This window comes from Rhodococcus sp. A14 (genome assembly GCF_011603105.1).
Taxonomy (GTDB): Bacteria; Actinomycetota; Actinomycetes; order Mycobacteriales; family Mycobacteriaceae; genus Rhodococcus_F; species Rhodococcus_F opacus.
This window is the reverse complement of record NZ_JAAOQS010000011.1, coordinates 1-57,671: the sequence shown is the minus strand read 5'-3', so window position 1 is coordinate 57,671 and position 57,671 is coordinate 1. Positions and strand designations below refer to the sequence as shown.

Below are 57,671 nucleotides of genomic sequence, written 5' to 3'. Positions count from 1 at the left end.
CTTCGACAACAGGAGCAGCGACACCGGGCCGAGGATGACGGGACGTAGTTCGATCCCGCGCGCCTTCGCCCGCTCGAACTCGTCCATCACGGTCTCGGACCGCAGCGAGAACTCGGTGTTCTCGTCCAGTTCGGGCTGACGGTAGTGGTAGTTGGTGCCGAAGAACCGCACCAGCTCGAGCGGCGGGAAGTCCGGCCGGCCGCGGGCCAGCGTGAAGTAGAAGTCCAGCGGATCGAGCTGACTCTCGAGCGGCTCGAACCGCTCGGGCACGGCACCGAACAGCAGCGCGTTGTCGAGTACGTGGTCGTAGTAGGAGAACGTGTTGCCCGGGACCTGGGTCAGACCGGTCGCGGCGAGTTCGCTCCACGTCTCCTCCTGAAGGTCCCGGGCGACGGCGACGAGTTCTTCCTTCGTGCTCGTGCCGTGCCAGTAGGACTCGAGGGCACGCTTGAGTTCGCGGCGAGGTCCGATGCGGGGATACCCCAGGATGCTGGATCCGTATGCTGCGGTGCTGGACATGCGGTCGACCTTTCTGGACTCAGTCCAGTGGCTGAGTATGCCTCTGGGCTCGATGCACCTGTGCGCCTCTCACAACCGCCAGTGGTCGTGAAAGGCGCACAGGTGTAGTCGCCTACCTACCTACTAGCTGGCCTTCTTGCTGGCACGACCGTTGTCGCCGTACTCGTAGAAGCCCGCTCCGGACTTCTTGCCGACCAACCCGGCCTCGACCATGCGAAGCAGCAGCGGCGGCGCCGAGTACAGGGGCTCCTTGAACTCTTCGTACATGGAGTCGGCGATGGACTTGACCGTGTCCAGGCCCACCAGGTCGGTCAGCGCGAGCGGACCCATCGGGTGTGCGAGGCCGAGAACCGTTGCCTTGTCGATGTCTTCCTTGGTGGCGAACCCGGACTCCACCATGCGGATTGCGGAGAGCAGGTAGGGCACCAGGAGGGCGTTGACGACGAATCCGGAACGGTCCGCGGAACGGACGACCTGCTTGCCCAGCACATCGCTGGCGAAGGCCTCGGCCCGCTCGGACACCGATTTGCTCGTCTTGAGCGTGGTCACCAGCTCGACGAGGGGAAGCACCGGAACGGGGTTGAAGAAGTGCATCCCGATGACCCGTTCCGGGGACTTCGTGGCGATGCCCAGCTTCATGATCGGGATCGACGACGTGTTGGACGCCAGTACGGCGTTCGGATCCGTCACGACCTGGTCGAGTTCGGTGAAGATCTCGCTCTTCACCTTCTCGTCCTCGACGACGGCCTCCACGACGAGCTGTCGGTCCGCGAAATCACCGAGATCGGAGGTGAACCGCAGCCGCCAGGCGGCCTGCTCACGTTCCCGCTCGGTGATCTTGCCGCTGCTCACTCCGCGGTCGAGCGAACGGAGGATGCGCGAACGCCCCGCCGCCGCAAGCTCGCGGGTCTGCTCGAACACCAGAACGTCGACGTGCGCGCGAGCACACACCTCAGCGATTCCGGCACCCATGATCCCGGCGCCGATCACGCCGACGCGCTGAATCTTTTCGCTGGTCACGTCAGCTCCTTTTTCGTCTAGTGGAGTCGTCGCCCGGGGAGGGGCCCGGTTACAGGCCCCTCCCCGGGGTCGGGTTGATCAGGTGAAACCGTGATCGGTCGAAGCCTTGGAGGACAAGGCTCAGTGGAACTGACCCTCTTCGGTGGATCCCTTCAGAGCAGCCGTCGAGGTGTTGGGGTCGACCGTGGTGGCGATGCTGTCGAAGTAGCCGGCACCGACCTCACGCTGGTGCTTGATGGCGGTGAAGCCACGCTCCTCGGCGGCCTTGAACTCGCGCTCCTGCAGGTCGACGAAGGCGGTCATGCCCTCGCGGGCGTAGCCGTGGGCCAAGTCGAACATGCCGTAGTTGAGCGAGTGGAAGCCGGCCAGGGTGATGAACTGGAACTTGAAGCCCATCGCGCCGAGCTCCTTCTGGAACTTCGCGATGGTCGAGTCGTCCAGGTGCGCCTTCCAGTTGAAGGACGGCGAGCAGTTGTAGGCGAGCAGCTGGTCCGGGAACTCGCTGCGAACGGACTCGGCGAACTTCTTGGCGACCTCGAGGTCCGGCACGCCGGTCTCCATCCAGATGAGGTCGGCGTACGGGGCGTAGGCCTTGGCGCGAGCGATGCAGGGCTCGATGCCGTTCTTGACACCGAAGAAGCCCTCGGCGGTGCGGGTGCCGTCCAGGAACTGCTGGTCGCGCTCGTCGACGTCGGACGTGATGAGGGTCGCGGCCTCGGCATCGGTGCGGGCGATGACCACGGTGGGAACGTCCGCGACGTCGGCCGCGAGGCGAGCCGAGGTCAGGGTGCGGATGTGCTGCTGCGTGGGGATGAGGACCTTGCCACCGAGGTGGCCGCACTTCTTCTCCGACGCGAGCTGGTCTTCCCAGTGCGAACCGGCGACGCCGGCCGCGATCATGGCCTTCTGCAGCTCGTAGACGTTGAGCGCGCCACCGAAACCTGCTTCGCCGTCGGCGACGATCGGGGCGAGCCAGTTGTCGACGGAGGTGTCGCCCTCGACCTTGGCGATCTCGTCGGCGCGCAGCAGGGCGTTGTTGATGCGGCGCACGACCTGCGGGACCGAGTTGGCCGGGTAGAGGCTCTGGTCGGGGTAGGTGTGTCCGGACAGGTTCGCGTCACCGGCGACCTGCCAGCCGGACAGGTAGATGGCCTTGAGGCCTGCACGGACCTGCTGAACGGCCTGGTTACCGGTCAGCGCGCCCAGCGAGTTGATGTAGTCCTCGTTGTTCACGAGGTCCCAGAGGATCTCGGAACCACGGCGTGCGAGGGTCTGCTCTTCGACAACGGTGCCCTGGAGCTTGGCGACCTGCTCCGCCGTGTAGTTGCGGGTTACTCCCTTCCAGCGCGGGTTGGTGTCCCAATCCTGCTGGATTTCAGCTGCGGTCTTCGGGGTGCCGGTGGTCGACATCAAGACTCCACTCTCTTCGATCTGCTGGTCCGGTACGGATGTACTGCTTCACATCCTTGCCAGGCCCTTCGTATGTACTTACCCAGAGTGACACAAGCAAAAAGTGCCGTCTACCTGTTGCTACTGCCAATCTTGGCTAGCTTTTCACAGCTCCTTGCAAAGACTGTTAAGAAAGTTCGGCGCCATACCTGCCCGATCGGAGAGGAAAAATACTCGCCAGTAGCAAAAAGCCGCAGGTTGTGAACCAAATGCACGCAACTCGTCGTACACAGATAGTTCCGCCCCTGCGCCCCTCGCCTTCCCGCCGCCGCATACCCCTCGACGCGGCCGTTGTGACTGCAATCACCAATCAGGTCGGTTACCGTGACCTCGAATGGTCTCCTCCGGCGAAGGGCACCAGATGCCGCTGTACGAATTCCGATGCGCCGCCGACTGCGGCTCGTTCGAGCGGTCGTTCCCCATGGCCGACGCACCCGGCACCACCCGCTGCCCCCGATGCGACCGCGACGCCGTCCGGCGCGTGTCCTCGCCGCGGCTCGGACACGGGTCGTCGTCCGCGATGAACCTCCTCGACAGCACGAAGAGGTCGGCTCACGAACCGGACGTCGTCACCGGTCCGCCGCCCGGGACCACGGCCGGGCGTTCACCCGTCACGAACAACCCGCTGCACCGCCGACTTCCTCCTCCCTGACCGGTCACCGAAGGAGCGCACATGCCCGAACTGCTGTTTCCGCTCGATTCCTCGAAGAAGTTCACCGATCAGGCGATCGTCGGCCACAACCGCTGGCACCCGGACATCCCGGCCGCAGTCACGGTGAAACCGGGCGACTCCTTCCGCGTGCACTGCCGCGAATGGTTCGACGGCGCCATCCACAACGACGACTCCGCCGACGACATCCTGAACGCGCCCCTCACCACGGTTCACACACTGTCCGGACCGTTCGCCGTGGAGGGCGCGAAGCCCGGCGACCTGCTGATCGTCGACATCCTGGACGTCGGACCGATCCCCCAGGAGGATTCCGGCCCGCTGGCAGGCCAGGGATGGGGGTACACCGGGATCTTCTCCCGCCACAACGGCGGCGGATTCCTCACCGAGCAGTTCCCCGACGCCTACAAGGCCGTCTGGGATTTTTCCGGTCAGACCGCCACGTCGCGGCACGTCCCGCACGTCTCGTTCACCGGCATCGTCCACCCCGGACTGATGGGCACCGCGCCGTCGGCCGCCCTCCTGTCGAAGTGGAACGCGAGGGAGGGCGCGCTCATCGCCACCGACCCGGGCCGGGTTCCCCCACTCGCCCTGCCGCCCGAACCGCAGGACGCCGTCCTCGGGTCCCTGTCGGGCGCCGACTTCGACCGCGTCGCCGGCGAGGCCGCCCGCACCGCGCCCCCACGCGAGAACGGCGGCAACCAGGACATCAAGAACCTCACCAAGGGCAGCCGCGTCTTCTACCCGGTGTTCGTCGACGGCGCGAACCTGTCCGTCGGCGATCTGCACTTCTCCCAGGGCGACGGCGAGATCACGTTCTGCGGCGCCATCGAGATGGGCGGCTTCATCGACCTGCGCGTCGACATCATCAAGGGCGGCATGGACACGTACGGCGTGTCCGAGAACGCGATCTTCATGCCCGGCAACACGGACCCGCAGTACTCGGAGTGGCTCGCGTTCTCCGGAACGTCCGTCACCCTCGACGGGGAACAGAAGTACCTCGACTCGCACCTGTCGTATCAGCGGGCCTGTCTCCACGCGATCGACTACCTCACCAAGTTCGGGTACAGCCCCGAGCAGGCCTACCTCCTGCTCGGCGCCGCACCGATCGAGGGCCGGCTGTCGGGGGTGGTGGACATCCCGAACTCCTGCTCGACGGTGTACCTGCCGACGGCGATGTTCGACTTCCCCGTCGCACCGTCCGCGTCGGGTCCGTTCCAGATCGACCCGGGCGTCGGCGCGCCGCGCTCGGAGAACAAGGCCTGAGCACGGGCGAATGTACCTTTCAGCGCCTCCAGTGCGCCCAGAGGTACGTTCGCCCCGCGTCATCGCGTCCCGACCCGCGCGAGTAAATCTTGCGAAGGTTCCGTTCGCACATCTGACCTGCACCGGTACCATTGCCGTATGTCCAAGACCTTCGTCGGCACCCGGTTGCGTCAGCTCCGCACCGAGCGTGGACTGAGCCAGGCGGCGCTGGCGAAGACGCTGGAGATCTCCGCCAGCTACCTCAATCAGATCGAGCACGACGTCCGGCCGCTGACGGTGCCGGTGCTGCTGCGGATCAGCGAGGTGTTCGGCGTCGACACCACGTTCTTCTCGTCCCAGGACGACACGCGCCTGATCGCGGAGATGCGCGAGGTGGCGCTGGACCAGGAGATGGGCATCGACGCGGACGCCCAGGAGATCGCGGAGATGGTGGCGTCGCATCCGGGTCTGGCGAAGGCGATGGTCAACATGCACCGCCGCTTCCGCAACACCACCGCGCAGCTGGCTCTCGCCACGGAGGACCGCTACAGCGACGGCAGCGGCAGCGGCTCGATCACGATGCCGCACGAAGAGGTCCGCGACTACTTCTATCAGCGGCAGAACTATCTGCACGAACTGGACACGGCGGCGGAGGAACTGACCGCGCGCATGCGATTCCACCGCGGCGACGTCGGCGGTGAGATCGCCCGCAGGTTGCAGACCGTGCACGACGTGCAGATCGTCAGGCGCATCGACCTCGGCGAGAACGTCCTGCACCGCTACGACCCCGAATCCCGGCTGCTGGAGATCTCGCCGCATTTGTCGGGCGGCCAGCAGGTGTTCAAGTTCGCGACCGAGCTCGCGTTCCTCGAATACGGCGACCTGCTCGACAAGCTGGTGGCGGAGGGCGGCTTCACGAGCGACGAGTCCGTTGCGCTCGCCCGGCTCGGGCTGGCCAACTACTTCGCTGCGGCCACGGTGCTTCCCTACGGCCAGTTCCACGACGTGGCCGAGGACTTCCGGTACGACATCGAGCGGCTCTCCGCGTTCTACTCGGTGAGCTACGAGACGATCTGTCACCGTCTCTCGACGCTGCAGCGCCCGAAGCTGCGCGGTGTCCCGTTCATGTTCGTCCGCGTCGACCGGGCCGGGAACATGTCGAAGCGGCAGTCCGCCACCGGGTTCCACTTCTCCACCAGCGGTGGCACGTGCCCGCTGTGGAACGTGTACGAGACGTTCGCGTACCCCGGCAAGATCATGAACCAGATCGCGCAGATGCCGGACGGCCGCCGGTACCTGTGGATCGCCCGCACCGTCGAACGTCGCGCTCAGCGCTACGGCCAGCCCGCCAAGATCTTCGCGATCGGGCTCGGCTGCGAGATCCGGCACGCCCACCGCCTCGTCTACGGCGATGGTCTCGACCTCGACGATTCCAACCCGGGCACCCCCATCGGCGCCGGCTGCCGGGTGTGCGAGCGCGTCAACTGCCCGCAGCGCGCGTTCCCGCCGCTCGGCAAGCAACTCGACATCAGCGAGCACCAGAGTTCGGTCTCCCCGTACCTGATCCGCTGACTCGTCCTTTGTCACATCGGTTCAATCCGACTGAACCGGTGTGACATTGGCCGCAGCGGCAGCAGCATCCGGCCACGCCGGGGGCTCTGTGAGCGCTTGTTCACGTAACCGTAATTCGCGTCACGAACACGTCACCGACAGACATTCAGACGCAACAACGGCCGCTTAATGTTCGCCCCACGAATACACCTCTGTATACGTGGGGCGGATACATGTCCCGGGTTGCGGAGGTCCCCAAGTCCTCCGACGGAAAGGCCCGTACATGCGCACCTTCTCCAAGCGCGCCCTCGCTGCACCGACCGCGCTCGCCGCCATCGGGCTCGTGCTGACCGGTTGTGGCAGCAAGGCGTCCGACACGGCCGGCGAGTCCACCGCGGCGTCCTGTGTGGACACCTCCGGGGACACGATCAAGGTCGGGTCACTGAACTCGCTGTCCGGCACGATGGCGATCAGCGAGGTGACCGTCCGGGATTCGATCGCGCTCGCGGTCGACGAGATCAACAACTCGGGCGGCGTGCTCGGCAAGAAGATCCAGATCGTCGCGGAGGACGGGGCCTCGGAGCCCACCGTGTTCGCCGAGAAGGCGGAGAAGCTGATCAGCAGTGACTGCGTCGCAGCCGTGTTCGGCGGTTGGACGTCGTCGAGCCGCAAGGCGATGCTGCCGGTGTTCGAGGACAACAACTCGCTGCTCTACTACCCCGTGCAGTACGAGGGGCTCGAGGATTCGAAGAACATCTTCTACACCGGGGCCACCACCAACCAGCAGATCGTGCCCGCCCTCGACTACCTGAAGGAGAAGGGCGTCAAGTCGCTGTACCTGGTGGGCAGCGACTACGTGTTCCCGCAGACCGCCAACCGCATCATCAAGGCGTACGCGGAGGCCAACGGTATCGAGATCAAGGGCGAGGACTACACCCCGCTCGGCTCCACCGACTTCTCGACCATCGTCAACAAGGTCCGCTCCGCCGATGCGGACGCCGTCTTCAACACCCTGAACGGCGATTCCAACGTCGCGTTCTTCCGCGAGTACGCGAACGTCGGCCTGAAGCCCGCCGACATGCCCGTCGTGTCGGTGTCGATCGCCGAGGAGGAGGTCGGCGGTATCGGCGTCCAGAACATCGAGGGACAGCTGACCGCCTGGAACTACTACCAGACCATCGACACGCCGGAGAACAAGAAGTTCGTCGACGCGTACAAGGCCCGGTACGGCGCGAACAAGCCGACGTCCGACCCGATGGAGGCCGCCTACACGTCCGTGTACCTGTGGAAGAACACCGTCGAGAAGGCGAACTCCTTCGCCACCAAGGACATCCAGGACAACGCGGACGGCGTCACGTTCGCCGCACCGGAGGGACTGGTCACCATCGACGGGTCCAACCACCACATCACCAAGACCGCGCGCATCGGTGAGATCCGGAACGACGGCCTGATCTACACGGTCTGGGATTCGGGCACCCCGATTCAGCCGGACCCGTACCTGAAGTCCTACCCGTGGGCCGAGTCGCTGGGTAGCTAGGACACGGTCCGACGAGCACGAGGTAAGAGAGGACACACATCGATGGATGTAGTGATCGGACAGCTGTTCACCGGGTTGAGTATCGGATCGATCCTGTTGCTGGCGGCGTTGGGGCTGTCGTTGACGTTCGGCCAGATGGGCGTCATCAACATGGCCCACGGCGAATTCATCATGGCCGGCTCGTACACGGCTTACGTGGTGCAGCAGGTGGTGTCGAGCGCCACCGGTTCTCTGTTCATCTCTCTGCTCGTCGGCTTCGTGGTCGGTGGCGCGATGGGCGTCCTCCTCGAGGTCACCCTCGTCAAGCGGATGTACCACCGGCCGCTGGACACGCTGCTGGTGACGTTCGGGGTGGGACTGATCCTGCAGCAGCTGGCGCGGGACGTCTTCGGTGCACCCGCCGTCAACGTCGCCGCACCGGAGTGGCTCTCCGGCGGTGTGGAGATCCTCGGCGCGGTGGTGCCGAAGACGCGCCTGTTCATCCTGGTGCTGGCGGTCGTGGCAGTGGTCGCGCTGTCGCTGGCGATGCAGAAGTCCCCGATGGGACGCCGCATCCGCGCCGTGGTGCAAAACCGCGACCTCGCGGAGACGAGCGGGATCTCCAGTCGCCGAACCGATGTGACGACGTTCTTCATCGGTTCCGGTCTGGCGGGTGTCGCGGGTGTGGCGCTCACCCTGATCGGCTCGACGAGCCCGACCATCGGGCAGAGCTACCTCATCGACGCCTTCCTGGTGGTCGTGGTCGGCGGCCTTGGCCAGATGAAGGGAGCGGTGATCGCCGCGTTCGCGCTCGGCATCCTCAATTCGTTCGTCGAGTACTCGACCACGGCGTCGATCGCCAAGGTCATCGTGTTCGTGGTCATCGTGGTGTTCCTCCAGGTTCGGCCGCAGGGCCTGTTCGCCGTCAAGACGAGGAGTCTCGTATGAGCATCCTGACGAGTGGCCGCTACCGCGCGTGGGCGGGATTCGCGCTGGCCGCACTGCTTCTGTACGTCGTCGCCCCCGCGGTTCTCAGCGACTTCCGGCTGAGCCTGCTCGGCAAGTTCCTGTGCTTCGCGATCGTCGCGGTCGGTATCGGCCTGGCGTGGGGCCGCGGCGGCATGCTCACCCTCGGCCAGGGTGTGTTCTTCGGATTGGGCGCCTATATGATGGCGATGCACCTGAAGATCGCCGACGCAGAACTCCGCGGCGACACCGTGCCCGACTTCATGCAGATCGCGGGCATCCGCGAACTGCCGGGCTACTGGGTGCCGTTCACGTCGCCGATCGTGACGATCCTGGGAATCCTGCTGATCCCGGCGCTGGTCGCGTTCGTCCTCGGGCTCGGCGTGTTCAAGCGCCGCGTCAAGGGCGCCTACTTCGCGATCCTCAGCCAGGCGCTCGCCGCCGCGTTCGCCATCCTGCTGGTGGGCCAGCAGAGCACCGGAGGAAGCAACGGCCTCAACCGGTTCCGCACGTTCTTCGGTTTCAACCTGAACGATCCGGCCAACAAGCAGATGCTGTTCTTCATCGCCGCAGGTGTGCTGCTGGCCGTGGTCGCGATCACCCGGCAGCTGATGAACAGCCGTTACGGCGAACTGCTCGTCGCCGTCCGGGATCAGGAGGAGCGCGTCCGCTTCCTCGGGTACGACCCGGCGAACATCAAACTCGTCGCCTACGTGACGGCCGCGTTCTTCGCGGGCCTCGCCGGCGCGCTGTTCGTGCCGATCGTCGGCATCATCTCCCCCGCCGACGTCGGGATCGTCCCGTCGATCGCGTTCCTGATCGGGGTGGCCATCGGCGGACGTTCCACACTCCTCGGCCCGGTCCTCGGCGCCATCGGGGTGGCGTGGGCGCAGAGCGCGTTCTCGGAGTCGTTCCCCTCCGGCTGGACGTACGCGCAGGGTCTGCTGTTCATCGTGGTCGTCGGCTTCTTCCCGGCTGGCGTCGCGGGACTGTTCGCGCTGCTGAAGCGGAAGAAGAAGGCATCCTCCGACGAACCTGCCCCGCCCGGACCGGAAGACGAGACCGAGCCGACGGAACGAATGGAGATGGCGCGATGACGATTCCTGCCACGGCCAAGGAACCCGTGCTCGGCGGCAACGCCGGAATGTCCAGCGAGTACCTCGAGGTCCGGGACCTTCGGGTCAGCTTCGACGGCTTCAAGGCGGTCGACGGCGTCGACCTCACCCTCATGCAGGGCGACCTGCGGTTCCTCATCGGCCCCAACGGCGCCGGCAAGACCACTCTCGTCGACGCCATCACCGGGCTCGTCCCCGCGACGGGATCGGTCACGAAATCCGGTGTCGAGTTGATCGGCAAGAAGGTGCACCGCATCGCCCGGCTCGGCGTGGGCCGCACGTTCCAGACCGCCAGCGTGTTCGAGGAGTTGACGGTTCTCCAGAACCTCGACATCGCGGCGGGCGCCGGCCGTTCGGCACTCACACTGTTGCGCCGACGCAAGACGGTGCTCCCCGCCATCGAGGAGGCGCTCGACGTCACGGGTCTCGGCAAGCTCCGCGACACCCCGGCGGGAATCCTCGCGCACGGGCAGAAGCAGTGGCTCGAGATCGGGATGCTGCTGGTGCAGAACTGCTCCGTCCTGCTCCTCGACGAGCCGGTGGCCGGCATGAGCCACGAGGAACGCGACGAGACGGGAAACCTGCTGCGCCGCATCGGCGGTGAGCGGACCGTCGTGGTGGTCGAGCACGACATGGACTTCATGCGCGCGTTCGCGACGTCGGTGACCGTGCTGCACGCCGGGAAGGTGCTGAGCGAGGGAACCGTGGAGCAGGTGCAGGCCGACCCGCGTGTGCAGGAGGTGTACCTCGGGACCGCCGCGGCCGGCGCCGCCCCCGAGTTGCAGCCCGAGGTTTCTAAGGAGGACAGCGATGCTCGAGCTTGACGACATCCGGGCCGGGTACGGCCGAACCGAAGTGATCCACGGAGTCGCGCTGACGGTCCCGTCGGACGGTGTGGCCGCGGTGATGGGACACAACGGCGCGGGCAAGACCACGCTTCTCCGGGCCGCGGTCGGACTGATCAAGGTCGACACCGGGCGGGTGTTGTTCGACGGCGAGGATGTCACGGCGCTGCGGCCGAGCGCCCGCGTGGCGCGCGGCCTCGCCTACGTGCCGCAGGGCCAGCAGTCGTTCGGTCAGCTGACCACCGCGGAGAATCTGCAGGTGGTGGCCGACGGCCGCAAGCGCGGAAGGGAACTCGTCGGCGAGGTGCTGGATCTGTTCCCGGCTTTGCGCGGCCTGCTCGACCGGCGTGCCGGTCTCCTCTCCGGCGGGCAGCGTCAGCAACTCGCCATCGCGCGGGCCCTGATCACGGAACCGAAGATGCTGATCCTCGACGAACCGACGGAGGGCATTCAGCCGTCCGTCGTGGCCGAGATCGAGCGCACCATCGTGGAACTCACCCGCCGCGGCGGGCTCGGAGTCCTGTTGGTGGAACAGCACATCGGGTTCGCGCTCGAATCCGCCGAGAGCTACTACGTCCTCGAGTCGGGGCGGGTCACGTCCTCCGGCGCGGGTGGCGCCGCACCCGATTCCGACGTCCGTACCGCGGTCTCCGACGTCCGCGCGGCGATGGCCATCTGATGGCGCGCCGAGAACCGGCCGGCTCCCTCAGCGATCACGTGTATCTGTCGCTGCGCACCGACCTGATGAGCGGCCGGATCCCACCGGGACAGCGTCTCGGCGAGGAGCGTCTCGCCGACACCTACGGGGTGTCCCGGACGCCGGTGCGGGAGGCCCTGGCCCGACTCCTCGCCGACGGACTCGTCCAGCGCGACGTGGGCGGGTTGTTTCCGTACCGCCCCCGCATCGACGAGCTCGCCGGCCTGTACGAACTGCGCATCACGCTCGAACTCCAGGGAATCGCCCGGGTCCGCGCCGACGAGTCGCTGTCGCACGACCCGGACGTTCTGGGACCCGAGCTCGACCGGTGGTACGCGTTGCGGAAGGAGAACCCCGAGCCGGACGCCGGGTTCGTGGCGCTCGACGAGCAGTTCCACACCGTTCTGCTGCGGTCGGCCGGCAACCGGGCGCTGTCCGATGCGCTCGTCAGCGTGAATGCGAAGGTGCGGCCGGTCCGGATGTTCGACTACCTCACCCCCGACCGCATGAGCGCGACCATCGACGAGCACATCTCGGTGGCCGAGTTCGCTCTCGACGGCAAGCTGGATACGGCGTACGACACGCTGCTTGCGCATATCAGCGAGTCGCGCGAAGTGGTCATCGAGCGTGCTGAACAGGCACTTTCCCTCGCACGGATGGCCTGGGCGATCCGGGATTGAGACAGTTGTCCAATTCGGTTGGACATTTTTCCCACCAACGAACCGAGCGGGTGCTAGCGTCTTGCTACCGCTCGGTAACACAGGTTGGGAACTCGCTTCATGTCACGCACTCTCGAAGAGAATCTGGTCGGACGCCGCGTCCTGATCACCGGGGCAGCCCGGGGTATCGGCGCCGGACTCGCCAGACGACTTCACGAGCGGGGCGCCCGTGTCGGGCTGCTCGGCCTCGAACCCGAACTCCTCGAACAGACAGCCACCACGTGCGGCCGGGCGCCGTGGCGTCGATGCGACATCCGCGACCGGCGAGCCGTCGAGGACTCGTTCGACTACCTCGCCGACCGGCTCGGCGGCCTCGACGTCGTCGTCGCCAACGCGGGCGTGACGCCCCCGGCGCACATCGTCGAGGGCGATCCGGAGGTGATGCGGTATGCCATCGAGGTGAACGTGATGGGGACGTATCACACGCTGCGCGCCGCGGGACCGTACATCGGCCACCGCAACGGGTACGCACTCGTCGTGGCGTCGTCGACGACGTTCAGCCCCCTGCGCGGCGTGCACGGCGCCACGAGAGGCGGTGCCGAGGAGCTCGGCGGGGCCCTGCGGGAAGAGATGAAACCGCTGGGGACCCGGGTCGGTATCGCCCGGCTCGGCGAGATCGACACGGACCGGACCCTGATCGACTTCGACGGCCTCGCGGTTCCCCCACCCCGCGGCAGTGCACTGACCCGGACCTCCTCGATCACGGTGGCGGTCGATGCACTCGAACGGGGAATCGCGGGGCGGAAGAATCGGATATACGCGCCGTCCCGGGTACCCGGGTCGGATTCTGTGCGTATGCTCGCACTTCGGGCCACGGAGATGACCCGTTCGATCGAACTACGCGCGCACGCAGCCGTTCCCGCGAGGGGACGAGTAGAAGGAGAGGGGGCGGCGTGACCGCACGCATTCCACCCGGACGTCTGAAGGAACTCGGCCCCGTCAACTGGGTGCTGTGGCGAATCATCTCCCGTGTCGCCGGTGTGCCGGACGCACATCTGTTCAGCACGGTGGGCCGCACGAGGGGGCTCTTCCGTGCGTGGCTGCAGTACTCCGGCAAGCTGATGCCGGGCGGGCAGATCTCCCGGTACGAGACCGAACTGATCATCCTTCGGGTGGCACACCTGCGGAAGTGCAGCTACGAGATGGACCACCACGTGCGCCTCGGACGCCGGGCGGGCGTCACCCCGGCGCTCCTCGACCAGGTGCTGGAAGGTCCCGCCGCGGAGGGCTGGGACGCGCGCCGCCGCGCCATCCTCACTGCCGTCGACCAACTCGTCGCCACCGACAACCTGGACGATGCCACGTGGTCGGCGCTGAGCACCCACTTCGACGACCGCCGGATGATCGAATTCTGCTTTCTGGTGACCCAGTACGACGCCCTGGCCACCACCATCGGGACTCTGAGGATCGAACGCGACTATTCGTAGGTTCCGCATCGCGTAGAGAAGAGGAACGGCCGCATGACATCCGCTACCGACGAGGTCCGCTCCGAGAAGGGACTGGCGCGGGTCGCGCAGTCGCTGGCCGGCTGGACGGAGAAATGGTTTCCGGACGCCTACGTCTTCGCGCTCGTCGGCGTCTTCGTCGTCTCGGTGGCCGCACTGGCCAACGGTTCGTCTCCGCAGACGGTCGTGGACGCGTTCGGTGACGGTTTCTGGGATCTGACGGCGTTCACCCTGCAGATGGCCATGGTGGTGCTGACCGGATACGTCGTCGCCACGTCCCCGCCGGTCGCCCGGCTGATCGATCGCCTGGCCCTGGTGCCTCAGTCGGCGCGCACCGCAGTCAGTTTCGTCGCATTCCTGTCCATGTCGGTCTCCTTCCTGAACTGGGGGCTCAGTCTGGTGTTCGGAGGGCTGCTCGCCCGGGCGATCGCCCGCCGATCCGACCTGCGAGTGGATTACCGTGCGCTCGGCGCTGCGGCCTTCATGGGTCTGGGCGCCGTGTGGGCGCTCGGCATGTCCTCGTCCGCCGCGCAACTGCAGGCCACCGCCGCATCCCTACCGCCGGCGCTGCTGGAGATCACCGGCGTCCTCGACTTCGGGACCACGATCTTCACCTGGCAGTCGCTGCTGATGTGCGTGATCATCATCGCCCTGACCGTGGTGATCGCCCACTTCTCCGCGCCGAGGGGCGCGGCCGTCACCACCGCCCAGGATCTGGACGTCGACCTCGACGACCGGCCGAAGGAGGTGGCGCCCCGAACGCGACCGGGAGAGTGGCTCGAATACAGCCGGATCCTGCCGGCGCTGGCCGGTCTGATGACGCTGGGGTGGCTGATCTCCCAGCTGGTGACCAAACCCGTGCTCACCGTCGTCAGTAGCCTGAACGCCTATCTGCTGGTCTTCCTCATGCTGGGGCTGGTGCTGCACGGGACGCCGCGCAAGTTCCTGCAAGCCGTCGCGCTGGCCGTCCCGGCGACGGCCGGCATCCTGGTCCAGTTCCCGCTGTATGCCGCGATGGCCGCAATCCTCACGAAGGCCGAGGGCAGAAACGGCCTCACCATCTCGGAGCACCTGGCCGAGTTCTTCACGAACATCGGCAGCGGCGGCGGCTTCACCGTCGTCATCGCCCTCTACACGGTCGTGCTGGGCCTCTTCGTGCCGTCCGGAGGCGGAAAATGGCTCGTCGAGGCGCCTTACGTCATGCAGTCGGCCACCGATGTCGGGATGAACCTGGGCTGGACGGTCCAGGTGTACAACGTCGCCGAGGCCCTGCCGAACCTGATCAACCCGTTCTTCATGCTGCCCTTGCTCGCAGTGCTGGGGCTCAAGGCGCGCGATCTGGTGGGATTCACGTTCCTGCAGTTCATGTTCCACCTGCCGGTGGTCCTGCTCCTGGTGTGGCTGCTCGGAACGACGTTCGAGTTCGTACCCCCGGTGCAGCCGTCCTCACCGTGATCCCGATTCGCGCAGGCCGTGAGAGGTCTTACTAACCCACGCGTTACCTCGAGCAATCTCGGTGAAACACCCCGTCCTTAGCGTATACAACCATGTCCACAGGGATGAATACGCCGCCGATCGAGTACTCCTTCGACACCCTGCTCGTCGCGAACCGGGGCGAAATCGCCTGCCGCATCATGCGATCGGCACACCTCCTCGGACTGAAGACGGTTGCGGTCCACTCGGACGCCGATTCGGCTGCCGCGCACGTCGAGATGGCCGACGTCGCCGTCCGGCTGGGTCCGGCTCCCGCCCACGAGTCGTATCTGCGGGCCGACGCCGTCGTGGAGGCCGCCCTGGCGACGGGCGCGGGCGCGATTCATCCCGGATACGGCTTCCTGTCGGAGAACGACGCGTTCGCCGCAGCGGCGGAATCCGCCGGGATCGCGTTCGTCGGTCCCACCCCCGAACAGCTGCGCACGTTCGGGAACAAGCACACGGCACGCGAGGCCGCCCGCGCCGTCGGCGTCCCGCTCGTCGCGGGCAGCGGGCTCCTCGACTCCGTCGACGACGCCCTGTCCGCGGCCTCCGACATCGGCTATCCGGTGATGATCAAAGCGGTCGGTGGCGGCGGGGGCATCGGGATGCAGGCGTGCTTCGACGCCGCCGAACTCCGCGAGGCCTACGACCGCGTCCAGCGCCTCGCTCAGGCCAACTTCTCCTCGTCCGGGGTGTTCCTGGAGCGCTTCGTCGCCCGTGCCCGGCACATCGAGGTGCAGGTGTTCGGCGACGGACTCGGCCGCACGCTGAGCCTCGGCACCCGCGACTGCTCACTACAGCGCCGCAACCAGAAAGTGGTCGAGGAGGCCCCGGCACCCGGACTCTCCGACGACGTGGTGGAACAACTGCTCAGCTCGTCCCGCAGTCTCGCGTCGTCGGTGAACTACCGGTCCGCGGGAACCGTCGAGTTCGTCTACGACGTGGACCGCGGTGAAGCGTCGTTCCTCGAGATGAACACGCGACTGCAGGTCGAACACCCGGTGACCGAGGAAGTCACCGGAGTGGACCTCGTCGAGTGGATGCTGAGGCTCGCCCGCGGGGACGGTTCCATGCTCGACGGGCTGCCCGACTCCGGACCCGAGATCAGGGGAACCGCCGTCGAGGCCCGCATCTACGCCGAGGACCCCGGCCACGACTACCGTCCCAGCGCCGGACGACTCACAGGGGTCGAGTTCCCGGCTCACACGCGGGTCGAGACGTGGGTCGAGACGGGAACCGAAGTGAGTGCCTATTACGACCCGATGCTGGCGAAGGTGATCACCCGCGGGCACCGGCGTACGGCGGCGTTCGCCGCCCTCGCGGAGGCACTCGCCGACACGCACATCTACGGAGTCCAGACGAACCTGCCCCAGCTGCGGCGGATCTGCGTCGCCGACACGGTGCTGGCCGGCGAGCACACCACGCAGTCGCTGGCCGATCTGCGGCCGACCGGCCGACGCGTCGACGTACTCCGCGCCGGGACGATGACCACCGTGCAGGACCACCCCGGCCGAACCGGACTGTGGGAGGTCGGAATTCCGCCGTCGGGACCGATGGACGACCTGTCGTTCCAGTTGGTCAACACCGCGGTCGGCAATCCGGTCGGCGCGCCGGGACTCGAATGCACCCTGCAGGGGCCGCGCCTCGTGATCTCGGATGCCACCGTGATCTGCGTCGGCGGCGCCGACACCCCGGTCACGCTCGACGGCGAACCGATCCCCTTGTGGGAACCGGTGGAAGCGCCGGCCGGGTCCGTCCTCGACGTCGGCACTCCGGCGGACACCGGCCTGCGCACGTACCTCGCATTCCGGGGCGGCATCGACGCTCCGCTGTACCACGGCAGCGCGTCCACGTTCACGCTCGGCGGGTTCGGCGGCATCACCGGCAAGGCCGTCACCACCGGTGACGTGCTGGGACTCTTCGACGACTCGCTGTTCGAGAACACCACGGGTCTCGGCGCACCGCATCCCGTCCCGGAGGACTCGCGTCCCGAATTCACGCACGTGTGGCATCTCGCCGTCACCGAGGGACCGCAGCCGGCGCCCGCCTACTTCACCGACTCCGACATGGCGCAGTTCTACGACACGACCTGGAAGGTCCAGACCCACGCGAACCGGACCGGCCTCCGGCTCGACGGCCCCAAGCCGGTCTGGTCGAGGACCGACGGCGGCGACGCCGGGCTGCACCCGTCGAACCTGCACGACAACCCGTACAGCGTCGGAGCGCTCAACGTATCCGGCGACACCCCGATCCTGCTCGGCCCCGACGGACCGAGCCTCGGCGGCTTCGCGTGCCCCCTCACCGTGGTGAAGGCGCACCGGTGGAAGCTCGGGCAGATCAGGCCCGGCGACGAAGTGCGGTTCGTCGCCGTCTCCGACGACGGTGCGCACGTGCTGCGGGCGTCGGATTCGTCTCGCAAACTGGATCTTCCGCCCACCGCAACCCGCTCGGCGAACAGCGACGGCGGGGCCCTGCGCCGCATCCCGCCCGTACTGGACCGTCCCGAGGTCGCGTACCTCCGCGGCGGCGACGACAACGTCCTCGTCGAGTACGGGGACCGGGAACTCGACCTCGGACTCCGCATGCGCGTCCACGCGCTGTCGGAAGCGCTGATCCGGCGTCGGGTCCCGGGCATCATCGACATCACTCCGGGTGTGCGCTCCCTGCACCTGCATTTCGATGCCGACGAACTTCCCGCCGGCCGGTTGCTGGACATCCTCCAGGACATCGAGGAACTGCTGCCCGCGACACACGATCTGGTGGTGCCGAGTCGCACGGTCCGGTTGCCGCTGTCGTTCGACGACCCGTCCATCGCCGAGGCCATCGACCGGTACCGCAACGGTGTCCGCGACGAGGCGCCGTGGCTGCCGTCGAACACCGAGTTCATCCGGCGCATCAACGGTTTGGACAGCGTCGACGACGTGCGCGACGCCGTGTTCGACGCCGAGTACCTGGTGCTGGGGCTCGGCGACGTCTACCTCGGCGCACCACTGGCCGTGCCCCTCGACCCGCGGCACCGCCTGGTCACCACCAAATACAACCCGGCGCGCACGTGGACGCCGTCCGACGCGGTCGGGATCGGCGGCAAGTACCTGTGCGTCTACGGCATGGAGTCGCCAGGCGGTTACCAGTTGATCGGGCGCACCGTCCCGATCTGGTCCGGCTACCGGCAGCACCGCCCCTTCGACGAGGGCACACCGTGGATGTTCCGGTTCTTCGACCGCATCGTGTGGGAACCCGTCACCCCGGAGCAGCTGCGCGAATACCGCGAGCAGGCCGTCGCGGGGCGGTTCGACGCCGAGATCTCCGACGGCACGTTCGCGTTCGCCGACCACCTGAAGTTCCTGCGGGACAACGCCGAATCCATCGCCGAGTTCGACTCCCGGCAGTCCGCGGCGTTCGAGGCGGAGAAGTCCGCGTGGCGCGCGTCGGGCGAATTCGACCGCGTCGAGCAGGCGCCCGCACCCGAGCCGTCGGCACGGGTCGACGTTCCGCCCGGGGCTGTCGTCGTCGAGGCTCCCATGGTCGGCAGCGTGTGGCGCGTCGAAGTCGAAGCTGGGCAGCGCATCGAACCGGGACAGAACGCCGTGGTACTCGAGGCGATGAAACTCGAGATGCCGGTTGCATTCACCACGTCCGGAACAGTCCTCGAAGTCCTCGTGTCACCGGGCGCGATCGTCGAACCGGGCACCCCCCTCGTCGTGATTGGAGCAGAAAACTGATGACTGTCGATGCCGTGAACCGCGGACAGACCACCCTCTCCCCCACCGCCCGTGTCGAGGATGCCTTCCGGCGGATCGCCGAGGTGGACCGTCCGGAAGTGTGGATCACCCTCCGGCCCGCCGAGGACGTGCACGCCGATGCCCTTGCCGTGCAGGCCCGTCTCGACGCCGGCGAAAACCTCCCCCTGGCCGGGAAGGTCGTGGCGGTCAAAGACAACATCGACGTCGCGGGACTGCCGACGTCGGCAGCGTGCCCCGAGTTCGCCTACCTCCCCGACGTCACCGCGAGCGCTGTGCGCCGCCTCGTCGAGCAGGGCGCTGTGGTGCTGGGGAAGACGAACCTCGACCAGTTCGCGACCGGGCTGGTCGGGACACGCAGTCCGTACGGCGCCGTCCGGTGCTCGTGGGACCCCGACCGGGTGTCGGGCGGATCCAGCTCCGGTTCCGCCGTCGCCGTCGCCCTCGGCATCGCCGACATCGGAATCGGCACCGACACAGCAGGTTCCGGGCGGGTCCCGGCCGCGTTCAACGGTCTCGTCGGCATCAAGGCGACGCTCGGCGTCATCCCCGCCGACGGCGTCGTTCCCGCCTGCGTCGACTACGACTGCGTCACCGTCTTCGCCACCGAACTCGACACGGCCGTGACCGCCGCCCGCATCATGTCGGGCCCGGCGAGCGCGGACCCGCGAAGCCGCGCGTGGCCGTCCGACGTCCGCCTGGCGGCGCCCACGCAGCCGAGGGTCGCGATTCCCGCGGAACAGAATCTCGATCTGCTGACACCGGAGTACCGTGCGGCATTCGTTGCCACGGTGGGGTCGTTGGCGGACCGAGGTTTCTCCGTCGAGGCGATCGACATCTCCCCACTCCTCGACGCCGCCCGCCTGCTGTACGACGGCGCCGTCGTCGCCGAGCGGTACACCGCTGTCGGGAAATTCCTCGACACCGCGCCGGCGGGCGCCGATCCGGTGGTCACCGCCATCGTCGAGTCGGCGAGGAAGCCGGCGGGCCACGAGTTCGCCGCCGACCTCGACACGCTCACCCGCGTCAAGGCGCAGACGCGGGAACTGCTGGCCGGTTTCGACGGCCTCCTGCTGCCCACCACCACCGAACACCCGACCATCGCTGCCGTACAAGCCGATCCGATCGACATCAACCGGCGGATGGGCACGTACACGAACTTCTGCAACCTGCTCGACATGGCGGCCGTCGCGGTCCCGGGCGCCCCGACCGCCACCGGCGACCCGTTCGGTGTCATGTTCGTGGTGCCTGCGTTCGCCGACCAGGTGGCCGTGGACCTCGCGGCCCGTCTCGTCGGTGCACCGGCGCCCACCCTCGTCGCGGACGGTGTGGAACTGGCCGTGTTCGGAGCCCACCTGCGCGGACAGCCCCTGCATTTCCAGCTCGAGGACATCGGCGCACGGTTCGTGGACACCGTCACCACCACCGACGCCTACCGGCTCACCGCACTCGACACGACGCCGCCCAAGCCCGGTCTCGTCCGTCGCGGCCCCGGCGCGGGAGCGGCGATCATCGGGGAACTGTTCCGGGTGTCACCCGCCGGGCTGGGCACCTTCCTCGCCGCACTGCCCGCCCCGATGGCGCTGACGAGCGTCGAATTGTCCGACGGCCGCGCCGTGGTCGGCTTCAGCTGCACCCACGACGCGGTCGACGGGGCCACGGACATCACCGAATTCGGCAGTTGGGTTGCCTACACCCGTGAGTACTTGTCAACCGCCCGCGGTTAATAAGTACTCACGGCAAGGACGGCGGCGGCGCGAGTCGAGTTGCGACCGATCAGCTTCTGCAGGTCGCCGCTCTCGGTGTCGAGGGCGCCGACGGCGACTCCCGCATCGGAGTCGGCGAGCATGCTCGCGATCGGTGCGGGCAGTCCGGCCCCCTCGAGCACCGCGGCGTACTCGGCCTGCGGAAGGTCCTTGTACGACACCGGCTTTCCGAGGACGGACGAGATGACCTCCGCCAATTCGCTGTACGTCAGGCGCTCGTCGCCACCGAGCTCGTACACCTTGCCTGCCTGCCCGTCGGCGAGCAGGACCGCGGCGGCGGCCTCGGCGTAGTCCTTGCGGGCGGCAGCGGCGACGACACCCGTTCCGGCACTGCCGAACAGCGCACCGGTCTCGGCCGCGGCGGGAATGCTGCCGAGGTAGTTCTCCCAGTACCAGCCGTTGCGGAGCAGCGCGAAGTCGATTCCCGACTGCGTCAGCCGGTCCTCCGTGGCGCGGTGTTCGACGGCCAATCCGATCGGGCTGTTCTGCGCGTCGAGGACGCTGGTGTAGGCGACGAAGCCGACCCCGGCGGCCTTCGCGGCGTCGATGACGTTGGTGTGCTGGGCAACCCGCTGACCGACCTCGCTGCCGGAGACGAGCAGCAGCTTGTCGACGCCGTCGAAGGCGGACTCGAGTGCGGCGCGATCACCGTACTCCGCCTGCCTGATCTCCACGCCCTTGTCGGCGAGGTCCGCGGCCTTGGCCGGGGTGCGGACGACGGCGACGATGTCGCCCGCGGGGGTGCCCTTGTCGAGCAGTGCCTCGACGACGAGTCGACCGAGGTGTCCGGTTGCTCCTGTGACGGCGATGGTCATGACGAACTCCTAGCGCGTAGTGGTGCGAGTTGACTATTCAAGCTCACTTTCCATCATGCACTAATTTTTCGTAAGTGCAAATGTTCTCGTAAGCACTTCCCGCATGCGGGGTAGGCTGGGCGCATGTCCGAGCTCCCACAGCCAGCGCAGGAAAGTGAAGACCGCACCCTCGAGGCCGACGTCTTCGCACGCGACTGCGCGTCGCGCGAGACGCTGCAGACCGTCACCGGCCGATGGGGTGTGCTCGCACTCGCGGCGCTGACCGAGGGCAGCTACCGGTTCAGCGCACTCCGCCGACGCGTCGACGGCGTCAGCGAACGCATGCTGTCGCAGACATTGCACGCACTCGAACGAGACGGCCTCGTGGTCCGCGAAGTGCTCGAAGCCATTCCGCCGAAGGTCGAATACAGCCTCACGCCGCTCGGCGCCGAGGTCGGCTCACGCCTCATCGGCCTGATCGAGCTCGTCGAAGCGCGCGTACCCGACGTCCGGGCGGCGCAGGAGAAATACGACGCCGCTCGCGGCGTCAGCTGAGTTCGTCGGGCTCGGTGTCCTCGTCGACGATGTGGACCGCGGCCTCCTCGGCGGACGCCGCTCCCCCGTCGATGCCGATGTCGGACGCCACGAGGTCCTTCTCCTCGTCCTCGCCCACACCCTCGTCCTCCGCGACGAGCCGGCCCGACCGCAGCCGCCCGACCTCGTTGTCGTCGAGGATCTCCGCGTCGTCGTCTTCCAGAGCCGGGTCGGGCTCCTCCTCCGCGAGCCGCTGATCGAGGGTCTCACCCTCGCGCTGCTCGGCGGCCGTCGTCCCGTACGCGTCGAGGCCGAGCGGCCTCTCCGGAGGCGAATAGCCCTCATCGAGAACGTCGTCCACACCTCGGTCGACCAACGTGTCCTCCGGCTGCAACTGGTCCTCTTCGTCCAGGCTGTACTCGCCCTCGGATCCTTCTGGCGTGCTGTCCGGCATGGTCATCCTCCCCACGATGCCACCGCAGCGGGCAGTTCGCCATCGGATCGCGGAAGCAACTCGGGGAGAAACGCGAAGGGCCCGCACAGAGACTGTGCGGGCCCTCTCGGTGTTCGGGTCAGAAGTTGATCATGTGCCCGGCGAGACCGTGGATGGCCTCCTGCAGGGCTTCGCTGAGCGTCGGGTGCGTGTGCACGTTGCGGGCCAGCTCGTTGACCGTGAGGTCCCACTTCTGCGCGAGGGTCAGCTCGGGCAGCAGCTCGGACACGTCCGGGCCGATCAGGTGCCCGCCGAGCAGTTCGCCGTACTTCTTGTCGGCGATCAGCTTGACGAAACCGGTCGGGTCACCGAGACCGTGTGCCTTGCCGTTGGCGGTGAACGGGAACGTCGCGACCTTCACGTCGTAACCCTCGTCCTTGGCCTGCTGCTCGGTCAGACCGAAGCTCGCGACCTGCGGCTGGCAGAACGTGGCCCGCGGCATCATCCGGTAGTCCTCGATCGGCAACGTCTCGGCGCCGGCGATCGTCTCGGCGGCCACGACGCCCTGCGCCTCGGCGACGTGCGCCAGCTGCAGCTTCATCGTCACGTCACCGATGGCGTAGATGTGCGGCACCGACGTCTGCATCGTGTCGGTGATGCCGATCGCACCACGATCGAGCTGCACGCCGGTCTTCTCGAGGCCGAAGCCCTCGACGCGGGGCGCGAATCCGACCGACTGCATCACCTTGTCGACCACGACGGTCTCGATGTCGCCGGACTTGTTGTTCTTGATCGAGACGGTGACCTTGCTGCCGTCGTCGTCGATGCTCTGGACGGCGGCACCGGTCTTGATCGTGACGCCGAGCTTCTTGTACTGCTTCTCGATCTCCTTGGAGACGTCCGCGTCCTCGTTGGGCAGCGCACGGTCGAGGAACTCGACGATCGTGACGTCCACTCCGTAGTTCTTCAGGACGTACCCGAACTCCATGCCGATCGCGCCGGCACCGACGATGAGGATCGACTCCGGGAGATCGCGGGTGAGGATCTGCTCCTCGTAGGTGACCACGTTCTCGCTGAGCGAGGTGCCCGGCAGCAGCTTGGTGGTGGAACCGGTGGCGATGATGGCGTTGTCGAACGTCACCGTCTCCGTCCCGCCCTTGGACAGCTCGACCGAGATGGTGTTGGCGTCGGTGAACGACCCCTTGCCGTCGTACTCGGTGATCTTGTTCTTCTTCATCAAGAAGTGAACGCCCTTGACACGCCCGTCCGCGACCTTGCGGCTGCGGTCGTAGGCGGCGCCGAAATCGAAGGACGCCTCTCCCGAGATGCCGAACGTCTTGGCCTCTTTTGTGAAGAGATGCGCAAGTTCGGCATTGCGGAGAAGTGCCTTGGAGGGGATGCAGCCGACGTTCAGGCACACACCGCCCCAGTACTTCTGCTCGATGATGGCGGTGCTCAATCCCAGCTGTGCCGCGCGGATAGCAGCGACGTACCCACCGGGACCGGCTCCGAGGACAACGACGTCATAGTGTGAGGTCACGGTTGTTCAGGGTAGTCCCGTCCGGAATCGCTGTCTCCACGCGGTCGTATTACCCGCGAGTAGCCTCATCCGTCACACCTTTGCCGCCGCGACCAGGCACGACACCGCCTGCAAGAATGGCGCCATGACGGATCCCTTCCTCTGGCTCGAAGATGTCACCGCGGAACGGTCACTCGACTGGGTGCGCGAGCGCAACGCCCGCACGCTCGCCGAGTACACCGAGAACGCCGAGTTCTCCGCGCTCGAGAGCCGGATCCTGGACGTGCTCGACACGGACGACCGGATCCCCTACGCCGGCATGCGCGGCGAGTACCTGTACAACTTCTGGCGCGACGGCGACCACAAGCGCGGCATCTGGCGGCGCACCACGCTCGAGCAGTACCGCACGGAGAACCCCGAGTGGGACGTCCTGCTCGACGTCGACGCCCTCGCCGAACAGGAGGGCGAGAACTGGGTGTGGGCCGGGGCCAGCGTGCTGCGACCCGAGCAGTCACGCGCCCTGCTGTCGTTCTCGCGTGGTGGCGCCGACGCGTCCGTGGTGCGCGAATTCGACATCGAGAAGCGCGAATTCGTCGGCGGTGACCACGCATTCGACGTCCCCGAGGCGAAGACCAGCATCAGCTGGATCGACACGGACACCGTGTACGTCGGGACCGACTTCGGCGAAGGCTCGATGACCGACTCCGGCTACCCGAGAATCGCGAAACGCTGGCATCGCGGCACCCCGCTCACCGAGGCGGTCACCGTCTTCGAGGGTGAGACCACCGACGTATCCGTCGGCGCCTCGTACGACGACACCCCCGGATACGAGCGGCACTTCGTCGGCCGGTCCATGGACTTCTACAATTCCGAGCGCTACCAGCTGCTCCCGGACGGGTCGAAGGTCCGGATCGACACCCCCGACGACGCGGGCTCGTCCGTGTACCGCGACTGGTTGACCATCCGTCCGCGCACCGACTGGGACGTGGACGGCACCGTCTACCCGGCCGGGTCGCTGCTCGCCGCGAACTACGCCGACTTCCTCGCCGGGTCACGCGAGCTGACGCCACTGTTCACCCCGGACGAGCACACGTCCCTCGAGCAGGGAACGTGGACCCGGAACCACCTTCTCCTCGTGCGACTGTCGGATGTGCAGACCAAGCTGTCGGTGCTCACGCCGAACGACACCGGGTGGGAGGAGAAGCCTCTCGACGGTGTACCGGAACTCACGGCGAGCGGGATCATCAGCACCGATCCCCGCACCAGCGACAGCTTCTTCGTCAACTCCAGCGGATTCACGACGCCGGCGACGCTGCTGTACGGCACGGTCGGTGGACCGCTCGAACCCGTCAAGCAGGCGCCGTCGTTCTTCGACGCGGACGGCATGTCCGTGGCGCAGCACTTCGCGGTGTCCGACGACGGAACCGAGATCCCCTACTTCGTGGTGCGCCGCGACGACGTCACCGGCCCCTGCCCCACCATGCTGTACGGATACGGCGGCTTCGAGAACTCGATGGTCCCGGGGTACAGCGGTTCGGTGGGGTTCGCGTGGCTCGAACGCGGCGGCGCGTACGTGGTGGCGAACATCCGCGGCGGCGGCGAGTACGGCCCGTCGTGGCACACCCAGGCGGTGCGGGAGGGTCGTCACAAGGCGTTCGAGGACTTCGCCGCGGTCGCTCGCGACCTGGTGGCCCGCGGCATCACGACGTCGAAGCAGCTCGGGATCCAGGGCGGCAGCAACGGCGGACTCCTCATGGGCGTCATGCTCACCCGCTACCCGGAACTGTTCGGGGCGATCGTGTGCCAGGTTCCGCTCCTCGACATGAAGCGGTACCACCTGCTGCTCGCCGGGGCGTCGTGGATGGCCGAGTACGGCGATCCGGACAACCCGGACGACTGGAAGTTCATCAGCGAGTACTCGCCGTATCAGAACACCGACGCGACCGCGGACTACCCGCCGATCCTCGTCACCACGTCCACCCGCGACGACCGCGTCCACCCCGGCCACGCCCGCAAGATGACGGCACTGCTCGAGGAGCAGGGCCACGAGGTCTGGTACTACGAGAACATCGAGGGCGGGCACGGCGGGGCCGCGGACAACGCGCAGGCCGCATTCAAATCGGCGCTCACGTTCACGTTCCTGTGGGAGATGCTCACCCGCCCGTGAGTACTTATCAACCGCCCGCGGTTAATAAGTACTCACGGGTCAGGTGTGGTCGTGGATCCACTCGACGATCCGGTCGACGGTGCCGGCGGGGTCGCGGATCCACCCGTTGTGGCCCAGCGGCTGCGGCTGGTGCCACAGCGTGACGTCGGCGTTCGGGAGCTTCGCGAGGAGGTTCTTCGCCGAGGATTCCGGCGCCAGATCGTCTCCTTCGACGGTCACGGCCAGCACCGGCAGTTTCAGCCGGGCGATGCGTTCCTCGTAGTCGATGTCGGCGCCGTCGGGTTCGATCCTGCCGGTGCGGGCGAATCGCGACCAATCGGTGATCAGCGCCTTCGACTGCCGCCCGAACCCTCCGATGTCGAGTTTGTCGCCGGGCCAGAACCCCGCAAGGTTGGCCGTCATCGACATCGCCGCGGCGCCGACCAGCATCCGCGGGGCATGGATGCCGGGGAACCCCCGGTGATACGGCGACCCGGACGCGACGAGCACGATCCCGCCGAGCCGGCCGCGGATCCGGGCCGCGTACATCACGCCGAGCTGACCCCCCATGCTGTGTCCTAGCAGGAAGGGCGTGGCGGCGGGAAATCGCTCCCGCACCACTTCGAAGATCGCGGGAAAGTCGAGGGCCACCAGTTCGTGGTAGCCGTACGTGCTGGCGCTGCTCGGGCGGGGACGACTGTCGCCTTGGCCGCGGAGCTCGCCGATTGCCGCGTTGAACCCCCGGGACACGAGTTCCTCGGCGAAGGGTTCGTAGTAGCCGGCGGGAATTCCCAGGCCGGGAAACACCACGATGACAGGGGCCTCGTCCGGGCCGGGAAACAGGCGAACCGGAGTGGTGGTTCCGTCGGGCATCTGGATCGGTACTGTCTCCACCTCGTCAGACTAGACGGCTCGACCCCCGCAGATCCGGGATCTGCGGGGGTCGAGTCTCATCCGAGACCGGTGATTACAGGCCGATCGACGCAGCGAGCATCGGCCACGACTTGTGCAGGTCTTCCTGCCAGTACGACCACGAATGCGTGCCGACGGGCCGGAAGTCGAACGTTGCGGGAATCTGCAGTTCGTTCAGTTTGTCCGCGAGCGCGTGGGTGCACTGGTTGGTGGCCGCCTCGATGGCGCCGCCGAGGAGGATCTGGTTGGCGAGCGTTCCGACGTCGCCGTTGATCCCCGGCCCGTTCAGCTGGTCGCCGGGCCCGGGCAGTCCGGATCCGTTGCTGACGTAGATGTCGAGTCCGCGCAGCTTCTCCGCGTTGATGTACGGGTCGTTGGCCGTCCAGCCGGGGCCGTCTTCCGGTCCCCACATGTTGGAGGTGTCGCCGCCACCGCGGCCCTCGACGACCAGCCGCACGTACGTACGGCCGGGGTCCGTGCTGGTCATCGCGCAACCGCTGTAGGCGCCGACACTCTCGTACAGGCCGGGAGCCGACTGCGCCAGGCTGAGCACCGAACTACCCGCCATCGAGATACCGGCGATCGAGTTGACGCCGTTGGTGCCGAGCGCGGAGTCCACGATGGGCGGAAGTTCCTGCGTGAGGAACGTCGTCCATTTGTTGTTGCCCAGTTCCGGGTCGGACTGCTCCCAGTCCGTGTAGTAACTGAACGCGCCCTCCATGGGCGTGACGACGTTGACGTTCTTGTCTGCGAAGAAATCGACGACATCGGTCCTGGCCTGCCACGTGGCGGAGTCCTCGCCGCCGCCCGCCCCGTTGAGCAGGTACAGCGTGGGCCTCGGTGCGCTCGTGTCCGCGGGAGTGATGACCCGCAGCGGAATCTCCCGGTCCATGGAGGCCGAGTACACCTGCATGGTCAACTGCCGGTCGTCGATCTCGTCGGTGCTCACCAGGTGGGAGCCACCGGCCGCGACACTGGCGTCTCCGGTCGGATCGGCGGAAGCGGACGCCTGGACTCCGAGGCACGGAATCGCCGCCGTCAGGGCGACCGCGAGCGCGAGCCGCACCCCGTACCTACCCGCTGCAGTGCGGTTGACCATCGTTCTCCTTCGCTGCGACGTCACCTGCCCGACTCCGAAGAGGCGAGAGCTGGAGCCCACATGATGTCATGTGGACTCCAGCTCTCGTCGAGAAGTGGGGTCGAAACGGGGGTTTCCCTATTCCGCGACGGACCCGATGAAGTCGATCAGTGTGGTGAGCGCTTCGAGCAGAGTCAGAAAGCTGTCGGACATAGTATTACTCCTTTTCGACGCAGTGGATTTCGAACTTCCCCCCGCGATCAGGGGCTCCGTCATTTGTACCCGAGTTTTCTCTTCGAATAAGCACAAAGTGGTAAACATTTGCGATCGTTGACTTAACGACGAACTCACGAATGAGTACTGGCTACTTCTCAATTATCGCCTGAACATGCGCCTCTATCAGGTTATATAGCGTCACCACGACCTCCGGATCCACGTTCCTGTAATCGAGGAGCGACAGAACATACCTGATTGCATTGTTTCCGGACTTTTTCTTGTCATTGCCCTTGAATCACCCGCCCGAGAATGAGGGTCGGCGAATTCGAATGTCTCTTCTTTTGCCGCGGTGAACGCATCCGATTTGTCTCTAATTCAAAATTGATCGGCAAAAGTTTCTATCTTTACACCGAATCGCCCTGAAGTGTGGGATATCGAGTTCATCGGCGCGGCGCGGACACGAGAACGATCGACCCCGAGGCACGAACAGCGAGCGGTATGGAGCGGGCACTCAGGGTGAAAGACCAGGGTCGGGATCGGGGTACATCCCGATGTGCCGGCAGGTCTCGCCCAACAGAATGGGAGCATGACATTCGAGAGCAACACTCCCCGCCAGTTCACCCGTTCCGACAACCGAAAGATGCTCGCAGGCGTCTGCGGCGGCATCGCCGAATACTTCTCGGTGGACGTCAACCTCGTCCGGCTGCTCACCGTGGTCGCCACGCTGGTCACCGGCGGCACCGCGGCCCTCGTCTACCTCGCCGCCTGGATGCTGATGCCGGCCGGACACTGACCCGGGCGACACCGAAAAGCACTGTGGCCGTGAAACGAATCCACGGCCACTGCCGACAGGAGATCTGCCGACGCGCACACGGGAAGGGGCGGGTCACCGACACGAAAGAGCCCGGGACACCAGATGGTGTCCCGGGCTCTTCGAGCACTTCGTGCCCGTGAGTGGTAGGCGAGTCCGAGGACTCCTCAACCACTCACAGGAGGCGTAGCCGCCTTTAGAAGTCCATACCGCCCATGCCGCCGGTCGGGTCGCCCACGGGCGCTCCGGCCTTCTCCGGCTTGTCGGCGACGACGGCCTCGGTGGTCAGGAACAGAGCCGCGATGGACGCTGCGTTCTGCAGCGCGGAGCGGGTGACCTTGACCGGGTCGTTGATGCCGGCTTCGAGCAGGTCGCCGTACTCGTTGGTCGAGGCGTTGAGGCCGTGACCTGCGGGCAGGTTGCGAACCTTCTCGGCAACGACGCCGGGCTCGAGGCCCGCGTTGAAGGCGATCTGCTTCAGCGGTGCTTCGAGGGCGACGCGAACGATGTTCGCACCGGTGGCCTCGTCACCTTCGAGCTTCAGGTCGTCGAGCGCGGGAGCCGACTGCAGCAGAGCCACGCCACCACCGGCGACGATGCCCTCTTCGACGGCAGCCTTGGCGTTACGCACGGCATCTTCGATGCGGTGCTTGCGCTCCTTGAGCTCCACCTCGGTGGCAGCGCCAGCCTTGATGACTGCAACGCCACCGGCCAGCTTGGCCAGGCGCTCCTGCAGCTTCTCGCGGTCGTAGTCGGAGTCGCTGTTCTCGATCTCGGCGCGGATCTGCGCCACGCGACCGGCGATGGCCTCGGGGTCTCCCGCGCCTTCGACGATGGTGGTCTCGTCCTTGGTGATGACGACCTTGCGTGCCTGGCCGAGCAGCTCGAGTCCGGCGGTCTCCAGGGAGAGGCCGACCTCTTCGCTGATGACCTCGCCACCGGTGAGGATGGCGATGTCGGCGAGCTGAGCCTTGCGACGGTCACCGAAGCCGGGAGCCTTGACGGCCACGGACTTGAAGGTGCCACGGATCTTGTTGACCACCAGGGTGGACAGGGCTTCGCCCTCGACGTCCTCGGCGATGATGACCAACGGCTTGCCGGACTGGATGACCTTCTCCAGCAGCGGCAGCAGGTCCTTGACCGTGGAGATCTTGGAGCTCACGAGCAGGATGTACGCGTCCTCGAGGACGGCTTCCTGACGCTCCGGGTCGGTGGCGAAGTACGCCGAGATGTAGCCCTTGTCGAAACGCATGCCCTCGGTGAGCTCGAGCTGCAGGCCGAAGGTGTTGGACTCCTCGACCGTGATGACGCCTTCCTTGCCGACCTTGTCCATGGCCTCGGCGATGAGCTCGCCGATGGACGGGTCGCCTGCGGAGATACCAGCGGTAGCAGCGATCTGCTCCTTGGTGTCGATCTCCTTGGCGGTCTCGAGCAGACGCACGGTGACGGCCTCGACGGCCTTCTCGATGCCGCGCTTCAGACCCAGCGGGTTGGCGCCGGCAGCGACGTTGCGGAGACCCTCACGGACGAGAGCCTGGGCGAGAACGGTAGCGGTGGTGGTTCCGTCGCCGGCGACGTCGTCAGTCTTCTTGGCGACCTCCTTGACCAGCTCGGCACCGATCTTCTCGTAGGGGTCCTCGAGCTCGATCTCCTTGGCGATGGAAACACCATCGTTGGTGATCGTGGGGGCGCCCCACTTCTTCTCGAGCACGACGTTGCGACCCTTGGGGCCCAACGTCACCTTGACTGCGTCGGCGAGGGCGTTGAGTCCCCGCTCGAGGCCGCGACGGGCCTCTTCGTCGAACGCGATGATCTTGGCCATTGCGAAGTGATCCTCCGGATTGGGGGTGACACACAAGGCGACCGCTAGTCGGGTCGCCTCATTTACGCCTTCGGCCGAGTTCGGTGCCCGCGACGGACGACCAGGGGTGTCTTTGGTTCCCGGTCTCACCGTCCCGACCTGGCACTCACGCGTCGTGAGTGCCAAGTGCATTTTTAGCACTCGGACAGGGTGAGTGCAAGGTCGGGACGGAACCGGTGGCCGGGCGATCAGCGCATCGCGCACACCTGACCGGTGTTCACGTTGAACGCGAGGGACAGGGCACCGACGCAGTCGACGCCGTTCGCGTCGGCAGTCGCACCCGAACCCCACCCGGCGATCGCGACGGTGGTGGTGCCGTCGGCCGCACCGGAACGGGCGATGCCGCCGCCGAGCGCGAGCGCGTACGCCTGCCCCGAGCCGGTCGACGCACCGAGCGACGTTCCGTATCCGTTGGCGTACGTGGTGGCGCCGCTGTGTCCGTTGGCGACGCTCACCGCGGTGCCGCTGTCCGCGGCCATCGCGTGGGCGACGCCGGCGTCGGTCGCCTTGGCGCCGCAGCTCGCGGTGTCCGACACCTGGACGTCGTTCGCCGACGGCGGGGAGACACAGTTGACGGGGGCGGCACCGGCGACGCCTGCGCCGGCCACCGAGATTCCTGCCGCGACGCCCAGACCCACGGCCATCGCCGCTCCCACACGTGCCAGCCGTCGGCCGAACAGAGACGAGATACGAGTACGAGATGCCGAGGCGGTCGAGGTGACGGGTGTGGAGACAGCGAGCATGGAAGCTCCTTCTGGGAACGTCGAATTGGAGGATTCGCCGCGAGAGTACCCGCTCGCGGGCGGTTAGTCCCGGACCGCGGTCAGGCGAGTTCGTCGAGGAGCTTCGGCAGCTGCGCGACCGAGTCGACGACGTGGTCCGGACGCTGCGGGGCGAGGTCCAGAATCGACTGGCGGAACTTGCCCGTCCGCACCAGCACGCCGATCAGTCCCACCCGCTGCGCGGCCAGGACGTCACCCGTCAGATCGTCACCGACCATCACCGTCACATCCGGTTCCGTGCCCATCAGATCGGTGGCGGTGAGGAACGCCGCGAGCGACGGCTTGCCCACCGAGACGACGTTCGTTCCCGCGACCTCCTCCATACCGGGGAGGTAGGTACCCGTGTCGATGCGCAGCCCGTCGTGGGTGGCCCATGTGGTGCCCCGGTGCATCGCGACCACGGGGACGCCGTCGAGCATCAGCTCCACCACGCGGCTGAGTGCGTCGTGGGTGAATTCCGGCCCGGCCCCACCGAGGATCACCACCTCGGGGTCGTCGTCGTCCAGTTCGATCCCGGACAGATCGGCCGTGATGTCGCCGCTGTTGAGGACCCAGGCCCGCGCCCCGGGGTAGGTCGACCGGACGTACTCCGCGGTGAGCCGGGCCGCTGTGACGATCTCGCCGGCGTCGGCCTCGATGCCCGCCGACCGCAGGGCATCGGCGATCTCGTCGCACGTCCGGGACGTCGTGTTGGTGAGGTAGGCGCACGCGAGTCCGCGCTCGCGCACCTCCCGCACCGCGGCGGCGGCACCGTCGATCGGATGCCACGAAGTAACCAGCACCCCGTCGATATCGAGCAGGACACCCTCGACCCCAGCCATGACAGGAGCCTATCCGCGCGGCTCGGACGGTGTCACTGCCGAGCCCGGCAGACGAGGACGGGACAGGGTGCGTGGTGCACCAGATTCTGGCTGACCGATCCGAGCAGGGCACCCAGCACCTTGCCGCGCCCGTGGCTTCCGACCACCAGCAGTTGCGCCCGTGTCGCGTGCCGCAGCAGGACGTCGGCGGACACCCCCTGCGTCGTCACCGCGTTCACCGGCACGTCCGGGTACTCGTCCCGGATGCCGGCGAGGCATTCGGACACGATGGCCTTCTCCCCTTCCTCGTAGGCGGTCCAGTCCACGTACTTCGACGCGTGGGCGAGCCCGTGCTGCTTCTCGCCGCTCCACGCGTGTACCACGTCCAGACCGACGCCGAACGCGGACGCGAGTGCGAACGCCTCCTCGACGGCCTTCTCGCTGACCTGGCTGCCGTCCACGCCGACGACGATCGGGCGGGTGTCCGGTGCCGCCGTCGCGGGCTCTCCCCGGACGACCGCGACGGGGCTGTGCGCGTGGTTGACCGTGCGGAGCACGGTGGACCCGAGGAGGTAGTCGGTGACCGCGCCCGCACCCTGCGCACCGAGCGCCACGATCCGCGCCGCCCTCGACAACTCGATCAGGTGGGACACCGCCGCGCCCGATCGGACGTCGCGCTCGACGGCGAGTCCGGGATGGTCCTGCAAGACGGCTGCGGTGGTGGCGTCGAGCATCGAGTTGCCGTCCTCGCGCAGTTCCTGGATGAACTGGGCGTCGATCATCATCGCGGTGCCGTTGTAGAACGTGGCCTCGTCCGGGTACGTGTGGGCGAGCAGGAGTGGGGCGTCGAGCCGGACCGCCGTGCCCGCGGCCCAGCGCGCCGCGTCGAGCGCGGCGCGGGAACCATCGACGCCGACGACCACGGGCGCCCCTGCATGTTCGCTCATATCTCTCTCCCTCTACGACTCGAGAACTGCTGCACCGCTGAACTTTCCGCCGGCCAGGTCACGCAGGGCCCGGTCGGCGCGGTCGAGTGGGTACGGGTGGGTGTCGATACTCAGCCGGTGTTCCGCTGCGATGCGCAGGAATTCGACGGAATCCGAACGGGTATTGGCGGTGACGCTGCGGATCTGCCGTTCCCGGAACAGATGCCTCTGATACTCGAGCGCGGGAATGTCGGAGAGGTGGATCCCCGCGACGGCGAGGGTGCCGCCGTCGGCGAGCGCCTCCATCGCGACGGGCACCAGATCGCCCACCGGGGCGAACAGAATCGCGGAGTCGAGGGGTTCCGGCGGCACGTCGCGCACTCCCTGCACGGACGCCGCCCCGAGTCGCTGCGCCAGCGCACGGGCCTCCGCCCCACGCGTCATGACGTGCACCCGGGCGCCGCGGATCGACGCGACCTGGGCGGTGAGGTGCGCGCTGCCGCCGAACCCGTAGAGGCCCAGTGCACCGCCGTCGGGGACCGCGGCACGTTCGAGTGCGCGGTAGCCGATGATCCCGGCGCACAGCAGTGGTGCGAGTTCGGTGTCCGTGTAGCCGTCCGGCAGGTGCAGCGCGTAGTCGGCCGGGACCGTCGCGAATTCGGCGTATCCGCCGTCCGCATCCCAACCCGTGTATTGCGACTGCCTGCACAGGTTCTCCGAACCGCGCAGGCAGGCCGCGCAGTGTCCGCAGGTGTGACGCAGCCAGGCGATACCCACCCGGTCGCCGACAGCGAAGGTCCCCGACACCGAATCACCCAGTGCGGCAACCTCCCCCACCACCTCGTGGCCGGGAATCACCCGGGACCGGTGCACGGGCAGGTCACCTTCGGTCACGTGCAGGTCGGTGCGGCACACTCCGCACGCCAGCACCTTCACGAGAAGTTCGCCCGGTCCCGGCTCGGGAACGGCCTCACGTCCGAGTTCCAGGGGGTGGCCCGCGACGGGGCCGGGCGCGACCACGCGCCACGCGGCCATCGTTCCGGGTCCGCCCTGCGCCGCCGCCATACCCCCACAATGCCCGTGCGGGGTGGCCACCGCCAGGACCCGGAGGCTCGTGTCTCGAGGACACGGTGTCGCGGCGAAGACCGGGCCGGACCGTCCCCGGCAACTAGGCTCCCAGACATGGACCTGCGCGGTGAAGACCTGTTCACGGTGGCGGGGTCGCTGGCCGAGCTGATCGGCGCGCCGATCACGATCGAGGACGAGAACTCGACGGTTCTGGCCTATTCGAGCGGCGAGCAGGCCGTGGACCAAGCCCGCATCGAGACCATCCTGGGACGGCAGGTGCCCGGGAAGTACCGGCAGCTCCTCGCGGACGCCGGTGTCTTCGAACGCCTGCATCGCGACACCGACGTCTTCTACGTGGACATGCGGATGCCGAACATGACTCCCCGCGCGGTGATCGCGGTGCGGGACGCGGGACGCTCGGTCGGGTCCATCTGGGCGGCGATGACGTCCGCCCCCACCCCCGAACAGGAATCGATCCTGCGGTCCGCGGTCCCCGTCGTCGCCGAACACATCGCGGCGGAGCGTGAACGGGTGGACGTGACGCGCCGGATGCAGGTCGATCGGGTGCGCGCACTGATCAACGGTGGCGAGCCCGCCTTCCGTGCCGCCGACGACCTCCGGCTGGAGGGAAGGCTGACCGTCGCCGCGGCCGCCCCGGTCGCGGTCGGGAGCCCACTGCCGTCCGGCTTGCTCGCCTCCCTCGGCCTGTACCTCGACACGTTGGCGGTCGATTCGGTCGCCGCCCAACTCGACGACGTCATCTATGTGGTCATCGCCGCATCGGAGAAGGACGTCCGGCGCCTCGCCGAGAATTTCCTCGGTCGCGCCCGCAGCGGGGCCGCGTTCGTGGTCGCCGTCGGACGCGAAGTGACCACAGCGAGCCAGGCGCACCTGTCGCGGGGGGACGCCGACCGGGTCCTCACCGTCCTGCAGCACGCCCGGTCCGGCGGTGTCGTCGGTTCGATGCGGGACAGTCTCGCGTCGGTGCTGGCGTTGCGCGTCGCGGACATCTTCGACGGACTGGGCGAGCTCACCCCGCTCGCCGCGCTGACCCGGCACGACGAGCAGCACGGTACCGATCTCGTGGCCACGGCCCGTGCCTTCCTGGCCCATGGCGGCGATGTCGCCGATGCGGCGGCCGCACTGCACGTGCACCCCAACACCCTGAGGAACCGGCTGCGACGCTGCGTCGATTCGTGCGATGTGGACCTGACCGACGCGGACACCCGGCTCATCCTGATGTTGCATCTGAAGCTGACGGGACTGCGGGATATGTGACCCCTGGCCGATTGCACAGGGGTCACTGTCCGGGACTGGCCGAACGGCTACTCCCCCGACGCCGTCGCCGACCGATGATGGAGTCATGAGCACAGTGCAGCGCCCTGACCATGTCGCGATCGTCGGAGCAGGCGTCGTCGGATTGTCCACGGCGTGGTTCCTTCAGGAGCGTGGCGTGCGCGTCACGGTCGTCGACCGGCACGGTGTCGCGTCGGACGCGTCCTGGGGCAATGCGGGTTGGCTCGCACCGGCATTGACGTTGCCGCTGCCCGAGCCCGCCGTGTTGAAGTACGGGCTGCGCGCGATGCTGAATCCGTCGTCGCCGGTCTACGTTCCGTTCACGACCGATCTGCGCCTGGTGCGTTTCCTCGTCGGCTTCGCGCGGCACTGCACACCCTCCCGGTGGGCGGACGCGATGACGGTATTTGCCGAGGTCAACCGGATCTCCCTGGGCGCCTACGACGAACTCGCGGACGGCGGCGTGCGGGAGCACACCCATCTCGCCGACCCGTTCCTCACCGCATTCAAGTCGGACGAGGACCGCGAAGCGCTCGTCGACGAATTCCGTCACGTCGAGGCCGCCGGCGGGGAGGTCGAGTACGACCGCGTCGACAGGGACGAGATCCACTCTCTCGAGCCGAGTCTCGGTAACGGTGTGCACTCCGGTCTGAGGCTGCGCAACCAGCGCTTCATCGACCCGCCGCGCTTCGTGCACTCACTCGCCGACGCCGTCCGGGCCCGTGGCGGCGAGATCAGGTCCGGCTTCGACGTGACGGCTGTGCAGGATCGGGGACAGTCAGGGGTCCGGCTGGTCTCGGCCACCGGCGACGCGGTAGCCGCCGATGCCGTCGTCATCGCCAGCGGCGCACGCCTCAATGCACTCGCCCGCCCGTTCGGTGTCCGCGCCCTCGTGCAGGCCGGCCGCGGCTACAGCTTCAGCGTCCAGCCCCAGCAGATGCCGAAGAACCCGATCTACTTCCCCACCCAGCGAGTGGCGTGCACGCCCTTGCAGGACCGTTTCCGCGTCGCCGGAATGATGGAATTCCGTAGTCCCGACGCACCTCTCGACCCGCGCCGGGTACAGGCGATCATCGAGGCCGCGACGCCCATGTTCACCGGCATCGACTGGGAATCGCGTCGTGAGGAGTGGGTCGGGTCCCGGCCCTGCACCACCGACGGACTTCCGCTCGTCGGCGCCACCCGCTCCCCCCGCGTGCACGTGGCGGGCGGTCACGGAATGTGGGGCATCGCGCTGGGGCCGCTCACCGGACGCATGCTGGCCGACTCCATGACCGGCGGCGAGGTTCCCGGTGTCATGCGGCATTTCGACCCGCTGCGCTGAGCGCGGCTCAGGAACGGGATGCCCAGAATCTGCGCAATTCGACGACCAGTTCGCGCGACCGCTCGCCGGGGAAGAACAACTTGCCACCCCGGATCTCCACGACTTCCCGCGCTCCCGGGATGAGGTCGCGCAGCCAGTAGGCCCACTTCGTCCGGAAGAACACGTCCCCGGTGCCCCACACGACGAGTGTGGGCACCTTGAGTGCCGCAAGGTCCGACTCGACCGCGAGCATGTCGCGTGGATGGAGGGACACGTTCTGATACCCACTGCCGTACAACAACTTGCGAGCCCTCGACACGTTCCTCGCCAGCGGTCGCGCAATCCGGGCGAGCAGTCCCGCCCGGGCGAGCAGCACGGCGGGAAGGAACGCCTTCGGCGGCACGTTGTCATGGGTTTCGCAGTTCGTCAACGTCAGCGACGACAACATATCGGGGTGCCGGGCCGCGAAGATCTGCGCGACCGCCCCACCGGTGTCGTTGGCGACGACGTCGACCTTCGACAGCCCCAGCGCGTCGCACGTGGCCGCGACCACGTCGGCGAGTGCGCCGAGGGTGAAGTCCCTGATCGGGCGCGGCGGGGGTGTGACCGTGCAGCGGGAGGTCGAGCGCGACGCACCGCCGTTCTCCCTCGAGTTGACGGATCACGTTGCGCCAGAGGTAGCCGGAGGTCCCGACACCGTGAATGAAGAAAGCCACAGGGCCGGTGCCGGAATCGAGGCAGCTCACCGGACCACGGTCCGTGTCGACGGCCTTCCTTCGTGTGTCGAACTCCGCGAGAGTCCTGCATTCCACGGTAGTTCGCAAAGCTCGAGGCATCAACGGGCCGCGGGGCACGCCGCTCAGTCCAGCTTTCCCACCACCGTCTCCGCGCTCGCGACCAGCGCGCCGGAGGCCGCGAGGGTGACCGCGGCCTCGATTTCCGGCGCGAGGTGACGGTCGGTTCCCGGTCCGGGAACGTGCTCGCGGATCGTGTCCCGCACCGCACCCGTCGCGGGCGACGGCGCCAGCGGGGCACGCAGGTCCAGCGCACGAGCGGCCGTCAACGCCTCGATCGCCAGGACCCGGGTCAGTCCGTCGACCGCCCGGCGCAGCTTCCGGGCGGCCGACCACCCCATCGACACGTGGTCCTCCTGCATCGCCGACGACGGAATCGAGTCCACACTCGCCGGCGCCGCCAGCCGCTTCAGCTCCGAGACGATCGCCGCCTGGGTGTACTGCGCGATCATGTGGCCGCTGTCCACCCCCGGATCGTCGGCCAGAAACGGGGGCAGCCCGTGATTGCGGGCGACGTCGAGGAAGCGGTCGGTGCGGCGCTCGCTCATGCTCGCCACGTCCGCGACGACGATGGCCAGGAAGTCCAGCACGTATCCGACCGGCGCCCCGTGGAAATTGCCGTTCGACTCCACCCGCCCGTCCAGCGTGACCACCGGATTGTCGATTGCGCTCGCCAGTTCCCACGACGCCACCCGCTCGGCGTGCGCGAGCGTGTCCCGCGCCGCCCCGGCGACCTGCGGCGCGCACCGCAACGAGTAGGCGTCCTGGACCACGGTGCAGCTGGGATTGGCGTGGCTCTGCACGATCTCCGAGCCGGCGAGCAACCGGACCATGTTCGCGGCGGCGCGGGCCTGTCCGGGGTGCGGCCGGAGCGCCTGCAGATCGGGGGCGAACACCTTGTCGGTGCCGAGCAGCCCCTCCACACTCATCGCCGCTGTGACGTCGGCCAGACGCAGCAGCCCGTGCAGGTCCTCGCACGCCAGCAGCAGCATGCCGAGCATGCCGTCGGTGCCGTTGATGAGGGCCAGCCCCTCCTTCTCCGCGAGGACTACCGGTGCGATACCGGCGGCGGACAGCGCCTTCGCAGCCGGCATCGATTCGCCGTCCGCGTCCCGCACCGTGCCCTCACCGATCACCGCGAGCGCGACATGGGCCAGCGGCGCCAGATCGCCGGAGCACCCGAGGCTGCCGTATTCGTGGACCACCGGAGTGATCCCCGCCGACAGGAGCGACGCGTAGACCTGCGCGACTTCCGGCCGCGCGCCGGTCCTGCCGGTGGCCAGGGTCGACAACCGCAGCAGCATGAGGGCACGCACGACCTCACGTTCCACCTCGGGGCCATTTCCGGCGGCATGCGAGCGCACCAGACTGCGCTGCAGCTGCGTCCGCAGCGCAGAGGGTATGTGCCGGGTGGCGAGGGCCCCGAAACCCGTCGAGATCCCATACACGGGCTTCGGATCCTCGGCCAGCGCCTCGATGCGCTTCCGGGTTTCCGCCATGGCCGACATCGCGTCCCGCGAGATCCGCACCGGCGCGCCGAGACGTGCCACCCGGATCACTTCTTCGGCGGAGACCGCTCCGGTTCCGACAACGACAGACTCTTCGGCTCCCACAGCCCCAGTCTCCCCCGGGGTCGGGCGGAGAGTGACGGGATTGCGGGAGCGACGACGGCGTCTACATCCGGCCGCGGAGAGCTTCCTCGATTTCGCGTGGCGTCATCAGACGTTCGAGTTTTTCACTCGGCCACGAGGACGGACGTCCTTGCAATCGGGCTGATTCGAGTAGAGGGAGAGGGCTGCGGTCCCACCGCAGGATCGAATGAACATTCACTACCGATCACTTCCGAACACCGACTCGACAACTTTCCATTTTGCGCCATTGCACCGGCGACATTTCGTCGCGCTCTTGACTCATCGCCCATCGTGCCCCTTTGGTTACACGGTTTCGATGAGGCGCGCGGAAGTGCTGGAAAACTGCAGTCGGGACGAGAATTCAGTGACCTACCGCACACCTCTCTGGCACGAGCGCCTATCATGACGCCAAAGTAATTGTTACCTTACGTACCACCTTCCCTGACTGGAGACAGCCGATGGCAACACCCTCGAAGCAAGCATCGACATCGACGCGCCCCCGCATGACGTGTGGGCCGTCGTGTCGGATCTGAAGCGAATGGGCGAATGGAGCCCCCAGTGCCGCACGATGCGCGTCCTCGGTGGCGTCGTCGAAGAGGGCACCAAAACCGTCAACATCAACCGCAAGGGCTTCCTAGTGTGGCCGACCACGTCGAAGGTCGTGAAGTTCCAGCCGAACAAGACCATCGCGTTCCGGATCCTCGAGAACCGCACCATCTGGTCGTACGAACTCGAGCCGACGGCAGGCGGAACCAAGGTCACCGAGCGCCGCGAAGCCCCGACCGGAACGTCGAAGGTGTCGCAGTTCCTGGTCAAGACCGTCCTCGGCGGCAACGAGGACTTCGAGGTCGACCTCGTCAAGGGCATGAACACCACCCTCGCCCGCATCAAGTCGGCGGCCGAACGCACGTAGTCCGGTTGACCCTCGACCTGGTCGAGGCCTCAGCGTGGTCCGCATGGACACACCGGACGCCGTCATGGCGAGGATCGCGCAAGGACAGGAACTGGCAGTGACGGGTGACCGGGAGGGCGCCCGACGCATCTTCGAGGAGGTGTGGGACGCCCTCGCCGGTCCCGGCGACGACACACCGGACCCGTTGCACGTCGTCACGCTGGCCCACTACCTGGCGGACGTCCAGACCGACCCCGCCGAGGAGCTGCGCTGGGATCTGCGGGCCCTCGCCGCCGCCGACTCGCTGACCGACGACCGAGCTCGGCAGCACCACTCCTCGCTCCGGGTCGCGGGGTTCTACCCGTCGCTGCACCTCAACGTGGCGGCCGCTCATCACGCGCTCGGCCAGTCGTCCGAGGCACGCCACCATCTCGATCGGGCCGCGCAGAGCTGCGAACACCTCCCCGAAAACAGATATGGACGGACGATCCGCGGGGCCGTCGAGCGACTCCGCGCAGAACTCGACGCCGACGCTGTCGGACCGCAGGGGCAGAGTGAGCACCGTGCTCAGCATCGGTGAACTCGCCCGGTCGTCCGGTCTGTCGGTCAGCGCGCTGAGGTTCTACGACAAGGCAGGCGTGCTCACCCCGCACGTGGTGGACCCGCGCACGGGCTACCGCTGGTACGCCGACAAGCACGTGGACGCAGCGGTCCTCGTCGCCGCGAGGCGCCGGGTGGGGATGCCCGTGAAGGAGATGGCGGCCGTGCTGAGCGGCACGGACGCCCACGGACTTCTCGACCGGCATCTCGGCCGGCTCGAGAAGGGGCTGGACGACGCCCGGCACGAACTGACGAGAATTCACCGCCTGCTCGACGCGCGAGCGGCGCGGGAGTGCACGATCGTCCTCCGCACCACCGACCTCCTCACCGCGTTCGGCTCGGTGCGGTTCGCCGCCGACGCCGACTCGCAGTTCCCGGTGTTACGCGGCTGCCTCCTGGAAACCGACCACGACGTGCTGCGGCTCGTCACCACCGACCGCTACCGGCTGGCGGTCGGCACGGTGGCCGTCCTCGAACCGCCGGACGAACCGATCTCCGCCGTCGTCCCGTGCACGTTCCTGGACGACGCGGCCAGACTGCTGGGTCGCCACGACACGGTGACCGTCGTCGTCGGCGTCGGCGTCGGCGTCGGCGTCACCCTCCGCTGCGGCGCCGAGCAGCTCACCACCCGCCTCGTCGACGGCGCGTTCCCAGACCATCGCAGTCTGTCGCCCCTCGACCGCGGAATCGAACACACCTTCTCCTCGGCGGACTTGCGCGCACTCCTGGCGGACGCCGGCGACCGGGTGGATCTCGGTGTTCTCGAGTCGGGCGAGATCGTCGTCGGCAGCCCGGCGACGGAGCAGCCCGCGCGCTTCCATGTGCAGGTGAACGCCGGTTTTCTCCTCGAAGCCGTCGATGCGCTGCCGGGTGAGCAGTTGACGTTCCAGGTGGGTGGACCCATCACGCCGCTCGCCATCCGGCCACGATCCGTTCACACATCGGACCCCGCGAGTGCGTACTCTCTCCTGATGCCGTTGCAGCCGGTAGCGCTCACGTAATCTGTGAGTGCGGCGCGATGGCGCGCAGGCAGCACGTCCGTCCGACACAGTTAGAGGAGCCCGTGGCACGCAAGCCCACACCCCCCGGAACCCCGCAACCCACGAGCGTCGGGCATATCGTCGACCTCGTCCGCGGAGCAGTTCCGCCCCTACATCCGGCCGGGCTGCCCTTCGTCCTCGCGCCACTCGGTGTGGCCGTCCTCGGTCGCAAGCGCAAGTGGGTCCGGCGCGGAGCGCTGACCTCCGCCGCGGCCTGCGCCGCGTTCTTCCGGCATCCGCACCGCGTACCGCCGAACCGTGTCGGCGTCGTGGTCGCGCCCGCCGACGGCGAGGTCGCGCTCGTCGACTCCGCGGTCCCGCCGTCCGAACTCGACATGGGCACCGAGCCGCTCCCCCGGGTCAGCATCTTCCTGTCCGTGCTCGATGTGCACGTCCAGCGCAGTCCTGTCGGCGGTGAGGTCAGGAAGGTCGTCCACCGGCCGGGCCAGTTCCTCTCCGCCGACCTCGCCGACGCCAGCGAGGTCAACGAACGCAACAGCATGCTGCTGCACACCTCGGAGGGCCACGATGTCGCCGTCGTGCAGATCGCCGGTCTGCTCGCCCGCCGGATCGTCTGCGACGCCAAGGTCGGCGATACCCTCCCGATCGGTGACACGTACGGCCTGATCCGGTTCGGCTCCCGCGTCGACACGTACTTCCCGGTGGGCACCACGTTGCTCGCCGAGCGAGGGCAACGGACGATCGGTGCCGAGACCGTCATCGCTCAACTGCCGTGATCGCCAACGCGAAGCGACAGCGGAGGGGTCGACCCAAGCAGGCGGTCCGGCTCCTGCCGAGCGTGGTCACGATCCTCGCGCTGTGCGCGGGGCTGTCCGCGGTCAAGTTTGCGCTCGACGGCGACCTCGGAACGGCGTTGGCCATGATCGGTGCGGCCGCGGTCCTCGACTCGCTCGACGGCCGGATCGCACGGATGCTCGACGCCACCAGCAAGATGGGCGCGGAGCTGGATTCGCTTGCCGATTCCATCTCGTTCGGCGTCGCACCGGCCCTCGTCCTCTATGTCACGCTGCTGGACGGCCAGAGTTTCGGCTGGATCATCGCCCTGATCTACGCGGTGAGCATCGTGCTGCGGCTGGCCCGGTTCAACACGCTCCTCGACGAGGACGACATGCCGGGCTACGCCAACGAGTACTTCACGGGGGTCCCGGCGCCCGCGGGTGCGCTGGTCGCGCTGACCCCGCTGGCTGCCGCGGCGCAGTGGGGCGACGGCTGGTGGTCGTCGTACCCCGTCGTCGTGGCGTGGACCGTGATCTCCGCGGCGCTGATCGTCAGCCGGATCCCCACGCTGGCGCTGAAGACGGTGTCGGTGCCGCCGCACATGGCTGCCGGTCTGCTCGTCCTCGTGGCGCTCGCGGCGGCGGCTCTGGTCACCTACCCGTACATCCTGCTGATCGCGCTCGTCGCGGTGTACCTCGGGCACATTCCGTTCGCGGTCCATTCGAAGCGGTGGGTGGCCGCGCGGCCCGAGACGTGGGACATCAAGCCCTCCGAGCGGCGGGCCATCCGGCGTCAGCCGGACGCCCGCGGCAGGCGATCCGCCGCACGGCTCGGACTGCGCCGGCCGGCCCGATAGTTCGCTCCCGCACGTAGGCTCGACGACGTGACCTCACCGGAACTCGCGCTCACAGTCCGACTGAACACCTCGGCCGCCGACACCCGGCGCGGTGTGGTCCGGCTGCATCCGGAAGCCCTGGCCGCGCTCGGCCTCCGCGAGTGGGACGCTATCGCCCTCGTCGGCGCGCGCCGCACCGCCGCGGTGGCAGGTCGCGCGCCGTCCGGAACGCCCACCGGGACTGCGCTCCTCGACGACGTGACCCTGTCCAACGCCGGGCTGACCGAGAACAGCACGGTCGTCGTGACACCGGTGACGGTGTACGGCGGGAAGACGGTGACGGTCAGCGGCTCGAACCTGGCCGTCAACTCCGTCTCCGACGTCACGCTGCGTCACGCCCTGCTCGGCAAGGTCCTCACCGTCGGCGACACGGTGTCGCTGCTCCCCCGCGATCTGGGCCCCGGAACCAGCACCGCCCCCGCCACGCAGGCACTGTCCCGGACGTTCGGGGTCGCGTGGACATCCGAGTTGCTCACCGTCAGCGGGGTCGACCCGGCCGGTGGTCCGGTGAGCGTGCAGCCCAACACCGCGGTCGGATGGGGCGAGGGTGTGCGCGCGACGGTGTCCGCGACTCCGTCCCGGTTGCCCGCGCCGCCTGTCCGGCCCGCCGAGGAAGTTCCCCCGGTCCCGGTCGAGGACCTGGTCGGTTCCCACACCCAGGCAGCCAAACTCACCGAATGGCTCGGACTGGCGCTCGACGAACCCGAACTGCTCCGCAAACTCGGGGCCTCACCGCATCTGGGCGTCCTGGTGACCGGGCCCGCAGGCGTCGGGAAGGCGACGCTCGCCCGAGCGGTGCTCGCCTCCCGCCGAGTCGTCGAACTCGACGGGCCGAGTGCCGGCGCGCTGGAAGCCGACTCACGGTTGCAGCGGGTCACCGCGGCGGTCGACGCGATCCGCAGCGGCGGCGTCCTGCTGATCACCGACATCGATGCCCTGCTGCCCGCCACGCCGGAGCCGGTGTCGGCGCTGATCGTCGAACAGCTCCGCCGCGCGGTCGACACCGTCGGGGTCGCGTTCGTCGCGACGTCGGCGCACCCGGAGTCGGTCGACGCCAGGTTGCGCGGACAGGACCTGTGCGACCGCGAACTCACCCTGACCCTGCCCGACGGCTCCACCCGCCGGGCGCTGCTGGAACTGCTTCTGCGGAAGGTCCCCACCGACGGCATCGCCCTCGACGCGATCGCGGCCCGCACACCGGGATTCGTCGTCGCCGACCTCGCCGCGCTGTGCCGGGAAGCGGCCCTGCGTGCCGCCTCACGCGCGGCCAGGAAACCCGTCGACCCGGCGCTCACCCAGGACGACCTGCTCGGCGCGCTCGACGTGATCCGCCCGCTGTCGCGGTCGGGCAGCGAGGAACTCGCGATCGGCAGTGTCACCCTCGACGACGTCGGGGACATGGTGGAGACCAAGCAGGCGCTGACCGAGGCGGTGCTGTGGCCGTTGCAGCACCCGGATTCGTTCGCCCGGCTGGGGGTCGATCCCCCGCGCGGAGTACTGCTGTACGGCCCGCCCGGTTGCGGCAAGACCTATCTCGTTCGGGCGCTGGCAAGTTCGGGACATCTGAGCGTGCACGCCGTCAAGGGCGCCGAACTGATGGACAAGTGGGTGGGTGCGTCCGAGAAGGCGGTCCGCGAACTGTTCCAGCGGGCGCGGGATTCGGCCCCGTCGCTGATCTTCCTCGACGAGGTGGATGCCCTCGCGCCGCGCCGCGGTCAGAGTTCCGACTCGGGGGTGTCCGATCGGGTGGTGGCGTCACTGCTCACCGAACTCGACGGCGTCGAACCGCTGCGCGACGTGGTGGTCGTCGGCGCCACCAACCGGCCCGACCTCATCGACCCGGCGTTGCTGCGGCCCGGCCGCCTGGAGCGGTTGGTGTTCGTGCCGCCGCCGGACGGTGCTGCCCGCCGCGCGATCCTGCGGACGTCCGGGAAGTCGGTGCCGCTCGCCGCCGACGTCGACCTCGACGCCCTGGCGGACGACCTCGACGGCTACTCGGCCGCCGACTGCTCGGCGCTGCTGCGGGAAGCCGCGCTGGCCGCCATGCGCCGGAACATCGACGCAGCCGACGTCTCCGCCGCCGACGTGGCGGAGGCACGCGAAAAGGTGCGCCCCTCACTCGATCCCGAGCAAGTGGCGCACCTCGAGTCCTATGCGCTGACGCGCCCGTGAGTACTTGTTAACCGCCCGCGGTTAACAAGTACTCACGGGTCAGGACCAGCGGCCGAGCAGCGTGGCCGCGTGTGCGGCGAGGGCGGCCTGGAAGAACGGGCCGAAGCTCACCCGCGCGACGCCGAGCGGCCCGAAGCTCGCCGGATCGTCCTGATCGGGCAGACCGATGGCGTTGACGGGCAGCGGCAGCTCCGACGTGAGCCGCTTCTGGGTGGCGTCGTCGTGACGGCCCACGGGGTACAGCACGTCGGCGCCGGCCTCTGCGGCGAGCTTCAGCCGAGCGATCGCGCGGTCGACACGGTCGGACTCGTCGCCCACCTGCTTGACGAACAGGTCGGTGCGCGCGTTCACGACCACGTGGACCCCGGCAGCGTCGGCCGCCTGCCGCAACCCTCCGACGAAGTCGGCGTGCTCCTGCGGTTCGCGGAGACGCCCGCCCTCGCTGTGGACCGTGTCCTCGATGTTCAGGCCGACGGCTCCCGCGCCGATCAGACCTTCGATCAGACGGGCGGGCTCGAGCCCGTATCCCGATTCGATGTCGACCGACAGCGGCAGATCCACCGCTGCGGTGATCTGCGAGATGCGGTGCAGCAGCTCGTCGAACGTGATCCCCTCGTTGTCGGGCTTGCCGATCGAGTCGGATACCGGGTGGCTTCCGACTGTCAGCGCCTGAAAGCCAGCGGACACAGCCAGATTCGCGGACCAGGCATCCCACACGGTGGGCAGGATGACGGGGTTGCCGGGCTGGTGCAGTCCCAGCAGGGTGGTGGCCTTCTCGTTGATCGACGTCATAGGTGGGCTCCTCGCCTCGGTGGTATTCGATCGGAGTCGTTCTCGGGCACGCCTTCGGTGCCAACGCCGGGTTCGCCATTTCCATTCCTACCCGCTCGAGTACCGTGAGCGAATGGACTTCCGGGAACCCCTGTCGGCCGCGGCTGCTCTCGCGTCCGGTGCACTGGCCGGTTTCGTCCTCACCAATCCCCGCAACCGGGCCTGGACGATCAACGCGTCCGACCGGGAGGTCGACCGGTGGCTCAGCAGCCAGCCGACGGGTGTGGTGGTGGCTCTCGTTCTCGCCGTCATCGCGGTCGCCGGTCTGCAACGGTCCGGCTCCCGGCGGGTGTCGTGGCTCCTGGCGGCGGCGTGCGCGCTCGCCCTGATCGGTGCGCGCTGGGTGGTGCCGGACGTCGGCGGGGTCGACACGCTGATCGCCCTGCACTTCGCGAAGACCGCGACTGCCGGGTTCCTGCTGGGCGCGGCGGTCGCCGCGGTGTGGGGTCGCTGGGTTTCGCAGCTGGCGTCGACTCTCGGTGTGGCGAGCGCGTTCCTCCTCGCGAGTGTGCAGCGACTACCGCGCGGCGACACCGCGTATGTCGAGCCCGCGAGTATGAGCACCTCCGCGATCGGCGAACCCCCGCAGTGGCTGCTGATCGGAGTTCTCGTGCTCGCGCTCGCATCGGCGGTGGTGGCGCGGTCGCAGTTCCGGGTGCAGCGTCCCGACCGGAAGACCCTGCTGACCGCGCTGGTCGGCGCCTTGGCTCTCGCCCTGCTCAACCGGTTGCTCGGGGCATGGATCGACGATCAGGAATTCGGCGAACCCCTGACGGTCTGGCTGATCGTCGCGTTCTCGCTCGCCGTGATTCTGACGGTCACGGTGCTGATCGCACGCCGGTTCCCGGGGATCGACGGACGCTTCCTGCTCGCCGCGACCGGTGTCACCGCCGCGGCCGTGCTCGTCCTCGACGACCTCCGGACTCCGCGGGTGACGACGCCCGCGACGGCATTGCTGGCGGTGGGCGTCGTCGCGCTTGCCGCGGGCATCGCGGTGGCGGTCAGGGTCCCGCCGAAGTGGCGGCGCCCGCAGTGGGGACTGAGCCTGGCCGCCGTCGTTCCGCTGCTCGCCGCAATCTGGCCCGACTTCGGCGACGACGGCGTCGCGTTGTTGATCCGGCTGGCCGTGCTGGGCTGCGGCACGGGTTTCGCGCTCGCCGCCGCTCTGCCGGGGTCGGCGCCCGTCGCGGTGCTCGGTTTCGCATTGCCGTTCGCGTCGCTGGTGTTCGTGGCGGCGACCACCGTTCCCCGCAGCCGGGTGGTCTACCCGGGCTCGAGCAGCGAACACCGTCTGCCGTCGTCGCCTGCCTCGACCGCCGCGTCCGACCATCTCGTCGGCTTCGTGATGCTGCTCGTCGTCGCGTTCTGCGTCTACTCGGTCCACGAGCGGCGCAGTACCCCGGAAGGCAGCTAGTCGAGGAGGCCGAGCGACTGCAGCCGACGGAACACGAGCATCGAACCGGGCGCGACGTCGGGCATGGCCGCGTATTCGTCGACGGTGAAGTACCGCAGTTCGGCGATCTCGCTCGCCGGCCGCGGCTCGGCGCTCAGTTCGGCGAGGAAGCAGGTCATGTGCAGGTCGGTGCCCTCGGGGTGTCCGTACGCGGGCGCCTCGAAGACCCCCAGATGTTCGAGCGTCCCGTCGACGATTCCGGCGTCGAGTTCCTCCCGGATCTCGCGGTGCAGAGCCTGTTCGGCGTTCTCGCCCGGATCGATCTTTCCACCTGCCATGTAGAACGCGGTCTTCCCCACCGATCGGGTCTGGAGGAGTTTCCGGTCGCGGATGTGGGCGAGCGCGGCGGTTCGGATCTCGGCAGGCACCGTCACAAGATAGAACAGTCCGGCCGGCCGCCCATAACACATTCCGCCCCATTAGTCCGATTTGCCGCGATTGTGAGTCCGAATAACCGACCCAGTAGGATGTACCCCGTAGCCCAGTTCGCTAGCTAAGCGAACGGTCTACACGACTCGGTTCGTTTCGTTCCGACACCCCGCCGCCCGCTGACCCCCGACGGAGTGCCTTTTGCTTGCTGTTCTGCTCGCCCATGCCGTTGCCGCCGTTCTGGCTCCGCTTGTGGTGCGCAAGTTCGGCCGCAATGGTTTCTACCCTCTCTCCCTCGTCCCGCTGGCGTCGCTCGGATGGGTGATCGCGAACTGGGGCACGGAGCAGACCGTGTCCATCGAGTGGGCTCCGGGCCTGTCGATGGACCTCGACTTCTGGTTCGATCCGCTCGCCGCGATCATGTCGGTGCTCGTGCTGGGCATCGGCACGCTCATCCTGGTCTACTGCGCGCGCTACTTCACCGACGACGAACCCCGCCTCGGCATCTTCGCCGCCGAGATGGTGGCCTTCGCCGGGGCCATGTTCGGCCTCGTCGCCAGCGACAACATGTTGCTGCTGTACATATTCTGGGAACTGACGACGGTCCTGTCCTTCCTGCTGGTCGGGCATTACGCCGAACGCGCGTCGAGTCGCCGGGCGGCGACGCAGGCGCTGCTCGTCACCACCGCGGGTGGTCTGGCCATGCTGGTCGGCATCATCATCCTCGGCCAGGTGAGTGGCACGTACAACCTGTCCGAACTGATCGAGATCGCACCTCGCGGCTGGCTCGCCGGTGTCGCCGTCGTGCTTGTCCTGATCGGTGCCCTGTCGAAATCCGCGATCGTGCCGCTGCATTTCTGGCTGCCCGGAGCGATGGCCGCCCCGACCCCGGTCAGCGGCTACCTACACGCCGCGGCCATGGTGAAGGCCGGCATCTATCTCGTCGCCAGACTGTCGCCCGGTTTCGCCGACTCGGCGCCCTGGCGGTTCACGATCATCACGCTCGGTCTGCTGACGATGGTCCTCGCCGGGTGGCGGGCGATGCGTGCCTTCGACCTCAAACTGGTGCTCGCGTTCGGCACCGTCAGCCAGCTCGGTTTCATGATGGTCCTCGTCGGCCTCGGCACCCGCGACGCCGCGCTCGCCGGCATGACGATGGTCGTCGCCCACGCGATGTTCAAGGCCGCGCTGTTCATGGTGGTCGGGATCATCGACCACACGACGGGCACCCGCGACATCCGCAAACTTGCGCACCTCGGTGACCGTGCTCCCGCTCTGATGGTCGTCGCCGCGCTGGCCGCGGCGAGCATGGCCGGGCTTCCCCCGTTCCTCGGGTTCATCGGAAAAGAAGCCGCATTCGACTCCCTGTTGAGCACGACCGTCCTCGCCGACCCGGCGCGGATCGTCACCGTCGGCGTCGTGGTGTTCGGTTCGATCCTGACGCTCGCCTACAGCGTGCGGTTCATGTGGGGCGCCTTCGGTCGCAAGCGGCTCGCGCGGCCGAGCCCGGCCGTGCAGCGCATGCACGCACCGGGACCGTTGTTTCTCGCCGCGCCCGCCGTTCTGTCCGTACTGAGCCTGGCGGCGGGACTCGTGGCGCCGCAGCTCGAGAAGCTTCTGACGCCGTACTCGCAGACCCTGCCCGCCGAGGGCGTCTCCGACTACCACCTCGCACTGTGGCACGGCGTGAACACCGCCCTGCTGCTCACCCTGCTGGTGTTCGCCGTCGGCACCGCGCTCTTCGTGGCGCAGCGCTGGGTCAACCGGTTGCGGTTCGAGCATCCGCCGCTCGGCAACGCCGACCGCATCTACGACGCGACGCTGCGCGGCATGGACGCCTTGTCGATGCGGCTGACCGGCGCCACCCAGCGCGGTTCGCTCCCGCTGACCCAGGCGACCATCCTCGGCACCCTCGTGGTGGTGCCGCTGGTGCTGCTCGTCGTCGGCACGAATACGGGCGCCGACGTCCGGTTGTGGGATTCGCCGGTGCAGTTCGTGATCGGGCTGATGATGGTCGCGGCCGCGCTCGCCGCGACGGTGATGCGCAACCGTCTGGCCAGCGTGATCCTCGTCGGTCTCAGCGGCTACGGCTGCGGTGTGCTGTTCGCCCTCCACGGTGCCCCCGACCTCGCGCTCACCCAGTTCCTGGTGGAGACGCTGACCCTCGTCATCTTCGTTCTCGTGTTCCGGAAACTGCCCGCCGAGGTGGACGAGCGCCGGGCGATCGGATTCAAGATTCCGCGGGCGCTGCTGGCGGTCGCGGTCGGTGCCACCATCACCACGATCGGCGCGTACGCCATCAACGCGCGGAACTCGGTGCCGATCTATGAGCGACTCCCCGACGCGGCGTACTACCTCGGCAACGGCAAGAACGTCGTCAACGTCCTGCTCGTCGACATCCGTGCCTGGGATACGCTCGGTGAGATCTCGGTGCTGCTGGTGGCGGCCACGGGTGTCGCGAGCCTGGTGTTCCGCAACCGCCGCTTCGGCAGCGCACCCCGGGTGTCCGACGCCCCCGCGGTCACGGCCGATTCGTCGGCGTCGCATTCCGAGACGACGTGGCTGCTCGGCGGCGACCTCATCGACCCGAAACACCGGTCCCTGGTCCTCGAGGTGACGACCCGGCTGATCTTCCCGACCATCATGGTGTTGTCGGTCTACTTCTTCTTCGCCGGTCACAACGCGCCGGGTGGCGGGTTCGCCGGCGGCCTCACCGCCGGTCTCGCGCTGGTCCTGCGGTACCTCGCGGGTGGACGGTACGAACTCGGCGAAACCGTCCCGATCGACGCGGGCAAGATCCTGGGCCTCGGACTCACACTTGCGGCGGGCACCGCGCTGGCGTCGCTGTTCCTCGGCGCCCCGGCTCTCTCCTCCGCGGTGTTCGAGGTGACGCTGCCGCTGGTCGGCCACGTCAAGATGGTCACCGCCCTGTTCTTCGACCTGGGTGTGTATCTCATCGTGGTCGGGCTCGTACTCGACGTGCTCCGCAGTCTCGGAGCACGTCTCGACGCACAGATCGAGGTGAACCAGCGATGAGCGCGAACATCGGATTTCTCGTCATCATCGGCGTCCTGGTGTCGGCGGGCGTCTACCTGCTCATCGAGCGCAGCATCACCCGCATGTTGCTGGGACTGCTGCTGTTCGGCAACGGCATCAACCTCCTGATCCTCACGTCCGGCGGTTCGGACGGCAATCCGCCCATCGTCGGCCGTGAGTCCATCCACGAGTCGATGGCCGACCCGCTGGCTCAGGCGATGATCCTGACCGCGATCGTCATCACGATGGGCATCGCCGGTTTCGTGCTCGCGCTCGCGTACCGGTCGTTCAAGATCACCACGCAGGACGCCGTCGAGAACGACCCCGAGGACACCAGGGTCCTGCGGCGCCGGTCGCCCGCCGAGGCACCCGACCGGGACCGCTCCGACGACCCGGTCACCGGCGAGCCGAGTTTCAGCGGCGACGCATTCGACAAGGACGGAAACCCTATTCCCCTGGAAGAGCTGAAGAACCTCGAGGACCTCGAATGCTACGAGGACCTGCACGAGGGTGACTTCGACGACGACGAGGACGCCGACAAGGCCGGGATCGGGGAGAGGTCGTGACCATTTCCCCGCACATCATCACGGCCCTCGCGCCGCTGCCCGTCCTCGTCCCGATGCTCGCCGCCGCGGCCACGCTGGTGCTCGGCCGGCGTCCGCGTGCCCAGCGGATCATCACGCTCGTCGCGTTGATCGGTGTTCTCGTCGTGTCGGGACTGCTGCTGTTCCTGGCCGACCGCGACGGGACGACGGCCATTCAGGTGGGTGGCTGGGATTCACCGATCGGCATCACGCTGGTGGTCGACCGGCTGTCCGCGATGATGCTGGTGGTCTCGTCGATCGTGCTGCTCGCCGTCATGGCGTACGCCGTGGGTCAGGGTATCCGCGACGGCAGTGAGGACCAGCCCGTCTCGATCTTCCTGCCGACGTATCTGGCGCTGACGGCGGGCATCTCCAACGCGTTCCTGGCGGGCGACCTGTTCAATCTGTACGTCGGCTTCGAGGTGCTCCTCGCCGCCAGCTTCGTCCTGCTGACGCTCGGTGCGAGCGCAGACCGTGTCCGTGCGGGCGTGTCGTACGTGATGGTGTCGATGGTGTCGTCGCTGATCTTCCTGGCGGGCATCGCGTTCGCCTACGCAGCCACCGGAACGCTCAACCTCGCCGACATGGCCACCCGCCTCGACGGCATCCCGTCCGGAACGCGCACCGCCATCTTCGGTGTGCTGCTCGTGGCGTTCGGCATCAAGGCGGCGGTGTTCCCGCTGTCGACGTGGCTGCCCGACTCCTACCCCACCGCGCCCGCGCCCGTCACCGCGGTGTTCGCCGGCCTGCTCACCAAGGTGGGTGTGTACGCGATCATCCGCGCGCACACGCTGCTCTTCCCGGAGGGCGAACTCGACAACGTGCTCATGGTGTGCGGCCTCCTGACGATGCTCGTCGGCATCCTCGGTGCGATCGCGCAGAGCGACATCAAACGTCTGCTGTCGTTCACCCTGGTCAGCCACATCGGGTACATGGTGTTCGGTGTCGCGCTGTCCACACAGTCGGGGCTGTCGGGTGCCATCTACTACGTGGCCCACCACATTCTCGTGCAGACCACGCTGTTCCTGGTGGTCGGTCTGATCGAACGCCAGGCCGGATCGTCGTCGTTGCGACGGCTCGGCGGGCTCGCCGCGGCGAGCCCCGTCCTGGCCATCGTCTTCCTCGTCCCGGCCCTCAACCTCGGTGGTATCCCCCCGTTCTCCGGGTTCATCGGCAAGGTCGCGCTGTTGCAGGCCGGCTCGGCGGATGCGAGCGTGCTGGCGTGGATCCTCGTCGCGGGCGGAACCCTCACCAGCCTCCTCACGCTGTACGTCGTCGCACGTGTGTGGACCAAGGCGTTCTGGCGGGCGCGCGCCGACGCCCCCGAGGGTGACCTCGCGGACGTCAGCCCGTCGGCGCTGCTCGACGAGTCCGAGGCCGACATCTCGTTCGACGACCGCGCCGACGTGGGCCGTATCCCCGCGATGATGCTCATCCCCACCGTCGCCCTCGTCGCCGTGGGGCTGGCGATGACGGTGTTCGCCGGCCAGATCATCCAGATCAGCGATCGCGCGGCGAGCGATCTGCAGAACCGGTCCATCTACATCGACGCCGTCCTCGGCGGTCACCCCGGCGGCGAAGCGCAGGAGGCACCGCGATGAAACGCGAGAGACTTCTCCAGTTCGGCGCGCTGCTGTGGCTGATGGCGGTGTGGATCCTGTTGTGGGGCAACGTCAGCTGGGGCAACAGCCTCGGCGGGCTCGCCGTCGGCGCGCTCATCATGGTGCTCATGCCGCTGCCGCGGGTGCCCGTGGAGGGCCGGGTGCACGTCCTGCCACTGCTCCGGCTGGCAGTCATGTTCGTGTACTACTCGCTCCAGTCGAGCCTCCAGATCGCCTATCTCGCACTCCGGCCCGGGCCGCCGCCCGTCACCGGGGTCCTGCGCTACCAGCTGGGAATCAAGTCCGACCTCGTCCTGACCCTGTGCATCGACGTACTGAACCTGATTCCGGGCACCATGGTCCTCGAAATCGACCAGGTACGGCGGATCGTCTACGTGCACGTCCTGGACATAGGTTCGCAGAAGGCGGTCAGCCAGTTCTACCGCACGGTCGCACAGTTGGAACGGTTGTTCATCGAGGCGTTCGAACGCGACTCCGACTGGAAACCGAGCCCCTGGCACAACCGCGACCTGCACTACGACGACCCCACTCAGGAGGGCAGCTCATGACAGTCGTATCGGTCATCTCCGGAATCGTCCTGGTCGTCGCCGGGGTTCTGACGACGTTCCGGCTGCTCGACGGGCCCAACTCGCTGGATCGCCTCGTCGCCCTCGACACCCTGATCGCGCTCGCGATGTGCGGGCTCGCCGTGTGGGCCGCGTACACCGGCGACACGACGATCGTGCCCGCCATCGTCGCGCTGTCGTTGGTGGGGTTCATCGGTTCGGTGTCGGTGGCCCGGTTCCGGGTGAGTGACAAGTCGTGACCACCGTGCTGAACGTCATCGGGGCCACGCTCATGCTGTGCGGCTCGCTGCTCGCGCTGACGGCCGCCATCGCCATCGTCCGATTCCCGGACACCCTGCGCCGCATGCACGCCGCCACCAAACCGCAGGTGGTCGGTCTCATCATGGTTCTCGCGGGCGCCGTCCTCGAACTGCGTGGCAACGTCGACATCTGGATGCTGATCCTCGTCGGCATCTTCACCCTGTTCACCGCGCCGGTCATCGCGCACAGCGTCGGCCGGGTGGCGTACCGGGAGCAGCGAGATCAGGACGGGCTGTTGATGATCAACGAGTTGGAGCCGCCAGAACGTCCGTGACCGCTGCCTTGGCGCCGCTGCCCCACCGTGCGAGTGCGGTGTCGGGCCGGGCGAAGAACGTCGCGTAGAACCCGAGGCTCATCGCGGCGAGGGCACCGAGGACTAGTGGTCCGGACACCTCGGGGAATCGGCCCATCGGCACTGCGAGGTAGCGGTAGCTGAGCAGCAGTCCGGCCAGCACCAGCGCGCCGCCTCCGACGAGGCGGACCCGGAACCAGCCCCACCCCCGTTCGGGGTCGCGCAACGCGGATTCGATGGTCAGGCACAGGACGGCTCCGGCGACCAGGTCGACGCCGTAGTGGTAGCCGAACCCGAGGGTCGCCGTCAGCGTGCACACCAGCCAGAACGTGCCACCGAGCCGCAGCCACCAGGCGCCCTGCCGGGAGTGGATGAACAGGGCGAGAGCCCACGCCGTGTGCAGGCTCGGCATGCAGTTGCGGGGGGTCGCCGAGTCGAACGACATCGGTTCGGGCGCGAAGTCGGGTGTCGGGACGAGGTTGGGCCAGTAGTCGCTGACCTGGAACCCCTGCCCCTCGGTGCCGAACGCGAAGATCGGACCGACCACCGGGAACAGCACGTAGAAGACGGGACCGATGAGACCGATCAACAGGAACGTGCGGACCAGGTAGTGCGACGGCCAGCCGTTCCGCAGTTGGTAGACGGCCACCGCGATGGCCGCGACCGGCAGTTCGATGTAGACCCAGTGGAGGATGCCGTAGCCGACGGGTCCGAGGGCGTCGACGAACTGCCCCAGGTGCCACGAGGGGCTGCCCAGCGCGTGATCGGCCAGTTGCGCGTATTCGTCGAGGATCATCGGCCCGGCCATGATCGTGACCTGCAGCCAGGCGTCACCGAACTTGGTCGCGAGAATCAGCAGCGCACCAAGTCCGACACCCCTGAGGGCGCTGCGCCGCTGGTCGCCGGTCCATCGGACCGCCGCATACACGCCCACCGCCGTGAGTACCCAGGTCGCGCCGTTGCCGACGGTCAGCGGGCCACCGGACAGATAGCGCACCGCGGCGACCACGACATCGATACCGGCCGCGGCGGAGAGTGCCACGACGCGCTGGCGATTGGTGAGCCCGACCATCGCGAGCGCGAGGCCTGCCCACGGGACGGACGCCGACTTGGGGGTCAGGACATAGTCGTGGAACAGGCTTTCGAGGGGGCCTTGGAAACCCTGTGTGGACGCGACCAATTGGACGACCACCAGCAGGATCGCCACCCCGAGCGCCCCGCCCGCCGCGAACATGCGGGATCGATCGACGGGCCCACCCGGCCGTACAACGGCAACATCGTCGATCGACACCCGCCAAGTGTAAACAACACGTGAACGGGAAGTGGACGAGTGTCCTGCCCGAGACCGTCCTTCAGGTCCCGAGCTCTTTCACCAGCGCATCGACCACGGCCACCAGGTCACCGCCGGTCGCCTCCGCGACTTGACGTTGCCGCTGGTAGGAAGCGCCACGACGGGGAATCTCGGCCACGGCGGCCAGTTCGTCCGCGCAGCCGAGACGCACAGCGGTCGGGGCCAGCTTCTCGAGCAGGTCGTTCAGGTCGTCGGTGACGAGGCGCTCGTTGCTGTCCTGGTCGAGAATGATCTCGGCGTCGAGCCCGTACCGCGCGGCCCGCCACTTGTTTTCCTTCACGTGCCACGGCTGCAGGTTGGGCAGATTCTCACCTGCCTCGAAACGCCGGTCCAGGTCGACGATCAGGCAGTGCACGAGCGCGACGAGCGAACTGAGTTCAGCGCGGGTGGAGATGCCGTCGAAGACGCGGACCTCGATGGTGCCCCACCGTGGCGCCGGCCGGATGTCCCAGTGCATCCCACCGACCTTGGTGATCACACCGGTCTTCATCTGGTCGCTGATGAAATCCTCGTACTGCCCCCAGTTCGCGAACTGGTACGGCAGCCCCGCGGTGGGGAGCTGCTGGAACATCAGCGCACGATTACTCGCGTACCCCGTGTTGACGCCGGCCCACATCGGTGAGGACGCGGACAGCGCGAGCAGGTGCGGGTACCGCTGCAGCAGCGCATTGAGGATCGGGAACACCTTCTGCGGCGAGGACACACCGACGTGGACGTGCACACCCCAGATGAGCATCTGACGGCCCCACCACTGGGTGCGTTCGATCAGCTCGTCGTAATCCGGTGTGCGCGTGACCAATTGGGTCGACCATTGCGCGAACGGGTGCGTTCCCGCGCAGATGAGATCGACGCCGAGCGGGTTCGCCGCCCGCCGCAACAGGTCGAGCGACTCATCGAGGTCGTCCATCGCCTCACCGACGGTGGAGTGGATACCGGTGACGAGTTCGACGGTGTTGCGCAGTAACTCCTTGGTGATCCGCGGATCCTCGGGACCGGCGAGATTCGCCACCGCGTCGAATACCTCCGCGGCCGTGTTGGAGAGATCCCGCGTGACCCTGTCGACCAGCGCGATCTCCCACTCGACGCCCAGAGTCGGCCGCGGCGAACCGGGAAAGGGAACTACCACGGTTTCGATCCAACCACAGGCCGCAGTGCGCGGCAGCGCACCGGCATCCAGGCCGAAGCCGGGATGTCACGCGACTCAGCTGGCGCCGATGACACCGCAGGCCACCCGGGAACCCGCGTCCCCGGTGTTCAGGGTTTCCTGATCGGGGGCGGGTGCGTAACGGG

Annotated in this window: 51 protein-coding genes and 1 pseudogene (1 of these 52 running past the window's edge); 32 read left to right on the top strand and 20 right to left on the bottom strand. The window is 67.7% G+C overall.

Annotation, left to right across the window (positions count from 1 at the left end):
• The 3 genes from metE to aceA form a co-directional block, all read right to left on the bottom strand.
• Positions 1 to 519, bottom strand: the 5' end (the start) of a protein-coding gene (metE, locus tag G9373_RS08890) for a 5-methyltetrahydropteroyltriglutamate--homocysteine S-methyltransferase (protein WP_133985024.1). 1,776 nt of this gene lie to the left of the window's left edge; 519 of the gene's 2,295 nt are visible here — the first part of the coding sequence; it begins with the start codon at positions 517 to 519; its stop codon lies off the left edge, out of view.
• A gap of 123 nt (positions 520 to 642) precedes the next feature.
• Entirely contained in the window at positions 643 to 1,539 is an 897-nt protein-coding gene (locus G9373_RS08885; RefSeq protein WP_005261077.1) for a 3-hydroxybutyryl-CoA dehydrogenase, read from the bottom strand.
• A gap of 120 nt (positions 1,540 to 1,659) precedes the next feature.
• On the bottom strand, positions 1,660 to 2,949 hold the full coding sequence (aceA, locus tag G9373_RS08880; protein ID WP_005261078.1) for an isocitrate lyase: 1,290 nt from the start codon (positions 2,947 to 2,949) through the stop codon (positions 1,660 to 1,662).
• A 373-nt stretch (positions 2,950 to 3,322) separates the two neighbouring features.
• Between aceA and G9373_RS08875 the strand changes: the two genes are divergently transcribed.
• The 14 genes from G9373_RS08875 (at position 3,323) to atzF (ending at position 20,697) form a co-directional block, all read left to right on the top strand.
• Entirely contained in the window at positions 3,323 to 3,640 is a 318-nt protein-coding gene (locus G9373_RS08875; RefSeq protein ID WP_133985026.1) for a zinc ribbon domain-containing protein, read from the top strand.
• Positions 3,641 to 3,661: 21 nt separating this feature from the next.
• Positions 3,662 to 4,921, top strand: coding sequence for a formamidase (gene fmdA, locus G9373_RS08870; protein ID WP_005563337.1), 1,260 nt, complete (start codon positions 3,662 to 3,664; stop codon positions 4,919 to 4,921).
• Positions 4,922 to 5,059: 138 nt separating this feature from the next.
• Positions 5,060 to 6,472 carry an acetate metabolism transcriptional regulator RamB gene (gene ramB / locus G9373_RS08865; RefSeq protein ID WP_005251841.1) on the top strand — a complete coding sequence of 471 codons (1,413 nt, stop codon included), beginning with the start codon at positions 5,060 to 5,062 and terminating at the stop codon, positions 6,470 to 6,472.
• 262 nt (positions 6,473 to 6,734) lie between these two features.
• Positions 6,735 to 7,988, top strand: coding sequence for an urea ABC transporter substrate-binding protein (gene urtA, locus G9373_RS08860; RefSeq protein WP_005563339.1), 1,254 nt, complete (start codon positions 6,735 to 6,737; stop codon positions 7,986 to 7,988).
• A 42-nt stretch (positions 7,989 to 8,030) separates the two neighbouring features.
• Complete coding sequence (urtB, locus tag G9373_RS08855) at positions 8,031 to 8,915, top strand: urea ABC transporter permease subunit UrtB (RefSeq protein WP_005251836.1); 885 nt, start codon at positions 8,031 to 8,033, stop codon at positions 8,913 to 8,915.
• A complete protein-coding gene (urtC, locus tag G9373_RS08850) occupies positions 8,912 to 10,030 on the top strand; it encodes an urea ABC transporter permease subunit UrtC (protein WP_065492074.1) in 1,119 nt (372 codons plus the stop codon). Before urtB ends, urtC begins: the two co-directional genes overlap by 4 nt.
• A complete protein-coding gene (urtD, locus tag G9373_RS08845; RefSeq protein ID WP_005261083.1) occupies positions 10,027 to 10,872 on the top strand; it encodes an urea ABC transporter ATP-binding protein UrtD in 846 nt (281 codons plus the stop codon). Before urtC ends, urtD begins: the two co-directional genes overlap by 4 nt.
• The gene (gene urtE / locus G9373_RS08840) at positions 10,859 to 11,572 is read left to right on the top strand and encodes an urea ABC transporter ATP-binding subunit UrtE (protein WP_054245707.1); all 714 of its coding nucleotides are present in this window, start codon (positions 10,859 to 10,861) and stop codon (positions 11,570 to 11,572) included. The genes urtD and urtE overlap by 14 nt, the downstream gene beginning before the upstream one ends.
• The gene (locus G9373_RS08835; protein ID WP_005261085.1) at positions 11,572 to 12,270 is read left to right on the top strand and encodes a GntR family transcriptional regulator; all 699 of its coding nucleotides are present in this window, start codon (positions 11,572 to 11,574) and stop codon (positions 12,268 to 12,270) included. The genes urtE and G9373_RS08835 overlap by 1 nt, the downstream gene beginning before the upstream one ends.
• A gap of 99 nt (positions 12,271 to 12,369) precedes the next feature.
• Positions 12,370 to 13,206 carry an SDR family NAD(P)-dependent oxidoreductase gene (locus tag G9373_RS08830; protein WP_005563342.1) on the top strand — a complete coding sequence of 279 codons (837 nt, stop codon included), beginning with the start codon at positions 12,370 to 12,372 and terminating at the stop codon, positions 13,204 to 13,206.
• On the top strand, positions 13,203 to 13,736 hold the full coding sequence (locus G9373_RS08825; RefSeq protein ID WP_005563343.1) for a carboxymuconolactone decarboxylase family protein: 534 nt from the start codon (positions 13,203 to 13,205) through the stop codon (positions 13,734 to 13,736). The genes G9373_RS08830 and G9373_RS08825 overlap by 4 nt, the downstream gene beginning before the upstream one ends.
• Positions 13,737 to 13,769: 33 nt before the next feature.
• The gene (locus tag G9373_RS08820) at positions 13,770 to 15,209 is read left to right on the top strand and encodes a TIGR00366 family protein (RefSeq protein WP_005251827.1); all 1,440 of its coding nucleotides are present in this window, start codon (positions 13,770 to 13,772) and stop codon (positions 15,207 to 15,209) included.
• Positions 15,210 to 15,301: 92 nt separating this feature from the next.
• Positions 15,302 to 18,952, top strand: coding sequence for an urea carboxylase (gene uca / locus G9373_RS08815; RefSeq protein WP_133985028.1), 3,651 nt, complete (start codon positions 15,302 to 15,304; stop codon positions 18,950 to 18,952).
• Entirely contained in the window at positions 18,952 to 20,697 is a 1,746-nt protein-coding gene (gene atzF, locus G9373_RS08810; protein WP_005563345.1) for an allophanate hydrolase, read from the top strand. Before uca ends, atzF begins: the two co-directional genes overlap by 1 nt.
• On the opposite strand, the gene G9373_RS08805 is transcribed toward atzF, so the two are convergent.
• The gene (locus G9373_RS08805) at positions 20,694 to 21,551 is read right to left on the bottom strand and encodes an SDR family oxidoreductase (RefSeq protein WP_167114704.1); all 858 of its coding nucleotides are present in this window, start codon (positions 21,549 to 21,551) and stop codon (positions 20,694 to 20,696) included. The genes atzF and G9373_RS08805 overlap by 4 nt on opposite strands.
• A gap of 123 nt (positions 21,552 to 21,674) precedes the next feature.
• Here G9373_RS08805 and G9373_RS08800 point away from each other — a divergent pair, with 123 nt between their 5' ends.
• Positions 21,675 to 22,085, top strand: a complete 411-nt coding sequence (locus tag G9373_RS08800; RefSeq protein ID WP_005261092.1) for a helix-turn-helix domain-containing protein — start codon at positions 21,675 to 21,677, stop codon at positions 22,083 to 22,085.
• Here the strand turns inward: G9373_RS08800 and G9373_RS08795 are convergent.
• Positions 22,078 to 22,524: a DUF5709 domain-containing protein gene (locus G9373_RS08795; RefSeq protein WP_037205424.1), complete on the bottom strand. Its 447-nt coding sequence runs from the start codon at positions 22,522 to 22,524 to the stop codon at positions 22,078 to 22,080. The genes G9373_RS08800 and G9373_RS08795 overlap by 8 nt on opposite strands.
• Before the next feature lie 112 nt (positions 22,525 to 22,636).
• Positions 22,637 to 24,037: a dihydrolipoyl dehydrogenase gene (gene lpdA / locus G9373_RS08790; RefSeq protein WP_007301341.1), complete on the bottom strand. Its 1,401-nt coding sequence runs from the start codon at positions 24,035 to 24,037 to the stop codon at positions 22,637 to 22,639.
• A gap of 67 nt (positions 24,038 to 24,104) precedes the next feature.
• Here lpdA and G9373_RS08785 point away from each other — a divergent pair, with 67 nt between their 5' ends.
• A complete protein-coding gene (locus G9373_RS08785) occupies positions 24,105 to 26,183 on the top strand; it encodes a prolyl oligopeptidase family serine peptidase (protein WP_258085234.1) in 2,079 nt (692 codons plus the stop codon).
• A gap of 39 nt (positions 26,184 to 26,222) precedes the next feature.
• On the opposite strand, the gene G9373_RS08780 is transcribed toward G9373_RS08785, so the two are convergent.
• Complete coding sequence (locus G9373_RS08780; RefSeq protein WP_237720650.1) at positions 26,223 to 27,056, bottom strand: alpha/beta fold hydrolase; 834 nt, start codon at positions 27,054 to 27,056, stop codon at positions 26,223 to 26,225.
• A 73-nt stretch (positions 27,057 to 27,129) separates the two neighbouring features.
• Entirely contained in the window at positions 27,130 to 28,173 is a 1,044-nt protein-coding gene (locus tag G9373_RS08775) for an alpha/beta hydrolase family protein (protein WP_133985032.1), read from the bottom strand.
• Between the two features lie 781 nt (positions 28,174 to 28,954).
• On the opposite strand from G9373_RS08775, the gene G9373_RS08770 reads away from it, so the two are divergent.
• On the top strand, positions 28,955 to 29,161 hold the full coding sequence (locus tag G9373_RS08770; protein ID WP_133985034.1) for a PspC domain-containing protein: 207 nt from the start codon (positions 28,955 to 28,957) through the stop codon (positions 29,159 to 29,161).
• A gap of 214 nt (positions 29,162 to 29,375) precedes the next feature.
• On the opposite strand, the gene groL is transcribed toward G9373_RS08770, so the two are convergent.
• The 5 genes from groL to G9373_RS08745 form a co-directional block, all read right to left on the bottom strand.
• Entirely contained in the window at positions 29,376 to 31,001 is a 1,626-nt protein-coding gene (gene groL, locus G9373_RS08765; RefSeq protein WP_005263938.1) for a chaperonin GroEL, read from the bottom strand.
• Positions 31,002 to 31,228: 227 nt separating this feature from the next.
• Complete coding sequence (locus G9373_RS08760) at positions 31,229 to 31,783, bottom strand: DUF6764 family protein (protein ID WP_005560942.1); 555 nt, start codon at positions 31,781 to 31,783, stop codon at positions 31,229 to 31,231.
• 80 nt (positions 31,784 to 31,863) lie between these two features.
• Positions 31,864 to 32,643, bottom strand: coding sequence for an HAD-IIA family hydrolase (locus G9373_RS08755; RefSeq protein ID WP_005560941.1), 780 nt, complete (start codon positions 32,641 to 32,643; stop codon positions 31,864 to 31,866).
• Positions 32,644 to 32,675: 32 nt separating this feature from the next.
• Positions 32,676 to 33,569, bottom strand: coding sequence for a universal stress protein (locus G9373_RS08750; RefSeq protein WP_167114702.1), 894 nt, complete (start codon positions 33,567 to 33,569; stop codon positions 32,676 to 32,678).
• Positions 33,570 to 33,581: 12 nt separating this feature from the next.
• Positions 33,582 to 34,583 carry a zinc-binding alcohol dehydrogenase family protein gene (locus G9373_RS08745; protein ID WP_166680692.1) on the bottom strand — a complete coding sequence of 334 codons (1,002 nt, stop codon included), beginning with the start codon at positions 34,581 to 34,583 and terminating at the stop codon, positions 33,582 to 33,584.
• A gap of 147 nt (positions 34,584 to 34,730) precedes the next feature.
• Here G9373_RS08745 and G9373_RS08740 point away from each other — a divergent pair, with 147 nt between their 5' ends.
• Both G9373_RS08740 and G9373_RS08735 read left to right on the top strand, forming a co-directional pair.
• Positions 34,731 to 35,894 carry a helix-turn-helix domain-containing protein gene (locus G9373_RS08740; protein WP_005572539.1) on the top strand — a complete coding sequence of 388 codons (1,164 nt, stop codon included), beginning with the start codon at positions 34,731 to 34,733 and terminating at the stop codon, positions 35,892 to 35,894.
• An 85-nt stretch (positions 35,895 to 35,979) separates the two neighbouring features.
• Positions 35,980 to 37,236, top strand: coding sequence for an FAD-dependent oxidoreductase (locus tag G9373_RS08735; protein WP_005572537.1), 1,257 nt, complete (start codon positions 35,980 to 35,982; stop codon positions 37,234 to 37,236).
• Between the two features lie 7 nt (positions 37,237 to 37,243).
• On the opposite strand, the gene G9373_RS46310 is transcribed toward G9373_RS08735, so the two are convergent.
• On the bottom strand, positions 37,244 to 37,768 hold the full coding sequence (locus G9373_RS46310) for an alpha/beta hydrolase (protein ID WP_346842814.1): 525 nt from the start codon (positions 37,766 to 37,768) through the stop codon (positions 37,244 to 37,246).
• Between the two features lie 306 nt (positions 37,769 to 38,074).
• Positions 38,075 to 39,622, bottom strand: coding sequence for a histidine ammonia-lyase (gene hutH, locus G9373_RS08725; RefSeq protein ID WP_005572535.1), 1,548 nt, complete (start codon positions 39,620 to 39,622; stop codon positions 38,075 to 38,077).
• Positions 39,623 to 40,085: 463 nt separating this feature from the next.
• Between hutH and G9373_RS08720 the strand changes: the two genes are divergently transcribed.
• From G9373_RS08720 to G9373_RS08695, 6 genes are all read left to right on the top strand, one after another.
• Positions 40,086 to 40,553 (top strand): SRPBCC family protein, encoded by a 468-nt coding sequence (locus G9373_RS08720; RefSeq protein ID WP_167114712.1) that lies wholly within the window; start codon positions 40,086 to 40,088, stop codon positions 40,551 to 40,553.
• A 34-nt stretch (positions 40,554 to 40,587) separates the two neighbouring features.
• On the top strand, positions 40,588 to 41,112 hold the full coding sequence (locus G9373_RS08715; protein WP_043793261.1) for a hypothetical protein: 525 nt from the start codon (positions 40,588 to 40,590) through the stop codon (positions 41,110 to 41,112).
• Positions 41,087 to 42,133, top strand: coding sequence for a MerR family transcriptional regulator (locus G9373_RS08710; RefSeq protein ID WP_166680622.1), 1,047 nt, complete (start codon positions 41,087 to 41,089; stop codon positions 42,131 to 42,133). Before G9373_RS08715 ends, G9373_RS08710 begins: the two co-directional genes overlap by 26 nt.
• Before the next feature lie 62 nt (positions 42,134 to 42,195).
• Positions 42,196 to 42,909 (top strand): phosphatidylserine decarboxylase, encoded by a 714-nt coding sequence (locus G9373_RS08705; RefSeq protein ID WP_054245717.1) that lies wholly within the window; start codon positions 42,196 to 42,198, stop codon positions 42,907 to 42,909.
• Positions 42,906 to 43,766 (top strand): CDP-diacylglycerol--serine O-phosphatidyltransferase, encoded by an 861-nt coding sequence (gene pssA / locus G9373_RS08700; protein ID WP_005569664.1) that lies wholly within the window; start codon positions 42,906 to 42,908, stop codon positions 43,764 to 43,766. The genes G9373_RS08705 and pssA overlap by 4 nt, the downstream gene beginning before the upstream one ends.
• Positions 43,767 to 43,793: 27 nt before the next feature.
• A complete protein-coding gene (locus G9373_RS08695; protein ID WP_064080817.1) occupies positions 43,794 to 45,977 on the top strand; it encodes an AAA family ATPase in 2,184 nt (727 codons plus the stop codon).
• A 39-nt stretch (positions 45,978 to 46,016) separates the two neighbouring features.
• Here G9373_RS08695 and G9373_RS08690 read toward each other — a convergent pair whose 3' ends face one another.
• Positions 46,017 to 46,769, bottom strand: coding sequence for an isocitrate lyase/phosphoenolpyruvate mutase family protein (locus tag G9373_RS08690; RefSeq protein ID WP_005264377.1), 753 nt, complete (start codon positions 46,767 to 46,769; stop codon positions 46,017 to 46,019).
• A 112-nt stretch (positions 46,770 to 46,881) separates the two neighbouring features.
• Between G9373_RS08690 and G9373_RS08685 the strand changes: the two genes are divergently transcribed.
• The gene (locus G9373_RS08685; protein WP_005563822.1) at positions 46,882 to 48,222 is read left to right on the top strand and encodes a hypothetical protein; all 1,341 of its coding nucleotides are present in this window, start codon (positions 46,882 to 46,884) and stop codon (positions 48,220 to 48,222) included.
• Here G9373_RS08685 and G9373_RS08680 read toward each other — a convergent pair.
• On the bottom strand, positions 48,219 to 48,671 hold the full coding sequence (locus G9373_RS08680; protein WP_052023934.1) for an NUDIX domain-containing protein: 453 nt from the start codon (positions 48,669 to 48,671) through the stop codon (positions 48,219 to 48,221). The two genes, G9373_RS08685 and G9373_RS08680, sit on opposite strands and share 4 nt — an antisense overlap.
• A 160-nt stretch (positions 48,672 to 48,831) precedes the next feature.
• Here G9373_RS08680 and G9373_RS08675 point away from each other — a divergent pair, with 160 nt between their 5' ends.
• The 6 genes from G9373_RS08675 to mnhG are packed head-to-tail and all read left to right on the top strand — an operon-like array spanning position 48,832 to position 55,012.
• Positions 48,832 to 51,666 carry a Na+/H+ antiporter subunit A gene (locus G9373_RS08675; RefSeq protein WP_133985036.1) on the top strand — a complete coding sequence of 945 codons (2,835 nt, stop codon included), beginning with the start codon at positions 48,832 to 48,834 and terminating at the stop codon, positions 51,664 to 51,666.
• Positions 51,663 to 52,232: a Na(+)/H(+) antiporter subunit C gene (locus tag G9373_RS08670; RefSeq protein ID WP_005264384.1), complete on the top strand. Its 570-nt coding sequence runs from the start codon at positions 51,663 to 51,665 to the stop codon at positions 52,230 to 52,232. The genes G9373_RS08675 and G9373_RS08670 overlap by 4 nt, the downstream gene beginning before the upstream one ends.
• Positions 52,229 to 53,851, top strand: a complete 1,623-nt coding sequence (locus G9373_RS08665) for a Na+/H+ antiporter subunit D (RefSeq protein WP_005264385.1) — start codon at positions 52,229 to 52,231, stop codon at positions 53,849 to 53,851. The genes G9373_RS08670 and G9373_RS08665 overlap by 4 nt, the downstream gene beginning before the upstream one ends.
• On the top strand, positions 53,848 to 54,420 hold the full coding sequence (locus G9373_RS08660; RefSeq protein ID WP_005563825.1) for a Na+/H+ antiporter subunit E: 573 nt from the start codon (positions 53,848 to 53,850) through the stop codon (positions 54,418 to 54,420). Before G9373_RS08665 ends, G9373_RS08660 begins: the two co-directional genes overlap by 4 nt.
• Entirely contained in the window at positions 54,417 to 54,677 is a 261-nt protein-coding gene (locus tag G9373_RS08655) for a monovalent cation/H+ antiporter complex subunit F (protein WP_005264390.1), read from the top strand. Before G9373_RS08660 ends, G9373_RS08655 begins: the two co-directional genes overlap by 4 nt.
• On the top strand, positions 54,674 to 55,012 hold the full coding sequence (gene mnhG / locus G9373_RS08650) for a monovalent cation/H(+) antiporter subunit G (RefSeq protein WP_005264391.1): 339 nt from the start codon (positions 54,674 to 54,676) through the stop codon (positions 55,010 to 55,012). Before G9373_RS08655 ends, mnhG begins: the two co-directional genes overlap by 4 nt.
• Here mnhG and G9373_RS08645 read toward each other — a convergent pair.
• The 3 genes and pseudogenes from G9373_RS08645 to G9373_RS46305 all read right to left on the bottom strand — a co-directional run.
• Complete coding sequence (locus tag G9373_RS08645) at positions 54,981 to 56,264, bottom strand: phosphatase PAP2 family protein (RefSeq protein ID WP_054245721.1); 1,284 nt, start codon at positions 56,262 to 56,264, stop codon at positions 54,981 to 54,983. The two genes, mnhG and G9373_RS08645, sit on opposite strands and share 32 nt — an antisense overlap.
• 118 nt (positions 56,265 to 56,382) lie before the next feature.
• Complete coding sequence (locus tag G9373_RS08640) at positions 56,383 to 57,507, bottom strand: glutamate--cysteine ligase (RefSeq protein ID WP_005563830.1); 1,125 nt, start codon at positions 57,505 to 57,507, stop codon at positions 56,383 to 56,385.
• Between the two features lie 75 nt (positions 57,508 to 57,582).
• Positions 57,583 to 57,671 (bottom strand): annotated as a pseudogene (locus G9373_RS46305) (superoxide dismutase family protein); the annotation flags it as partial.

What these genes read in the sequence shown, in the direction of transcription:
- aceA (WP_005261078.1), bottom strand. Translation starts at nt 2,949, where the DNA reads ATGTCGACCACCGGCACCCCGAAGACCGCAGCTGAAATCCAGCAGGAT.
- G9373_RS08875 (WP_133985026.1), top strand. Translation starts at nt 3,323, where the DNA reads ATGGTCTCCTCCGGCGAAGGGCACCAGATGCCGCTGTACGAATTCCGA.
- fmdA (WP_005563337.1), top strand. Translation starts at nt 3,662, where the DNA reads ATGCCCGAACTGCTGTTTCCGCTCGATTCCTCGAAGAAGTTCACCGAT.
- ramB (WP_005251841.1), top strand. Translation starts at nt 5,060, where the DNA reads ATGTCCAAGACCTTCGTCGGCACCCGGTTGCGTCAGCTCCGCACCGAG.
- urtA (WP_005563339.1), top strand. Translation starts at nt 6,735, where the DNA reads ATGCGCACCTTCTCCAAGCGCGCCCTCGCTGCACCGACCGCGCTCGCC.
- urtB (WP_005251836.1), top strand. Translation starts at nt 8,031, where the DNA reads ATGGATGTAGTGATCGGACAGCTGTTCACCGGGTTGAGTATCGGATCG.
- urtC (WP_065492074.1), top strand. Translation starts at nt 8,912, where the DNA reads ATGAGCATCCTGACGAGTGGCCGCTACCGCGCGTGGGCGGGATTCGCG.
- urtD (WP_005261083.1), top strand. Translation starts at nt 10,027, where the DNA reads ATGACGATTCCTGCCACGGCCAAGGAACCCGTGCTCGGCGGCAACGCC.
- urtE (WP_054245707.1), top strand. Translation starts at nt 10,859, where the DNA reads ATGCTCGAGCTTGACGACATCCGGGCCGGGTACGGCCGAACCGAAGTG.
- G9373_RS08835 (WP_005261085.1), top strand. Translation starts at nt 11,572, where the DNA reads ATGGCGCGCCGAGAACCGGCCGGCTCCCTCAGCGATCACGTGTATCTG.
- G9373_RS08830 (WP_005563342.1), top strand. Translation starts at nt 12,370, where the DNA reads ATGTCACGCACTCTCGAAGAGAATCTGGTCGGACGCCGCGTCCTGATC.
- G9373_RS08820 (WP_005251827.1), top strand. Translation starts at nt 13,770, where the DNA reads ATGACATCCGCTACCGACGAGGTCCGCTCCGAGAAGGGACTGGCGCGG.
- uca (WP_133985028.1), top strand. Translation starts at nt 15,302, where the DNA reads ATGTCCACAGGGATGAATACGCCGCCGATCGAGTACTCCTTCGACACC.
- atzF (WP_005563345.1), top strand. Translation starts at nt 18,952, where the DNA reads ATGACTGTCGATGCCGTGAACCGCGGACAGACCACCCTCTCCCCCACC.
- G9373_RS08805 (WP_167114704.1), bottom strand. Translation starts at nt 21,551, where the DNA reads ATGACCATCGCCGTCACAGGAGCAACCGGACACCTCGGTCGACTCGTC.
- G9373_RS08800 (WP_005261092.1), top strand. Translation starts at nt 21,675, where the DNA reads ATGTCCGAGCTCCCACAGCCAGCGCAGGAAAGTGAAGACCGCACCCTC.
- G9373_RS08795 (WP_037205424.1), bottom strand. Translation starts at nt 22,524, where the DNA reads ATGACCATGCCGGACAGCACGCCAGAAGGATCCGAGGGCGAGTACAGC.
- G9373_RS08775 (WP_133985032.1), bottom strand. Translation starts at nt 28,173, where the DNA reads ATGGTCAACCGCACTGCAGCGGGTAGGTACGGGGTGCGGCTCGCGCTC.
- G9373_RS08770 (WP_133985034.1), top strand. Translation starts at nt 28,955, where the DNA reads ATGACATTCGAGAGCAACACTCCCCGCCAGTTCACCCGTTCCGACAAC.
- groL (WP_005263938.1), bottom strand. Translation starts at nt 31,001, where the DNA reads ATGGCCAAGATCATCGCGTTCGACGAAGAGGCCCGTCGCGGCCTCGAG.
- G9373_RS08760 (WP_005560942.1), bottom strand. Translation starts at nt 31,783, where the DNA reads ATGCTCGCTGTCTCCACACCCGTCACCTCGACCGCCTCGGCATCTCGT.
- G9373_RS08755 (WP_005560941.1), bottom strand. Translation starts at nt 32,643, where the DNA reads ATGGCTGGGGTCGAGGGTGTCCTGCTCGATATCGACGGGGTGCTGGTT.
- G9373_RS08750 (WP_167114702.1), bottom strand. Translation starts at nt 33,569, where the DNA reads ATGAGCGAACATGCAGGGGCGCCCGTGGTCGTCGGCGTCGATGGTTCC.
- G9373_RS08745 (WP_166680692.1), bottom strand. Translation starts at nt 34,583, where the DNA reads ATGGCCGCGTGGCGCGTGGTCGCGCCCGGCCCCGTCGCGGGCCACCCC.
- G9373_RS08740 (WP_005572539.1), top strand. Translation starts at nt 34,731, where the DNA reads ATGGACCTGCGCGGTGAAGACCTGTTCACGGTGGCGGGGTCGCTGGCC.
- G9373_RS08735 (WP_005572537.1), top strand. Translation starts at nt 35,980, where the DNA reads ATGAGCACAGTGCAGCGCCCTGACCATGTCGCGATCGTCGGAGCAGGC.
- G9373_RS08690 (WP_005264377.1), bottom strand. Translation starts at nt 46,769, where the DNA reads ATGACGTCGATCAACGAGAAGGCCACCACCCTGCTGGGACTGCACCAG.
- G9373_RS08685 (WP_005563822.1), top strand. Translation starts at nt 46,882, where the DNA reads ATGGACTTCCGGGAACCCCTGTCGGCCGCGGCTGCTCTCGCGTCCGGT.
- G9373_RS08680 (WP_052023934.1), bottom strand. Translation starts at nt 48,671, where the DNA reads ATGTGTTATGGGCGGCCGGCCGGACTGTTCTATCTTGTGACGGTGCCT.
- G9373_RS08670 (WP_005264384.1), top strand. Translation starts at nt 51,663, where the DNA reads ATGAGCGCGAACATCGGATTTCTCGTCATCATCGGCGTCCTGGTGTCG.
- G9373_RS08660 (WP_005563825.1), top strand. Translation starts at nt 53,848, where the DNA reads ATGAAACGCGAGAGACTTCTCCAGTTCGGCGCGCTGCTGTGGCTGATG.
- G9373_RS08655 (WP_005264390.1), top strand. Translation starts at nt 54,417, where the DNA reads ATGACAGTCGTATCGGTCATCTCCGGAATCGTCCTGGTCGTCGCCGGG.
- G9373_RS08645 (WP_054245721.1), bottom strand. Translation starts at nt 56,264, where the DNA reads ATGTTCGCGGCGGGCGGGGCGCTCGGGGTGGCGATCCTGCTGGTGGTC.